This is a genomic window from Haloparvum alkalitolerans, assembly GCF_050122995.1.
In the GTDB taxonomy this organism is placed as follows: Archaea; Halobacteriota; Halobacteria; order Halobacteriales; family Haloferacaceae; genus Haloparvum; species Haloparvum alkalitolerans.
Window position 1 is genome coordinate 55,171 of sequence record NZ_JBNLIA010000014.1, and the last position, 54,277, is coordinate 109,447.

Here is a 54,277-nt window from a genome sequence, read left to right on the forward strand (position 1 = left end):
GACCGCGCGGCGTCAAACTATTTCCCCCTCGCGCGTGGGGTTCGGGGTATGACGGACGGCCATCCCTTCGCGGAGGGAACGGTGCTCCGCGTGCTCGACACCGGGACGACGGCGCCGGAGCCGGACGCCAACCCGCTCCACGCCGTCGACCGGATCGAGGTGTCGGACCCGGACGCCGCGCCGAGTCCCTACGTCTTCGCGGTGCGCTACCCGGACCCCGAGACGGGCGAGGAGCGCACGGAGCGGTTGACGTTCCTACGGGAGAGCGAGGGCGGGTTCGAGTGCGACGTGAAGACGCACAACGCGCAGTACGGCCACAGCCTCACGCTCGAACCGTACTTTTGAGTCACGCCGCGGTCGAGCCGACGCCCCGCTGCGAACCGAAACGCCCACGACCGCGCCCCGCGACGGCTCGCCCGATGGACAGGGACCGCTTCGTCCGGCTGGCCGCGCTCGCGTTCGGACTGGTGCTGCTGTCGTTCCTGATCCGGGGGACGACGCGGTTGGTCGTCGGCTACGAGACGGCCGTCCTGCTGTCGGCGCCGGTCCTGTTCGCGGCGGCCGCGCTCCTCGTGGCGCTCGTCGTCCGCGGACTTCTGGATCTGACCGGCGTGCGGCCGCTGGAGGAGTGACGCGGGCTGTCCGTCCCGCTCGCCAGTCCGTCCCGCTCGCCAGTCCGTCCCGCTCGCCGGTCCCTCCCGCCCGCCGGCCCCGTACTCCGGAACCCCTTTTGAGGTCGCCGTCGGAGTGTGGCACATGAACGTACGCGAGGTCGCGGACCTCTCGCCGGACGAGCGCCGCGCGTTCTTCGAGCGGGACGCGGGCGTGGAGTCGGCCCGGAGCGACGTCCGCGAGATCATCGACCGAGTGCGGACGGAGGGCGACGTTGCCGTCCGGGAGTTCTCCAGCGAGTTCGACGGCGTCGAGCTCGGTAACATCGATATCACCGACGACGCGGAGCGCGCGCACGAGGAGCTCGCGGACGCGGACGACCCGCGGCTCGACGCGATCCGCGAGGCGGCCGCGAACGTCCGCGAGTTCCACGAGGAGTTGCTCCCCGAGGACTGGACCGAGGAGTTCGGCGCGGGCCGCGAACTCGGTCGGCGGTTCAGGCCCATCGACCGCGCGGGCGTGTACGTCCCCGGGGGCGCAGCGGCGTACCCCTCCAGCGCGCTGATGGGCGTCATCCCCGCGACGGTCGCCGGCGTCGACCACGTCGCGGTCGCGACCCCGCCGGCGGAGGAGATCAACCCCGTCACGCTGGCGGCGATCCACGAGGCCGGCGCGGACGCGGTGTACGCGGTCGGCGGCGCGCAGGCCATCGCCGCGCTCGCGTACGGGACCGAGACCGTCACGAGCGTCTCGAAGGTCGTCGGCCCCGGCAACAGGTGGGTCACGGCCGCGAAGGCGGAGGTGCGCGGCGACGTCGAGATCGACTTCCTCGCCGGGCCGAGCGAGGTGCTGGTGCTGGCCGACGGGACGGCCGATCCCGAGTTGGTCGCGTCGGACCTGCTCGCGCAGGCCGAACACGACCCGAACGCCTCCGTCGTCGCGGTGACCGACGACCCCGACCTCGCGGACGCGGTCGCGGACGCGGTCGACGCGGGCGCGGCGGAGCGCGAGCGCGAGGGGACGATCCGCGAGGCGCTCGGCAACGACGCCTCGGGCGTCCTGCTGGCGCGCTCGATGCCGGAGGCGGTGCTGTTCGCCGAGGAGTACGCCGCCGAGCACCTCTCGATACAGGCCGAGGCGGACGAGGAACTGCTCGACCGGATCACGAACGCCGGATCGGTGTTTCTCGGCCCCTATTCGCCCGTCGCGGCCGGCGACTACGCGGCCGGGCCGAACCACGTCCTGCCCACGAACGGCGGCGCGAAGCGGTACGGCGGGCTCTCGACGGAGACGTTCCTGCGCTCCTCGACGGTCCAGCGACTGGACCGCGAGGGGCTCGACGACATCGCCGACACGGTGACGACGCTCGCGGAGGCGGAGGGGCTGGAGGCCCACGCCGAGAGCGTCCGAAAGCGGTTCGAGTAGCGGTCTCCGTCGGCAGCGGCGCGACCGTCGCCCCCGGCCACCGGCGGAACCGGCGTTCCGGTCGGACCGTCGTCAGGGTTATGACGCTCCGGCGGATACCTTTCGCCATGAGCACGGAGACCGCGGACGGCAACGGCGAAGGGGGCGCGTCCGGCGTCGAGGTGACGCCCGCGGCCGCCGAGGAGGCGCTCTCGCTCATGGAGAGCGAGGGGATGGACATCGACGAGGGTGGCCTCCGGCTGTTCGTCCAGCAGGGCGGCTGCGCGGGGCTCTCGTACGGCATGCGCTTCGACCACGAGCCCGAGGAGGACGACATGGTCGTGGAGGCGCACGGGCTACGCGTCTTCGTCGACCCGGCGAGTCGAAACTACATCGGCGGGAGCACGCTCGATTACGAGGCCGGGTTGCAGGCCGAGGGGTTCCACGTCGAGAACCCGAACGTCGTCTCCGAGTGCGGTTGCGGCGAGTCGTTCCGGACGTAGTCGCTGACGCTCGCCCGCCGGCCGCGCCGATTCCTGTTCTCCGTTCCGGCGATTTTCGTTCCCCGGCCCGCCGTTTCCGCCGCGCCCGTCACGCCTTTGCCCTCCGCCCGCGGAGGGTACCGTATGGAACGCGACGCGATGGAGACGGCGGACGGCGAGGTGGTCCACGTGGAGCGCGCGGCGAGCGACCGCGGCTCCGAGGGACCGTTCCACACGGTGTACGTCACCGCCGAAGGCGACGACCGATGGGGGTTCTACTGCGGGAACTGCGGCAGCCTCGACACGGCGATGGACACGATGGGCCGGATCGAGTGCAACGAGTGCGGCAACATCCGCAAGCCCGAGGAGTGGGACGCCGCCCACGAGTGACTCGCGGGGCGGTCCGGTCGGTCGGCGCGGGGTTCCCACACCGTGGTAAAGCTTAACACAGGTGCCGACGTATGTGGCGGTAGATGGCCCCTGGTACCATGCCACCGACGACCGAGGCCAGAGACGTTTTTCGCGAACTAGGGTACTCCGTCTCCGAGGACGGGGCGGACTTCGTCGCCGAGCGCAAGTGGCGACGCGTGCTCGTGACGCCGCTCGGCGCCGACGACGCCACCGATCCGGAACCGTATCTGGCGGACGGTGGAAGCCCGCCGCAGCTCCGCTGTTTCGTCACGTGGGACGAGTCGGCCGCGGACCTCCGCGAGCACCTGCTCGACCTCAAGCCGCCGTTCGACTGGGCGGTCATCGGCGTCGAGGGCGGGGGCGAGTTCTCCGTGATGCAGGGCGCCCCGGGCAGTCCCTGACGCGACGCGAGCGACCCGAGGGCCCCGAGCGGCCCGAGCGTCTTGTGCGCACCGAGCCGACATCCCGCCGCTCCGGCCCGACGCCCGGACCGGCCGCGGTTTTTTGTGACCGCCGAGCGACGGCGCTCCCATGAACGCCGTCCTCGACGCCGCCGTCCGCGTTCTCTCGGAGTTCCTCGGAAACATCGAGGCCGCACTGCCGCGGGTCGCCTCGGGACTCCTGTTCCTCGCGGTCGCCGCCGTGCTCGTGAAGGTCCTGATGACCCTCGTCGACCGCGTGCTCGTCCGCGCGCTCCCCGGCGACTCGCCGGTCTACCGACAGTTCGTCTCCACCATCGTCGCGGGCTTCCTGTGGTACGGCGTCCTGCTGTCGTTCCTCTCCGTGGTCGGGCTCGGCGGGATCGCCGCGGCGCTTGGCACCGCGACCGGCTTCGTGGCGCTGGGCGTCTCCTACGCGCTCTCGGGGATGATCGCCGACGCGGTCTCCGGCGTCTACCTCCTCCGCGACCCCGACTTCAACCCCGGCGACCGGGTCGTCGTGGGCGACACGACCGGCGAGGTGCACGCCATCGAGCTGCGGAAGACGCGCTTCGACGTGGACGGCGACCGCCGCGTGCTCGGTAACGCCGAGATCGAGCGCCGCTGGACGAAGCTTGACGGCGCCGACGCGGCGGGGACGGAAGAAGCCGCAGAGACGGAAGAAGCCGCGGATGCAGAAAACGAGGCGGCAGACACGGAGGAATCTGCGAACGGAGAGGCGACGGACGAAACCGAGGACCCGGCGGACGATGCGACCGACGAGTCGAGCGACGGCTGACTTCTCTCTCCCGTCCTGTGTCGGTCCGGTCCGCTTCAGACGCGCGCTCGGCGCGTGGCTTTATGAAGGAGTGCGCCGGAGTAGCACACGTCATGGTCTACAAGAAGATCACCCTGATCGGGACGAGCACCGAGAGCTTCGACGACGCGGCCGACGACGCGGTCGACCGCGCCGAGGACACGCTCGACAACGTCTACTGGGCCGAGGTACAGGAGTTCGGCGTCGAGGTGAAGAACGCGCCCGAGCGGGAGTATCAGGCCGAGGTCGAGGTCGCGTTCGAACTGGAGGACTGAGGGCCGCTTCCTCGGCTCTCACCGTCGCCCGCGCCGCCTGCCGCAGCCACACGCTTTTTCGCCGCCCGTGCTGGATAGCGGGTATGCCCGTCTCACGCGCCCCCGAGGAGCCCGAGGTCCGCGAGTTCGAGACGACCGTCGAGCGCGCCGGCGACCGCGCGGTCGTGCTCGCCGAGACGTACTTCTACGCCGAGTCCGGCGGCCAGCCCGCCGACCGCGGCACGATCGACGGCGTCGAGGTGACGGACGTGCAGGAGGTCGACGGCGAGGTCGTCCACCACCTCGCGGCGGACCACGACCTCGCGACCGGCGACGCGGTCGCGTGCGTCGTCGACGACGCCTTCCGAACCTACTGTATGCGCGCTCATACCGCCTCACACGTGCTCTACGGCGCCGCGCGGCGGCTGTTCGACGACCTCGGCTACGCCGGCTTCGACATCGGCACCGAGAAGGTCCGCGTCGACCTCACGACCCGCGACCCCATCGACGACGCGGCGCTCGTCGAACTGGAGCGGCTGGCGAACCGCGCGGTCTGGGACTCGCTGCCGGTGACGTGGGAGGCGATGCCGGCCGCCGAGGCCCGCGCGCTCGACGATATCGCGTTCAACGACCGCACCGAGGAGGGGGCGATGAGCGAGGCGGCCGCCGACGCCGTCCGCGTCGTCACCGTCGAGGGGTGGGACACCGCAGCCTGCGGCGGGACGCACGTCAGGAACACGGCGGAGATCGGCGAGATAACCGTCCTCGACCGCTCGAACCCCGGCGAGGACGCGACGCGGATCGAGTTCGCGGTCGGCCCGGTCGCGGTCGACGAGGCCGCGGAGGTCCACGCCGCGGCCCGCGAGGCGAGCCGGACGCTCGACGCGAGCGTCGCGGAGCTTCCGGCGGCCGCGGAGCGACTGCGCGAGGAGCGCGACGACCTCGCCGCGGAGGTCCGCGAGCTACGTTCCGAACTCCTCGGCGCGCGCCTCCGCGACCTCCCGACCGTCGAGCGGGAGGGGGCGGCGTGGGCGGTCGGGACTGTCGCGAACGGCGGGCCGAACGACGTGCGCGAGCCGCTCTCGGAGCTGGTGGCGGCCGAGGACGGGCCCGCCGTCGCGGCCGTCGCCGGGGAGGACGGGAGCACCTTCCTCGCGGTCGCCACCGCCGACCCCGACGCGGCGGACGCCGGCGAGGTCGTCGCGGCGGTGACCGACGAATTCGGCGGCGGTGGCGGGGGCGGCCCCACGTTCGCGCAGGGCGGCGGACTCGACGCGGACCCCGAGACCGTCGCGGCGTTCCTCCGGGACGGGGCGTAGTCGACCGCGGCCGGCTCCGGGGGCGGGGGCCGCGGGAGCCGCGACGGCGCCGCCCCGGCCCCGCGGATCGTTCACCTTTTTCGGTGCGGTATCGTAGCGACGCCCATGACAGGCGCACGGACGGGCTCCGCGCTCACCGCGGAGCAGCAGGCGATCAAGGACCTCGTCCGGGAGTTCGCGGTCGAGGAGGTCCGCCCGGAGATGGCCGCGGCGGACGAGACGGAGACGTTCCCCGAGGAGGTGTGGGACGGGCTCGCGGAGCTGGACCTGACCGGGCTGACGGTCCCCGAGGAGTACGGCGGCTTCGGCGCCGACAGCACCACCTACGCGGTCGTCAACGAGGAGCTCGCGTACGGCGGGCTGGCGGTCGCGACCGCGCTGTCGGTCCACTGTCTGGCGACCTCCTGTATCGCCGCGTTCGGCTCCGAGGCGGTCAAGGAGGAGTGGCTCCCCGAGATGGTTGACGGCCGACCGGTGGGGATGTTCTGTCTCTCCGAGCCGGAGGCGGGCTCGAACCCTGCGGAGATGTCGACGAGCGCGAGCTACGACCCGGAGGCGGACGAGTACGTCCTGAACGGACAGAAACAGTGGATCACGAACGGCGAGCGGGGCGGCGTCGCGGTCGTGTTCGCGAAGGTCGATGGCGCCGACGACGGCGTCACGCAGTTCCTCGTGCCTGCCGACACCGAAGGCTTCGAGGTCGGCAAGAAGGAGCACAAACTCGGCCTCCGCGCCTCGGACACCACCGGCATCACCTTCGACGACTGCCGGATCCCGGCCGAGTACCGGCTGACCGAGGAGGGCCGCGGGCTTTCGGCCGCCTTCCGCACGCTGACGGAGGGCCGGGTCGGCATCGCGGCGCAGGCGGTCGGGCTCGCGCAGTCGGCGCTCGACGAGGCGCAGGCGTACGCGCAGGACCGCGAGCAGTTCGGCGACCCCATCGCCGACATCCAGACGATCAGACACAAGCTCGCCGACATGGCCACCCGGATCGAGGCCTCGCGGCTGCTCGTCCGCGAGGCGAGCCGACAGGCCGACGCCGGCGAGGACAACAGGATCGCGGCCTCGATGGCGAAGTACTTCGCGAGCGAGACGGCGATGGACGTCACCAACGAGGCGGTCCAGATCCACGGCGGCTACGGCTACACGACCGACTTCCCGGTCGAGCGCCTCTACCGCGACGCGAAGATCACCGAGATCTACGAGGGGACGACCGAGATACAGAAGACGATCATCGCGCGGGGGCTGTTAGACTCGTGAGCGACGCCTCGAGCGACGCCGCGAGCGACTCCCCGGCCGCCGCCGACGCGCTCGACCCCGCGTCTCTCGCCGCGCTCCGCGAGGAGTTCGGCACCGTGGTCTACGACCTCGACGGGACGCTCGTGGACCTGGTCGTGGACTGGGGCGCGGTCGCCGACGACGTGATCGCCGTCTACGAGGACGCGGGGGCGGAGCCGCCGGGAGACGGCCTGTGGGAGCTGCTCGGCAGCGCGCCGGAGTACGGGCTCGAAGCCGAGGTCGAGGCGGCCATCGCCGCACACGAGCGCGAGGGCGCCCGCGCTTCGACGCGGCTGCCGCACGCGGACGCGCTCGACCCCGCGACCGCCGGACGCACCGCGGTCTGCTCGCTCAACTGCGAGGATGCCTGCCGGATCGCGCTGGACGCCCACGGACTGACGCCCGGCGTCGCCGCCGTCGTCGGCCGCGATACCGTCTCCACGCACAAGCCGGATCCCGAACCGCTGCTGTCGGCCGTCGAGCGCGTCGGCGGCGACCCCGAGGACGCCGTCTTCGTCGGCGACTCCGAGCGGGACGCGGTGACCGCCGAGCGCGCGGGCATCGCGTTCCGGTGGGTGTAGCCCGACGGCGGAACGGAGCGATGCCGATGCGGTGCTGATGTGGTGCTGATGCGGTACTGGTGCGGTACTGATACGCTGCTGATGCTGGTGCAGCCGGCGCGCGCGAGAAACGCGCGCGAGGGAGGCGGTGGCGCGGCCGCCTGCTGTGCGTCGCGGTTTCGCGGTCGCGCCGCCGCCGAGGCTGGGGAGGTGCGAGGCTGCCGTGCGGTTGGCGGTGGGTGGGGCTTTCCGGGTGGTACTGTCCCGATCGGCCGTACCGCTCTCGGTGCTGGAAGCGCCTTAGCCGAGAAAACGCGCAGCAGCGACGCCGATCCACGGCGTCTCGCCGCCGGTCAGCGTTCGTCGGTCACGCGTTCGTCGTCGGGCTCCCCGGACGCGGTCGCGGAGCGATAGAGGCCGACGAGCGCGAGCGTCGCCAGGGCCGCGCCTTCGATCCGGGCCGCGGTGTACACCCAGTCGCGGGGCTCGGCGTCGGCGCTCTCGCGGTACGCCAACCGCGTGACGCCGCGAACGACGGCCCGCGGCGCCGCCAGTTCGACGAGTCCGAACAGCCCGATCAGCAGTCGGAGGTGGTTGCGCATAGCCGCCCTTCGGCTGGGGCGGCGATAAGCGATGTGGCGGGCCGCGGCGACCGCCCCGTCCGAGCAAAAGTTGCCGGGAGCTACGACCCGCCGTAGACCGATGGGATCATCCGCACCACGTCGCCGTCGGACACCGGGGTGTCCAACCCGTCGAGGTGCCGGACGTTCTTCCCGTCTCGGGTGACGACGACTTCGCCGGCGAGGTCGCCGTCCTCGGCGTCGAGGAGTCGCCCGGAGAGGGACGGATAGCGGGCCTCGACTTCCCGTAACAAGTCGCGGTACGTTTCGGCGTCCGTCTCCAGCGCGACCGACTCGGTACCGGCGTCGTCGCGGAACGGGCCGAACAGGCGGAGTTCGACGTGCACGGAGGAGCGTCGACCGGGACCGGCGTATAGCCGTCGGTCGCGGCCGGACGCGCACGCGACCGCGGCGCGTTACGTCTCCCACCCAAGGCTTGCGGGAACCCGGGAGCCGCGCCACATCTCGCCATATCCAGCCCGCATAAGCAAATGGGGTGCGTATAACCGGGCATCATGGACACGGAGTTCGCCTACTGGGTGCCGAACGTGAGCGGCGGGCTGGTCGTCTCCGACTGGGAGATGGACACCGACTGGACGTACGACTACAACCTCGACCTCGCGCGGACCGCCGAGGACGTTGGCTTCGACTACGCGCTTGCACAGGCGCGCTTCTTCGGGAGCTACGGCGCCGACCGCCAGCTCGAGGCCCTCTCCATCGCCAACGCGCTCGCGGCACAGACCGACGAGCTTCACGTCATCGGCGCGGTTCACCCCGGGCTCTGGGAGCCGGGTCCGCTCGCGAACTTCATCGCGACCGCGGACCGCATCAGCAACGGCCGCTTCTCGATCAACGTCGTCTCCGGCTGGTTCAAAGGCGAGTTCACCGGGTTCGGCCAGCCGTGGCTCGAACACGACGAGCGCTACGCGCGCTCGGAGGAGTTCATCGAGGTCCTCAAGGCGCTCTGGACGGAGGAGTACGCCACCTACGACGGCCGCTTTTACACCATCGGCAGGGACATCGACGGCTTCGAGGGCGCGCCGCTGGAGCCGAAGCCGGTGCAGGACCCGTATCCGCAGGTGTTCCAGGGCGGCAACTCGCAGGCGGCCCGCGAGATGGCCGCGCGCAACGCGGACGTGCTGTTCATCAACGGCGGGAGCCTCCAGGAGATCCGCGCCGTCATCGAGGACGTGGAGGAGTACGCCGAGGAGTACGGCACCGAGCCGCCCCGGTTCGCCGCCAACGCGTTCGTCATCCAGCGCGAGACCGAGGCGGAGGCCAAGGAGACGCTGGAGGGCATCATCGAGAACGCCACCGACGAGGCGGTCGACGCCTTCCGCGAGCAGGTCAAACAGGCGGGGCAGTCCTCCGCCGAGGGCGAGGGGATGTGGGCCGACTCCGACTTCGAGGACCTCGTGCAGTACAACGACGGCTTCAAGACCGGCCTCATCGGCACCGACGAGCAGATCGTCGAGCGGATCCGGAAGCTGGACGCGATCGGGATCGACATCGTGCTCGCCGGCTTCCTCCACTACGACGAGGAGCTGGAGCGGTTCGGCGAGACGATCATCCCGGCCGTCGAGGAGGCGGAGCCGCTCAACCCCGAGGACGTGACCGAGCCGGACGAGGTCGAGGACGTCGGCGGCGCGAAGGTGGCCCGATGAGCGACGGCACCGCGCCCTCGGCCGACCGCACGGTCCTCGGGGTCGTCGGCAGCGTGACGACCGGCTCCAAGACGCGGGCCGCGGTCGAGGCGGCGCTCGACGCCGCGGCCGACGAGCGCGAGGGGGTCGAGACCGACCTCCTCCACCTCGCGGAGTACGACCTCGAGACGGCCGACGGCCGCGGCATCGACGCCTACGAGGGCGACACCGCGGACGCGCTCGCGCGGATCGTCGAGGCGGACGCCTACGTCGTCGGGACCCCGGTCTACCGCGGGTCGGTCTCGGGCGCGCTCAAGAACCTGCTCGACATGGTGCCGCGCGGGATGTGGCAGGGCGACGTGGCCCCCTTCGAGGACGCCGCGGTCGGCCTCGTGGCGACCGGCGCAACGAACCACCACTACCTCGCGATCGACCAGGAGCTCCGACCCCTGTTCGCCTTCTTCGGCGCGCACACGGTCGGCGGGAGCGTCTACGCGACCGACGGCGCCTTCGCGGACCGCGAGGGGGCGGACGGCGACGACGAGGGGCCCGTGCTCGACGACGCGGACGTGGCCGGCCGGCTCGCGACCCTCGGGACCGCGACGGTCGACCTCTCGCGGGCGGTCGAGGGGAGCGACGCGCTCGGCGGCCTCGGCCCGCAGTTCTGACCGGCCGCTCGCCCGAGCGTTTTCTGAACCGGTCGCGGGCTGAGGGGTTTTCTGAACCGGTCGACGTGGACGCTTTTCTGAGAAAGGACGGCGTGCTCAGAACACGTGGTGGAGCATCGCGTAGACGCCGACGCCCATCGCGAACGAGATCAGCCACAGCGGCGCGGCGACCCGGCCGACCGTCCGGTGGCGCGTCTCGTACACCTCCGCGACCGGCCGCGTCGCGGCCAGAAGCAGGGCGTAGAACAGCAGCGGGATGCAGACGATGGCCAGAAGCATGTGGACCGCGAGCACCGGCAGGTAGACGTAGCGGTAGTAGACCTCCGGCCCGGGGAACGTCGTCGTCCCGACGAGCGTGAGCCGCCAGAGGTAGCCCGTCAGGAACGCGGCGAACAGCAGGAGGGAGGTGCCCATCAGCGCGCGGTGTCGGGCGACGTTCCCGCGCCGGATCGCGCGCCAACCGAGCGCGATGGTACCGATCGCGGTCAACGAGAAGGCGGCGTTGAGGTGGGGGATCGCGGCGAGGACGGCATCGCCCGGGTGCGGGACGTACGTCGTCGGGATCGACTGGGTGGCGGCGCCGAACACCAGCGCGAGGGCGACGGTCGAGCAGACCGCGGTCAGGAGCGGGACGTGCTCGCGTGCGCGGAACTCCATGTCGGGTGGGTGGAGCCCCGGCCGCAAAACCGTTGGCTCCGCGGCGGGAAGCGGCCGGTCGGAGCCGGGTGACAACTCGATGCACGCGGGCGCCGAATGGAAGGGCTTTTAATCGCCGCCGGGGTACGTGATGACGCGAAGAACCACAGCGAGCGTGGGTAGCCAAGCCAGGCCAACGGCGCAGCGTTGAGGGCGCTGTCCTGTAGAGGTCCGCCGGTTCAAATCCGGTCCCACGCATCGCTCGGCGGCACACCCGCCACCGATGCACGGTGTTGTCTCTACGACAGCACCCACGCACAATCCTTCCGACGCTACGCTCCGAGCGGCAGTACCGGCGATGGCTCTCCGGACGGTCCCGTCCCCCATCCGCGAGCCGCGCTTTTAAAACCTCCCGGGGCCTTAGCTCCGAAACATGACGAAGTACTCGACGGGGTCGGGCGGCGGCGCCGGCGACGGCGACGCCTGCGAGCTCTGCGGTGCGGAGACGGGCAACCTGCGGAAGGCGAACGTCGCCGGCGCGGAGCTTCTGGTCTGTTCGAGTTGCAGCCCGCACGACGACTCGGCGCGCTCGCGTGGCGGGTCCGGCGGGTCGAGCGGCGGCGCCAGCAGTCCGGGCGGAAGCTCCGGCGGCTCCGCGGGGAGCCGCGACGAGGAGAGCCGGGCGAAACGCGCCGCGCGCAAGCAGGCGGAGGTGTACGACGCCGGCCGCGGCGACTCCTCGCACTGGGAGGAGGAGGGGACCAACTACGAGAAGGACCGACTCCCCTACCTCGTCTCGGGCTACGGCGACGTGGCGGAGGAGGCGCGACAGGACGCGGGGCTCACCGTCGAGGAACTCGCCGCCGAACTCGGCGTCGACGAGGACGACGTGCTCGCGGTCGAGCAGGGACGGGCGGCCCGCGCGAACGTCGGCGGGTCGGTCGTCCGCGCCATCGAGGAGCGGCTCGGCGCGACCCTGATCGACGAGTAGGCTGGTCCTGATTCCGGTCACCGCCGGTCGCGGGGGGTGACGCGACGGAGCCGGCGACGGTCGACCCGAAACGTCCATCCCCCGAGGCGCCGAGGGTCCGGTAATGAAGGCGATCAAGGACAGCGTCCACGACTACGTCACGCTCGACGCGGTCGCCGCGGACCTCGTCGACACGCCCGCGTTCCAGCGGCTCCGCCACGTCAAACAGCTCTCCACCGTCAGGCTCGTCTTTCCCTCCGCGAACCACACGCGCTTCGAGCACAGCCTCGGCGTCTATCACCTCGCCTCGCAGGCGCTCGACCACCTCCCGGTGGACGACGACACCGCCGCGCACGTCCGGGCGGCCGCGCTCCTCCACGACGCCGGCCACGGCCCCTACGGCCACCAGACCGAGCGCGTCATCCGGCGCGCGACCGGCCGCGACCACGACCAGATCGGCTGGCTCCTGACCGACCCCGAGCGGGAGGTCTGTGCCACGCTCGAACGCCACGGGCTCGACCCGGAGCGCGTCGCGGCCCTCGTCGCGGGCGAGGGCGGGGTGGGACAGCTCGTTTCCGGTGAACTCGACGTGGACCGGATGGACTACCTCGTGCGCGACGCCCACCACACCGGGGTCCCCTACGGCACCATCGACCACGGTCGGCTCGTCCGCGAACTCCGGCTCGACGGTACCGGCGGCGTCGACGGGGCGGGAGACGTGGACGGCGCGGGACGCGACGCGGACCTCGTGCTCGCGGAGGGGAACGTCGCCACGGCCGAGAGCCTCCTGCTCGCGCGCTCGCTGATGAACGCCATCGTCTACAGACACCACGTCTCCCGGGTCGCGGGCGCGATGCTGGAGCGCGCCTGCGAGCGCTACCTCGCCGTCTCAGAGACGACGCCCGAGGAGTTCCGCCGGATGGCCGACCACGACCTGCTCGTGGCGCTCCGGGAGACGGTCCCCGAACTCGGACGCCGCATCGAGCGCCGCGACCTCTACAAGCGGGCGGTGTGGGCGTCGCTGTCGGACGTGCCCGCCGGCACCGTCGACGCCGACCACGAGGCGGAGCGGGCCGCGGAGCGGGAGATCGCCGACGAGGCGGGTCTCGGTCCCGCGCAGGTCATCGTCGACGTGCCCTCACGCCCGGGCCTGAAGGAGTCGTCGTCGTCGGTCGTCGTGGACGGCGTCGTCCAGCGACTGGAGGACGCCTCGGAGCTCGTCTCGGGCCTGCGCGCGGCCGAGCGCGGGCGGTGGCGACTCGGAGTCTACTGCCCGGCGGAACACCGGGAGACGGTCGAGCGCGCGGCGCGGGACGTGCTCGGCGTCGGGACTATCTGAAGCCTTCGGCGTCCCGGCGCCGCTTATCGTCCCGTCAGCGCCTCGCTCGCGGGCGCGAAGGGGATCGTCGCCCCCCGGCCGCGCTCGTCGGCGCGTTCGTACAGCAGGTTGGCGGCCGCGGCCGTCTCGATGCCGGTGCCGCCGGAGTCGAAGACGGTCACCTCGTCGTCGCTCGTGCGCCCCGGCTCGACGCCGGCGACGACCTCCCCGAGCTCGGCGTGCACGTCGTCCTCGTTCACGAGCCCGGCGTCCAGCGCCGCGATGAACGAGCCGGCGTCGCGCGTCACGCGGTCGCGGAGGTCCGGCACGTACGTCGCCCGCGCGACCGTCTCCGGCGGGAGTTCGTTCTTCTCCGAGTGGTACTGTCCCATCGCGGTGACGTGCGTCCCGGGCTCGACGTTCGCGTCGTCGATCACCGGCTCGCTCGCGTTCGTCGCCGTGATGACCACGTCCGCGCCGTCGAGGGCGGCAGCCGAGGAGGCCACCGGGTCCACGGCCGCGTCGAGCTCGGCCGCCATCTCCGCCGCGAACGCATCGCGGTGGTCGGCCGTCGGGGAGTAGACGCGAACGGCGTCGAAGTCGCGGACGGTCGCGGTCGCCCGGAGCTGCCCCCGTGCCTGCGCGCCGGACCCGATGACGGCCACCTCGCTGGCGTCCGCGCGGGCGAGCGCGTCGACGCCTACCGCCCCCGCGGCGCCGGTCTTGAACGGGTTCATCGACGCGCCGTCCAACAGCGCGAGCGGTTCGCCGGACTCCGCGTCGAACAGCGGGGTCATGAACCACGCGTCGCGGGCGCCGAACCCCGCGGAGTAGTTGTACCCGCCCATCACGCCCGTCTCGGGTAACACCGCGGCGTACGTGGTGAACATCCCCGGCGGGTCGTCGTTGACGAGCTTCGTCCGGGGCTCCGCGGCGGCGCCCTCCCCGCGCTGGCGGTACGCGTCGCGGACGACGCGGACGTAGTCGGCAGGCTCGGCGAGGTCGGTCACGTCCTCGTGGGACAGAAACAGCACGTCGGTCATGGAGGGAGGGTGGAGCCGGAGCCACAAAACCGTTCACGCGGCGGCCATCGAGGGACAGTCACCGAGGCGGGGCCGATCAGTCGGCGTCGACGCGGCCGACGCCCGAATTCGCGGCCGCTTCGGACGGCCGGTCGGCGACTGGCCCGTTAACGAACATCGCGTGGGCCATCAGCCCGACAGCGACGGTCGCGCCCGCGGGCACCGCCAGCAGCTCGGGCAGTCCCACGAGACGGAGGAGTCCCGCGATGCCGACGAGCGCTACCGGAATGAGGCCGAGGATGTAGTCGTAGTAGCCAGTCATAATCCAACCAACAGTATGAGCGTGAGGGATATAATTTTTTCTGTGGTTGCTGTGTGACGCTGAGTGAATCCTCTTCGTGGCGATGCATAACTTATGAGAATACGCTCTCGGTGATGGCCGCCTCGCGGCCGGTCGTGCCGACACCGAACCCTTCAACCCGCCCCGCGGCCGACGAGGCGGTAGTGAACCGGAACGACCGCGCGATCACCGCACTCGCCATGCTGGCACACGGGATGGTCCACACCTACGAACTCGCCATCCCCATCTTCGTGACCATCTGGCTGGTGGAGTTCTCCGTCATCGACCTCGGCATCGCGACGTTCGACGTGACGACCGCGACGCTGGGGATCGTCGTCACCGTCGGGTACGGGCTGTTCGGCCTCGGCGCGCTCCCCGGCGGCGTGCTCGTCGACCGACTCGGCTCCCGGAAGCTGATCACCGCCTGCCTCCTCGGGATGGGCGGCTCGTTCCTGCTGCTCTCGCTTTCCCCGAGCGTCGTCGTGATCACGCTGGCGCTCGTCGTGTGGGGGCTCGCCGCGTCGGTGTACCACCCCGCGGGGCTCTCGCTCATCACCAAGGGCGTCGAGGAGCAGGGGACCGGCCTCGGCTATCACGGCATCGCGGGCAACGTCGGGATCGGCCTCGGCCCGCTCCTGACCGCGACCATGCTGTTGTTCCTCGACTGGACCACGGTCGCCGGCGTCCTCGCGATCCCCGCCCTGCTCGCGGCCGTGTACGCGTACCAGGCGGATTTCGACCCGCAGGCGGCGGTCGATGACGGCGGCGCCGCCGCGGACGGCGGCGACTCCAAGGCCGACAGCGGCGTCGACTCGTTCGGGGAGTTCCTCGCCGAGTCCCGCAAGCTGTTCGCCGGGAGCTTCGTGCTCGTCTTCGTCGTCGTGATGTGCTCGGGGCTCTACTACCGCGGGTTCCTCACGTTCCTGCCGGAGCTCCTGGGCCGGCTGCCCGGGTTCGAGCCCATCGCCATCGCGGCGCTGCTCCCGGCCCCGGTCGCGGACCTGCTCGGCGTCGACCCGGCCGCCGGCGAGACGCTCGCGCCGAGCGACTACTTCTACTCCGGGCTGCTGCTGATCGGCGTCGTGGGCCAGTACGCGGGCGGAAAGCTCACCGACCGGTTCCCCGTCGAGTACGGCATCGCCGCCGGCTTCGGGACGCTCGCGGTGCTCGCGCTCGTGTTCCTCCCCGCGGCCGCGCTCGGGTTCGGGCCGCTGCTGGTCGTCGGCGCGCTGATGGGGATCTTCCTGTTCGCGGTCCAGCCGATGTACCAGGCGACGGTCGCCTCCTACACTCCCTCCGGCACGCGCGGGCTCTCGTACGGCTACACCTACCTCGGCGTCTTCGGGGTCGGGTCGCTGGGCGGCGCCATCGCCGGCGCCATCCTCACGTACGCCAACGAACCGACGCTGTTCGCCGTGCTGGCGCTGTTCGCGACGACCGCGGCCGGCGTCGGACTCTACCTCGGCCGGACGCGCGAGGAGTGAGAAAGGCCCTGCCGAAGCCGGCGGCTCGGCGGTATGCGGTCGCGGGACGCCCGCTTTCACCTCGGACTTCCGTGGAACCCGATCGCGGAGCGCTACTTCCACTCCTCTTCCGGCTCCGACTGCAGCTCCCCCTTCGCCTGTCTGCTTCCGGGCCAGAAGGTTAGAACCAGTACGGTCGCGTAGTAGAAGCCGGCGGCCGCGAGAACGAATTCGCCCGGCACCTGGCCGACGATGGCGGTGTCGACGACCTCGGACGACGACGCTGCGAACACCGTTAACCGGACGATCCACGCGAGAACGAGGACGGAGATAAGCGCGAAGTAGACGCGCCGGAGGCGGCGGGAAACGGCCTCGACGATCGGCGTTTTCACGGTCGGGCTTCGGAGATCCCTACTGAGAAGCTCGCGCCAGTTGGACTGCTCGACGCCCTCCGGATCGAGGGCGTTCGCGAACACGTTCTCCTCCAGGATCCGTACCCGAGACCGCCAGATGTCGTAGACGCGGTAGCGTCTGGTCTCGATCCCCAGGAACACGGACAACATGACGACCCCGATGAGGAGGACGTAGTGCGGCCGCGAGTCGGACGAGAACGCCCACGTGAGAAGCGTCGCCGTCAACACGACCGCCCAGTTCGTGGTCCGGTCGATCCGCGTTCGCCACGAGGTCATGCGACCCATCTCGCCGCGGTAGGCGTGGCCCATGAGCGAGAGGAATCCGTCCCGGTCGCGCGCCGCCTCTCCGGCGATCTCACGGTCCTCGCGTGACTCCGGATCGAAATCGCTCGGCCTGTCCGACATAGGTCCCGTACGGGCGACCCGCACGTAAACGCTCGTCACGAGTGCCGATCGACCGGCTGGACCCACCGGACCCCGGCCCGGCACCTCAGCCGCGAACCTTGAAGTAGACCGCGCGCCAGCCGGCGAGGACGACGGTGCCGAGGACGAACATCACGACCACGAACGGGAGCGCGGCGGTGTCGCCGAAGGCGTAGACGCGCAGCAGGAACCCGACCGCGGCCGCGGGGATCCACGAGCGCACGACCAGCGGAATGGAGGACTTCGCGGCCTCGACCGCGCCGGGCGAGTACGCGCCCACGAGCGGCGCGACGAGCAGCCAGCCGATCAGGAACGGCGGCCAGACGACCAGCATGTACGCCGGGTCGGCCGCGAGGCCGTCGACGCCGCGGTGCTGGATCACGCCCACGGTCAAAAGCGCCATCAGTGCGATCAGGTCGCCGACGACGAGGGGCGCCGCACCCCGGTCGAGTCGGCGCGACAGGAACTCTGAGTCGACCATACCGACCGTCAGCGTGGCTCCCTCTTGTTTCGTGCGGATCGGGTCGCGGAGCTTCGACGGACTCAGGCGCTCGGCGGGTCGTCGTCCGAGGGCTCGATCCCGACGACCGTGTAGCCGAACCCGCGGTCGAGCACCCTCGCGTCGAGGCCCGCGTCGCGCATCTCGGCCGCGAGCGCGTCGGGACCGAGGAACGCCGAGTCCATCCCGAACGCGCGCTCGCCGAGCGCGAGGAGCCGACCGAGGGGGTGGTTCGGGTCGAACTCGCGGACGACGAGGACGCCGCCGGGCCGGAGGACGCGCGCCGCCTCCCGGATCGCTGCCTCCCGCTCCGGGAAGTGGTGGAGCGCGTCGACGACGGTCACCGCGTCGACCGCGCCGTCGCGGACGGGGAGCCGGCCGGCGTCGCCGAACGTCACGTCGAGCCCGCGCTCCCGCGCTCGCGCGAGCATGCCCTTCGAGATGTCGACGACGACACGCTCGGGCGCGTCCAACTCGACCGTCGCGCGCCCGGACCCGCCGCCGAGGTCGAGCACGGTCCCCACCGGGCGCTCGGCCTCGCCGAGCCCCGCCGCGAGGTCCGCGCGATTCGCGGCCGGCATCACGAGGTCGTACAGCGGCGCGATCCGATCGAAGAACCGCACGTCGCCGGTCCCGTGCATGCCGGAGGGTGGCGGCGGCCGAGACATAAGCGTTCGCGGGAAGGTTCAAAGGGAGCGGCGCCGGACGATCCGGCATGGAGTTCGACCTCCTCGGCTGGCCCGAGGACGAACCGACGCTCCGGCTCGACTACCGGGCGTTCAGCTACGCGGGCAAGTTCGTCATGACGACCACCGGGAAGGCGGCCCTGCGAACCGCCGACGGGAGCGCCGCCGCGCCGGGGTGGGAGCCGGGCCGGAAGCTCCCGGAGGGGATGGACCCGGACGCGTTCGACGCGGACGTGGCGGCGGCGATCGCATTCGACGCCGACCGGACCGACCCCGAGGTGCTTCGGCTCCGGTACGTCACCGTCCACGCGGCGCTCCGCGGCGAGGGGCTCGGGCCGCGGCTCGTGGGCGACCTGCTGGGACCGGCCGCGGAGCGCGGGTTCGAGCGCGTCCGCATCGCGGTGAACAACCCCTTCGCCTACGAGGCGCTCTACCGGGCCGGGTTCGCGTTCACCGGGAGGGAGACCGGGCTCGCGGAACTGGTCCTCGAGCGGCCGGTCGAGGCGCCCGCCGCCGACCGCGAGGAAGCGGCCCGCTACCGGGAGGGATTGGCGCGCTACCGAAAGCGAGGGGGGCTTTCCGACGCGGAGCGGTCCTTCCTGCGCGAACGCCTGGGCGACGGCGGTTCGGGGGAATGCGGCGCGGGCGCCCGACCCCCGGAGTTGCGGATTTAAGGTCGCCGCCGCCCTCGGTCGGGGCGATGGGAAACGCAGACCTGCGCTCGCTCGCGAGCCTCCGCGAGGTCGAGTTCGCGGAGATCGAGGGGAGCGTCGTCGCCGTCGACGCGCACAACTGGCTCTACCGCTACCTCACGACGACGGTGAAGTGGACCAGCGACGAGGTGTACACGACCGCCGACGGCACCGAGGTGGCGAACCTCGTCGGCGTCGTGCAGGGGCTCCCGAAGTTCTTCGAGCACGACCTGACGCCGGTCTTCGTCTTCGACGGCGCGGTGACCGAACTGAAGGCCGACGAGATCGCGGAGCGCCGCGAGAAGCGCGAGGCGGCCGAGGAGCGCCGGGCGGAGGCCGAGGCGGCCGGCGACGCGGTCGAGGCGGCCCGGCTGGAGGCGCGGACGCAGCGGCTCACCGACACGATCCAGTCGACGACGCGGGAGCTGTTCGACCTGCTGGACGTGCCGTACGTCGAGGCGCCCGCGGAGGGCGAGGCGCAGTGTGCCCACATGGCCGCGAGCGAGCGCGTCGACTACGCCGGCAGCGAGGACTACGACACGCTGCTTTTCGGCGCGCCGCGCACGCTCAGACAGCTCACCAGCAAGGGGAACCCGGAGCTGATGGACCTGGCGGCGACGCTCGAGGACCTCGGGCTGACGCGCGAGGAGCTGATCGACGCCGCGATGCTCTGCGGGACCGACTTCAACGAGGGCGTTTCCGGGATCGGGCCGAAGACCGCCCTCTCCGAGATCCGCGAACACGGCGACCTGTGGGGCGTCCTGGAGGCGCGGGACGCCGAGATCGCCAACGCGGCCGCCGTCCGCGAGCTGTTCTTGAACCCGCCGGCGACCGACGACTACGACGTCGACCGCGACATCGACCCCGACGTCGAGGCGGCGCGCCGGTACGTCGTCGAGGAGTGGGGCGTCGCGGCCGACGAGGTCGAGCGCGGGTTCGAGCGGATCGAAGAGGCGCAGGTGCAGACCGGCCTCGACCGGTGGACCTGACCGGCGGCCGCACCGCGGACTCCCGGTCGTTATAAGTCGTCGCACCGCACAGTCGAGGAACATGCTGTCGCGTCTGCTCCTGCTTTTGACGACGCTCGCTCTCGCCGCGGGCCTTCCGCTGTCGGTCATCGCGGCGCGGGGGTTCGCCGGCTCCCCGTTCGGTCGCGTGTTGCGGCCGATTCCGGTGGTGTTCGTCGGATTCATCGCCCTGAACGTGCCGACGATCGTCGGGATCGGGACCGCGGGCGTCTACGACCTGGCCGTCTCGACGCTCGCGGTCGGGGCCGCGGTGGCGGCGGCCATCGAGGGATTCCTGCTGCTCGGGGGGTACAGACGGGTATGAACGTCGAGACCCTCGTCGTCTCGGCACAGACGGGCGCGCTGCTCGCCGTCGGCGCGCTGCTCGCGTACCCCGTCGTCCGGTACTCGACGAACGTCGCGTACACGCGGGGAATGGTGCTGCTCTCGGCCGGCTTCTTCGCGCTGGCGGCCAGCTACGGGGTCGGGCTCCTCGTCGAGACGCAGGTTCCGGGGCGAGCCCTGAGCCTCCTCGCCGCGCTGCTCGGGACGGCCGGCGTCACGCACTTCGCGCGTCCCTTCGTTCGGATCGACGGGTCTGCGGGGTTCGACGCGGGCGGCGGGATGGGGCGAACTGGCGGAGAGGAACGTGACGAACCCGAGACGGACGGGACCATGGGGGGGTTCGGCGATGCGAAGCGCGAGTGAACCCCTCGACCTCGATCCCGGTCGACAGACGCTCGTCTCGGTGGGCAGCATGGCGTCGGTGATCGAGAGTCTCCCCACGTCCGCGTTCGGGAACCTGCTCGTCGTCTCCCCGAACGCTCCGGCTCGGGTCGAGAAGACGATCGAGCGGCAGGGTGGGGACCCGAGCCGCTGCGGGCACATCCCGCTGACGAGCTCCGCCCCTTCCTACGAGGGGCCGCTGTGGACCACGTCGCCGGTCGCCCCGAGCGACCTCACCGGACTCAGCATGCGGTACAGCCGCGCGATGGAGCACGTCGAGTCCGGCCGCGGCTGGTTCTGTTTCGACGGCGTTCAGCTGTTGTTGATGTACGCGGCCGCCGACGACGTTCAGCGGCTGCTCACCACGATGGCTTCGGCGACGCGGACGCGCGAGGTCGCCGGCGTCTACGGGCTCGCGCACGAGGCGGTTACCTCGGAGACCTACGAACGGCTGGCGTCGATCTTCGACGACTCGGTGGATCGGCGTCCTCGCTGACGCTCGGCGAACAAGTTACAACAGCTGTAGTAACACATCCCAAAGCTATATAGGGGGTTCGTCCTAATCGGACAGACTGTAATGGTTGATACTGACCCACACGGTGCGGACGAGCGGAGTGGCGTCTCTCGGCGCCGGTTCGTACAGGCGGCGGGCGCTTCCGGAGTCGCGGCCGGCGTCGCCGGCTGTCTCGGTGGCGGCGGCGACGACGACGAGAACGTCGTGCAGATCTCCGCGGACCAGGACTTCGCGGACATCTCCGACGACATCGAGGAGGCGCTCCACGAGGCGGGGCTCGACGAGGAGATCTCCATCGAGGTGCTCCCGGGCGACTTCGAGACCGACTCGCGGCAGGCGTCCTACTCGCAGGCGCTCGACGCCGGTCGCTCGGAGCCGGACATCTTCATGATGGACAGCGGGTGGACGATCCCGTTCATCGTCCGTGAACACCTCGACAACCTCACCGAGACGCTGTCGGACGACGTGATCGATTACGTCGAGAGCGACTACCTCGGCGCGTCCGTCGACACCGCCCGGCACCCGGAGACGGGCGACCTCTACGGACTGCCGCTGTTCCCGGACTACCCGGTGATGCAGTACCGGAAGGATCTCGTCGAGGAGGCCGGCTTCGACCCCGAAGGCGAGAACTGGGCCACCGAGCCGATGTCCTGGCAGGAGTTCGCCGAGGTCGTCGCCGAGGTCTGGGAGTACCACGGAGGCGAGGAGGAGTACGACTACGGGTTCACCACGCAGGCCGACGCCTACGAGGGGCTCTCCTGTTGTACGTTCAACGAGACGATGAGCTCCTTCGGCGGCGCCTACTTCGGCGGCCGCGACAACCTCTTCGGCCCGATCGGCGACCGACCGATCACCGTCGAGGAGGAGCCCGTGCTCGACACCATCCGTATGATGCGGTCGTTCATGCTCGGCCCCGACGCGGAGAACACCCTCGACGGCTACCCGCAGATCACCAACACCGACATCGTCCAGTACACCGAGGAAGACGCCCGCGAACCGTTCACTAACGGGAACGCGATCTTCCACCGTAACTGGCCGTACTCGGTCGTCATCAACGGCGCCGAGGACGTGTTCGGCGAGGACCTCGGGACGATGCCGATGCCGTACGGTATCGAGGCCTCGGAGTCCGACTACGAGGGGCTCGGCGGCTCGCGCGCCGCGCTCGGCGGCTGGCACCTCACTCTCAACACCTACTCCCAGAAGAAGGACCAGGCGACGCAGGTGCTGGAAGCGTTCGCCAACGAGAACGTGATGCTCACGCTGTTCGAGCTCAACGGCAACATCCCGCCGGTCCCGTCGGTCACGGAGAACGCGGACCCGGACAACCTCGGTCCCATCGGTCGGTACCTCGAGACGCTCTCCGTCTCCGCCGAGGGCGCCATCCCGCGGCCCGTGACGCAGATCTGGCCCACGCAGTCGCAGTACGTCTACCAGGAGGTGCACGACGCGTACACCGGCGACAAGACGCCGGAGGACGCGATGGCAGAGCTCGCGACCCAACTCGAAGAGAGCGAGTCCAACGCATAACCGGAGCCGCACATGGCAACAGACAGTCAGTCGGCGGGCGGGGTACGCGGCCTCCTCGCCCGGCCGCTCAACCGCCTGGAGATGCTCGGGGAGCAGGCGTTCGCCTACGTCCTCCTGATCCCGGCGTTTCTCCTGCTGGCGCTGGTGGCGTTCTACCCGCTGCTGGCGACGTTCCGGTTCTCCCTGCTCGCCGACCAGACGGCGGGGAGAAACCCGTTCGGGGAGTTCGTCGGCGCGGAGAACTACGCGGACGTGCTCACCGGCAGCGCGGGGCTGCCGCGGGAGTTCATCGACATCGCGCTCACGAGCGAGTTCCCGTTCGTGACTATGGGGACGCCGTTCTTCCGACAGGCGCTGCTCGTGACGCTGGCGTTCGCGATCTTGAGCGTCCTCTTCGAGACGACGATCGGGTTCGGACAGGCGCTCGTGCTGGACCAGGACTTCCGTGGCCGGCGCTGGGTCCGCGTCGCGATCATCATCCCGTGGGCGATCCCCGTGGTCATCCAGGCGATGATCTTCTACCTGATGTTCCAGCCGACGATCGGCTTCGCGACCGGCTGGATGCAGTCGCTGGGGATCTTCGGGTCGACGCCGCTGGCCAGCAGTAGCGACGGGTTCATCATCGTCCTCGTCGCGGACATCTGGAAGACGACGGCGTTCATGGCCCTGCTGATCCTCGCGGGGCTCCAGAGCGTCGACCGGAGCCTCTACGACGTGGCCCGCGTGTCGGGCGCGTCGACGCTCCAGCGGTTCCGCTACATCACGCTGCCGCTGGTGATGCCGGCGCTGCTGGTCGCGATGCTGTTCCGGACGATGGACGCGATGCGCATCTACGGCGTCATCGACGCGACGGTCGGCTGCTCGACCGTCCCGTCGCTGACGTGTCTGGTGATCATCTCGCTCGACCAGACCCGCCGGTGGGCGACCGCGGCGACGGTGGCGTTCATGACCGCGGTGGTCATCGCCGTCTTCGTGGCGTTCTACCTGTGGCGCTTCCGCGAGACCGAGGGAGGGTTCGCATAAATGAGCGACGACCGACAGCCCGACGAACAGCACCCCGACCTGGCGGCCGCGGACGCGGTCGGCGACGAGGAGCCGCGGCTCAAGCGCGGTCCCTTCGAGCGGTGGGTCACCAACTCGATCGAGAACCCGCAGATCGCGTACAAGGCGATGTTCTACCTCGCCACCGGGTTCTTCCTGCTCACCACGCTGTTCCCGTTCTACTGGCTGCTGATGGTGGCGCTGACGCCGCGAAACGACCTCCAGAACATCTTCCTGCTGCCCGGGGGTGAGCCGAACTTCCTCGTGTTCGTAGAGATGTTCGAGGCGGTCGCGTTCCACCGCTACATGTTCAACAGCTTCGTCATCGCGACGGTGACGACGGTGATCGTGTTGGTGATCGCCAGCCTCGCCGGCTACGTGTTCGGCCGCCTGCGGTTCAAGGGGAAGGGCCCGCTGATGCTGCTTATCCTCATCGTGTCCTTCTTCCCGCCGGCGTCGTTCTTCGTGCCGCTGAACCGGCTGTTCAACACGAACTTCGACGTGTTGCGCCCGCTGGTGTCGGACGGCTCGCTGTACAACACCCCGTTCGCGATGATGATCCCGTTCTCGGCGCTGTTCCTGCCGCTGTCGATCTTCATCCTGACGACGTTCTACTCGCAGATACCGGACGGGCTGGAGGACGCGGCCCGCGTCGAGGGGACGACCCGCATTGGTGCGCTGTTCCGCGTGATCGTTCCGCTGTCGGCGCCGGGCGTAGCGACCGCGGGCGTGTTGACGTTCATCTCCGTGTACAACGAGTACTTCTTCTCCTCGTTGATGACGGACGGCCGCGTCGATAGCTGGGCGCCCATCGTGGAGGGAATCCTCCGCTACCAGGGCCAGTACGAGGTGCTGTTCAACCTCATGGCGGCCGCGAGCATCGTCGGGGTCCTCCCCGTCGCCATCCTCGTGGTCGTCGCACAGGAGAAGATCGTGAGCGGACTGACACAGGGGGCGGTGAAGGAGTAACCATGGCGAACGTAACGCTCGAACACATCACCAAGCGGTACGAGGACGTAACGGCAGTCGACGACATGAACCTCGACATCGAGGACGGCGAATTCGTCACCTTCGTCGGCCCATCGGGGTGCGGGAAGTCGACCACGATGGAGACGATCGCGGGCCTGACGCTGCCCACCGAGGGGACCATCGAGATCGGCGGGCGCGACGTGACGGACCTGCCCCCGAAGGACCGGGGGATCTCGATGGTGTTCCAGAACATCGCGCTGTTCCCCCACATGGACGTGTACGACAACATCTCCTTCGGGCTCCGCCTGCGCGAGTACGACCAGGAGGAGATCGACCGCCGCGTCGAGGAGGCGGCGGACATCGTCCAGTTGGAGGGGATGATGGACCGGATGCCCGAGGAGATGTCCGGCGGTCAGCGCCAGCGCGTCGCCATCGCGCGCGCCATCGTGCGCAACCCGGACGTGTTCCTGATGGACGAACCGCTGGCGAACCTCGACGCGAAGCTCCGCGTCCACATGCGGACGGAGCTCCAGCGGCTCCACAAGGAACTCGACACGACGATCGTCTACGTCACCCACGACCAGGCCGAGGCGATGACGATGTCGGACCGCATCGCGGTCATCGACAGCGGACAGCTCCAGCAGATCGACCCGCCGCTCGTCTGTTACAACGAGCCGACGAACCTGTTCGTCGCCGGCTTCATCGGCTCGCCGTCGATGAACTTCGTCGAGGGCGAGGTGACCGCGGACGGCTTCGACGCCGAACACGTCACCGTCGACTTCGACCCCGACGCCTACGACGTGTCGGTGGGCGACGAGGTGACGCTCGGGATCCGTCCCGAGGACGTCTACCTCGCGGACGGCGTCGAGTCGGTCGAGGACCCGTCCGCGGTCGTCAACGCGTGGACCGACGTGCTCGAACCGATGGGCAACGAGGTGTTCGTCTACCTCAAGCTCGCGCAGGATGCCGAGCTCCGCATCGACGAGCGCGACAGCGACCAGCTGCTGATGAGCGTCGACCCGGACGTCGAGGTCGAGGAGGACGGCGAGATAGACGTCGTGCTCGACCGGAGTCGCGTCCACCTCTTCGACACCGGCTCCGGGGACGCCATCGTCCACGGGCTGGACTGACTCCGGCCCCGGCCGGCGGGTTTCGGCTCCGGCCACGCCGGCGTCCCGACCCCGCCGCCGGAACGTGAATCTTAACAACAATCGTTGTGAAAACTGTTCTCATGGACGATCCCAACGACGTTCGGGTCGGCATCGTCGGCCTCGGCGGTATCGGCCACCACCACGCGAACCGACTCGCGGAGCGGGGCGCGAACCTCGTCGGCGGCATGGACATCGACGCCGACGCGCGCACGCGGTTCGCCGAGGCGTTCGACGCGCCGGTGTACGAGGAGGCCGAACACCTCTACGCCGAGGCGGACGCCGTCCTCGTGACGACGCCGAACCGGTTCCACGAGGAGTACGCGCTCTCGGCGCTCGAGGCGGGCCTCGACGTGCTGCTGGAGAAGCCCCTCGCGCACGACCTCGAGAGCGCAGAGCGCATCGTCGAGGCCGCCCGCGAGGCCGACGGCTTCTGCATGGTCGGGTTCAACAATCGCTTCGCGGAGCCGGTGCAAGTCCTGAAACACGAGCAGGCGGAGGGCCGGTTCGGCGACGTGCGCCACGTCGAGGCGAACTACGTGCGCCGGCGCGGCATCCCCGGCCGCGGGTCGTGGTTCACGTCGAAGGGCGTCGCGGGCGGCGGTTCGCTCATCGACATCGGGGTCCACGCCATCGACCTCGCGCTCTACTTCCTCGACTACCCCGAGGTCGTCGAGGTCTCGGGCGTCACCCGCTCGGCGTTCGGCGGCCGCGACGACTACACGTTCGTCGAGATGTGGGGCGAGGACGCTGGTCCGGAGGGGTTCGACGTGGACGACTCCGCGTCGGCGTTCATCCGCGGCGCGGACGGCCGCACCGTCTCGCTGGAAGTCGCGTGGGCGACCAACCGCCCGACGAACGACGAGTTCGTGATCCGCGGGAGCGACGCGGGCGCGCGGTTCGACCGCGACAGCCACGACCTCACGATCTTCGAGTCGAGGACCGGCGGCGGCCACCACCACGCCGACCAGCGGATCGAGACGCGCGAGAACGACACCCACGCCACCGAGCAGGGGGTCTTCCTCGAGGCGGTCGCCGAGGGCGAGGCGCCGACGATCAACACCGTCGAGCAGGCGCTGACGGTGCAGAAGGTGATCGACGGCATCTACCGCTCCTCCGAGCAGGGCGGCGCCGTGCGGCTGGACTGACGCCGGAACCGACGCCCTGGCTCATCGCCGCCGGCGGTCACCTCATCCTGAAGGTTTATTCGGTTCGTAGTACAAGCGCCGCACATGGATATCGGCGTACTCACCGTTCCGCTCGGCGACCAGTCCGTCGAGGAGGCGTTCGCGTACCTCGAGGAACTCGGGGTCGACGCGGTCGAACTCGGCGTCGGCGGCTGGCCCGGCGAGGACCACCTCGACCGCGAGCGACACCTCGAGAGCTCCGAGGCGCGCGAAGAACTGCTGGCGGCCGTCGAGGAGCACGACCTGCGCATCTCCGCGCTGGCGACGCACAACAACCCGCTCCACCCCGATGAGGAGCGCGCCGCCGAGGCCGACCGCGAACTGCGCGAGGCGGTCGAACTCGCGGACCTGCTCGGCGTGGACACGGTCACCTGCTTCTCCGGACTGCCGGCGGGGGCACCCGGGGACTCGACCCCGAACTGGATCACGGCACCGTGGCCGACCGAGCACAAGGAGGCGCTCGACTACCAGTGGGAGGAGGTCGCGATCCCCTACTGGCGCGACCTGGCGGCCCACGCCGAGGAGCACGCGGTGGACATCGCCATCGAGATGCACCCCAACATGCTCGTCTACGAGCCGGAGGGAATGTTACGGCTCCGCGCGGAGACCAGCGAGCGGATCGGCGCGAACTTCGACCCCTCGCACCTCTACTGGCAGGGGATCGACGTGACGGAGGCGATCCGCCTGCTCGGCGAGCGCGGCGCGATCCACCACGTCCACGCGAAGGACACGAAGGTGTACGAGTCGAAGGCGCGCGAGAAGGGCGTCCTCGACACGGCCGACTACACGAACGAGCCGGAGCGCTCCTGGCTGTTCCGCTCCATCGGCTACGGGCACGGCGAGGCGCACTGGAAGGACGTGGTCTCGACGCTCCGGATGGTCGGCTACGAGGGCGCGCTCTCCATCGAGCACGAGGACAGCCTTACCTCCTCGCGCGAGGGGCTCGAGAAGGCCGTCGACGTGCTCTCGCGGGCCGTCTTCGAGACGACGCCGGGCGACGCCTACTGGGCGGAGTGATCCCCGATGAGCGAGACTCCCCCCGACGAACCCCTGAAGGTCGGCGTCCTCGGCTACCGGTTCATGGGCAAGGCGCACGCCAACGCGCTGGCGCGGCTCCCCATGTTCTTCCCCGACGCGCCCGCGGTCGAGCGCCACACCCTGATCGGCCGGAACGAGGCGGCGCTCGCGGACGCCGCGGAGCGGTTCGGTTTCGCCCACACGGAGACCGACTGGGAAGCCGCGCTGGAAGAGGTCGACGTGTTCTACAACCTCGGCCCGAACCACGTCCACGCGGAGCCCTCCATCGCGGCGCTGGAGGCCGGGATCCCGGTCTTCTGTGAGAAGCCGCTCGCGCCGACCCTCGAGGAGGCCGCGGCGATGCGCGACGCCGCCGCGGCCGCGGACGTGCCCGCCGGCTGCGCGTTCAACTACCGGTTCGTCCCCGCGATCCGCCACGCGCGGAACCTGATCGCGAACGGCGACCTCGGCGAGATCAGGCAGGTCCGCGGGCGCTACCTGCAGGACTGGCTCGTGGACGAGGAGGCGCCGTGGGCGTGGCGGATGGACGCCGACATGGCCGGCTCCGGCGCGCTCGGCGACCTCGGCGCCCACACCGTCGACCTGCTGGACTTCCTCGTCGCGGACGAGACCGGCCCGATCGAGAGCCTGTCCGGCCAGCTCCGGACGTTCGTCGGCGAGCGCCCGGTCTTCGACGACGCGGGCGGGATCGAGGAGTACCGCGACGTGACCGTCGACGACGCCTACACCGCGCAGGTGCGCTACGAGAGCGGCGCGGTCGGGACGCTGGAGGCGACCCGGATGGCGACCGGCCACAAGAACGACCACACCGTCGAGGTCCACGGATCGAAGGGGAGCCTGCGCTTCTCGCTGGAGCGGCTCAACGAACTGGAGGTGCTCCGCGAGGGCGACCGCGGCTACGAGACGGTGCTGGTCACCGACGAGGAGGACCCCTACCTCGACCACTGGTGGCCGCCGGGCCACGTCCTCGGCTGGGAGCACACGTTCGTCCACGAGAACTACGAGTTCCTCTCGGCGGTCGCGGAAGGACGCGAGTTCTCGCCCTCCTTCGCGGAGGCGTACGAGGTCCAGCGCGTCCTCGACGCCGTGGAGCGCTCCGACGAGAGCGGCGAGCGCGTCGAGCTGTAGCGGCGCTCCGCGACGCCTCTCACGCGAGGGCCATTTCTGTCGGGGTTGTGAGCGGACCATTTCTGTCGGGGTCGTGAGCGGACCATTTCTGTCGGGGTCGTGAGCGGACCATTTCTGTCGGGGTCGTGAGCGGACCATTTCTGTCGGGGTCGTGAGCGGACCATTTCTGTCGGGGTCGTGAGCGGACCGTTTCTGTCGGGGTCGCGGACGGGCTCCCCACCGTGCCGGTCACAAAAACGCAACCGCAACCGGGTTATGGACCGTCCCCCTAACGGCGTCCGTGACCACCTGGATCGAGGACCCGCAGGGCGGCCGCGCTCGGGGGCCGCGGGCGCTTGCTCGCGCGTGGGCGGAGGTGCTGGTCCGGCCGCGGCGATTCTTCAGAAACGGCGTCGGCCCGGGCGACCAGGCGCCCGCGCTCACGTTCGCGGTCGTCGTCGCGCTCGCGCACGCCGCGGGGTGGATGGCCGCCGACCCCAGTGCGGTGCCGGGGATCACGGAGTCGATGGCCGTCTCCGTGCTGATCGCGCTGCTGGCGACGGGGGTGCTGGCGGCGCCGGTCGGCCTCCACCTCACGGCCGCGGTCGCGACGGTCTCGACCGTCCTCGCCAGCCTCGAGCGCCGCGCCCCGCCCGCTGACCCCGCGGCGGCCGGCGTACTGGCACGGCTCGGCCTCGGCTTCCGCGAGCGCGGCGGCGTCAGCGAGACGGTGCAAGTCGTCGCGTACGCGAGCGCGCCCTTCGCGCTCGCGGGACCGCCCGTCCCCGCGCTCAGGCTCGCGGCCGGCGCGTACGCGACCGGCCTGCTCCTCGTCGGACTCAGAACCGTCCACGGGACGACGTGGCCGCGGACGCTGGTGGCGGGGCTCCCGGCCGCGCTGGTGGGCTACGGCGTCGCCTACCGCGCGGTCGCGCCGCTGCTCGCGCTCGGCTGATCCGAACGCGCCGGCACAGGTGGCTGGGCGGTCTCGCGCGCCCCCCGTCGCGGCGCGTGCCCGTTCGGGCGCGAGCGGCTTTCGACAACCGTTTTAGGCGGGAGGGTCTCCATCCACCAAATGGGATCCTGTATCATCTGCGGCGCCTCCGTGGACGGTCGCATTTGCGACTCCCACGAGGAGGACGTCGGCTTCGAGTTCCGCGGGGACAGCCCGCACCAACTGGTCTCGGGACGCTACTACCGCGGCACCGTCGACGGCTACGCCGACTTCGGCGTGTTCGTCGATCTGGCACCCGGCGTGACCGGGCTGCTCCACCGTTCCGAACTCGACCGCCGCCTCGACTCGCTGGACTGGGAGCCGAGCGACACCGTCTACGTGCAGGTGAAGAACGTCCGCGACAACGGCAACGTCGACCTCGCGTGGTCGATCCGCCAGGCGGAGCGCGACTTCCGCGGCCACCTCGTGCAGGAGGACGGCACCGAGTTCGTCCCCGGCGAGGAGGCCGACGAGGAGGAAAAGGAACCGGAGACTGCGGTGTCTGAAGCGGAACCGGCCGAGGAAGCGTCCGCCGAGGACGAGTCGTCGGCATCCCCCGAGCCCGAAGGGGCGGAGTCCGGGTTCGAGGCCGCGGACGTGGTCGACGCCGAGGAGCCCGAAGTCGTCGAGGAAGAGGCCGAGCGGGACGAGGAACCGTCCGAGTCCGCCGCCGAGACGTCCGCGGAGGAGCCGACGGAGGGTGAGACCGAAGCGGCCGAGACCGCGCACGAGGTGCCGGCCGAGGCCGAGGCGGCTCCCGAGCACGTCCTCGTCGAGTCGCTCGGTGACCGCGTCGGCGACGAGGTCCGGATCGAGGGCGAGGTCGTGAGCGTCCGCCAGACCGGCGGCCCGACCGTCTTCGAGGTGCGCGACCGCACGGGCGTCGTCGACTGCGCGGCGTTCGTCGAGCCGGGCGTCCGGGCGTACCCCGGCGTCGAACTCGGCGACGTAGTTCGTCTCGACGGCGAGGTCGAACTCCGCCACGACGAGATCCAGGTCGAGACCGAGGCGCTCGCGGTGCTCGAAGGCGACGAGGCCGCCGCCGTCCAGCAGCGGCTCGCCGACGCGCTCACCGACCGCGCCCGCCCCGACGCCGTCGACCCGCTCGGCGACGACGAGACGGTCGCGGCGCTCTCGGAGGGCCTGCTCGACGCGGCCGAGGCGATCCGGCGCGCGGTGCTGGAGTCGCGCCCGGTCGTCGTCCGGCACCCGGCGACCGCGGACGGCTACGTGGCCGGCGCGGCCGTCGAGCGCGCGACGCTCCCGCTGGTCCGCGAGGAGCACGCCAAGCGCGACGCCGTCTACCACTACTTCACCCGCCGCCCGCTGGAGGGCGCGGTGTACGACATGGACGCGGCGACCAACGACGCGACGCGCATGCTGCAGGACCGCGACCGCCACGACGAGAAGCTCCCGCTGTTCCTGCTCGTCGGCACCGGCTCGACCGTCGAGTCCGAGGACGGCCTCGGCCTGCTGGACGTGTACGACGCCGACGCCGTGGTCGTCGACGCGGCCGTCGCCGACCCCGAGACGCGCGAGACGGTCGACACGCTCGTCTCGCCCGAGTTGGCCGACGTGGACGGCTCGCTCTCGACGGGCGCGCTCGTCGCCTCGCTGGCGGCGGCCGTCAACGAGGACGTGCGCGGGGACCTCGAGCACCTCCCGGCGGTGAGCTACTGGGAGGAGACGCCGGACGCCTACGTCGAGGCGGCCGCCGAGGCCGGCTACGACGCCGAGCGCGTCGCGGAGCTCCGCGAGGCCATCGCGCTGGAGGCGTACTACCAGTCCTACCAGGACAAGCGGGAACTCGTCACCGACCTCCTGTTCGAGGACGGCGGCGACCTCGCCGCGCACGTCTCCGAGCAGTTCCGCGAGAAACTGGAGACCGAGGTGCAGACTGCGGAGGCGAACCTCGAGACCGAGCACGTCGACAACGTCACCTTCGACGTGCTCGACACCGAGGCGTACACCCACAAGTACGACTTCCCGCCGACGCCGCTGCTCCTCGACGAACTGCACCGCCGGAACCGCGAGGGCGACTACGCCACCGTCGGCATCGGCATGGACGAGCTGTACGTCCGCACGACCGCGGACGTCTCCGTCCGCGAGGTCGCCGCCGAGGCCGCCGAGATCGCGCCCGAGGCCGACATCTCGGTCGCCGGCGTCCGCGAGGGGAAGATCGAGTTCCTCTCGGGCGCCCGCGAGGCGGTCGAGAACGCGGTCGTCGCCGCCGTCGCCGACCAGTTCTGAGGGTCGTCCGACTCCGACCGCACCGCGGACCGACTTCCGGAACCTCCGCACTTTTCCCGCCGACCGCCGACCGGAGAGACATGTCCGCCTCCAGACGCACGGAACTCCGGTATCCCGGCGGACGGCGCGCGCTCTACGGCGCCGCCGCTTTTCTGGCCAGCTACCTCGCGTTCCTCCCGGTCGCCGCGCTGCGGTACGAGGACCTCCTCGCGAGCGCCACGGTGACCGTCGACGGCGTCAGCTACGAGGTGGCCGAGAACCTCGCCCCGGAGAGCGTCTCGACGGTCGCGGGCGCCGGTCACCTCCTGTTCAACGCGCAGTTCGTCCCCCTGTCGGTCCCGATGGATCTCGGTGTTGGCACCGCGGCCGCGACCGTGAACCCGCTGTTGCAGGCCGGCGGCATCCATCTCCTACCGCTCCTCGTTCCGGCGGTCGCCTTCGCGGTCTCGGGGGCGCTGGCGACGCGGGGCGTCTCCACCTCCCGCCCCCTCCGCCGCGCGCGGGCGGCGGCGATGCAGTTCACCGGCGTTGCGCCGCTCGTCCTGATCGGCATCCCGCTCGTGAGCGTCGCGGCGTCGGGCGGCAACGCCGGCCCGGACTTGCTGTGGGGCATCTTCGGCGCGGGCGCGTTCTACCCCGCCGGCGCCGGCGCATTCGGCGGATTTCTGGCACACAAGCGGGCCGGCTTCTGAACTGGCGGAAAACGTCGGGGTGCCGTCAGATCAGCGGTCGTAGACGGGGCTGTTCCTGCGGCTGTACTCCCGGTAAAGCGTCCGGCCGAGCAGGAGGAGGCCGCCGCCGAGCAGGATCAGGGAGACGGCGTCGCTCGGGTCACCGATCAGTCCGGTCGCGCCCCACGCGATCACGCCGACGTACAGCAGGATCCGGAAGCGCGTGGTTCGGAGTCCCTCGCGGAAGACGCCCCAGACGATCAGCGCGGCGATGTAGACGCTCACGACCGCGTCCGGGAGGGCCTCGGGGCCGAACTCGGTAACGCGGACGTACGCGGCCGCGACCGAGAGCGCGGCGAAGAAGACGACGGCGACGCGCAGCGCGGTGCCGCCGTGACGGTCGAGCAGTGTGTCGCTCATGTGCCCCCGTCCGCGGGCCACGTATAAGGCGGCTACGCAAGCAGGCGGCACCGGCCCCTCAGACCCCGAAGGTCGCCCGGAGCATGTCCCGCGTTCCGGGGCCGAGTCCGACCGCGAGGACCGTCGTCAGGAGCAGCACCGTGTACCGCGGCGACTCCGTGAACATCTCGTCTTCGAACACCCAGACCACGAACGTCGCGGCCGCGAGCTTCACCAGCAGGAACGGCCACGCGGCGTCGAACAGGTCGACGATGGCCGCGTTGACGGGGTGTTTGGGGACGAGGTTCCCCGTGCCCGTCAAAAGCGGCATGTAGTCGAGGCCGACCACGTTGGCGGTGCCGTCGACAGCGTGGCCCCAGATGACGACGAAGCCGACGAAGCCGGTGCCGGCGTTGATCGACGGCTGGAACCGCTCGATCAGGGCCCACGTGACCGCCGCGGCGAGGCTCGCGCTGAGGAGGACGACCGCCGCCACCTGCGGGTAGAACTCCACGTAGCCGGTCGTCGCGGCGAGGTAGCCGAGGTAGCCCACGCTCGCGGCGAGCGCGGTCGCGCCCGACGCGAACAGGGGCTTCGCGTAGTCGTCGATGGCGCCCCGTCGTTCCAGCGTGACCGCGGCGACGACGCACGCGACGGTGAACGCGAAGACGGTGAAGTAGATGAAGGGGCTGATGATCAGCGCGCTGTACGGGAAGGCGATCAGGGGCTCGGCGCCCGCGCGCGTCGCGGCGACGCCCGCGTCCTCGACCGTGCGGAGCGCGCCGCCGAACAGCATGAACGGGAACAGCGCGTAGAAGAACCGCTTCTCGCCGCCGATCTCCAGCCGGTCGAGGAGGAGGACGACGCCCGCGAGCGCGACCAGCAGGGTGACGACGTAGCCGACCTCGGAGACGAGCGTGTAACCCGGGTACGCCGTCACCGCGCCCGCGGCCTCGGCCTCGGCACAGCCCGCCGACCCGAGCAGGTCGACGGTGCCGTCCGGTCGCCGAACTGCACACGAGGCGCCCTCGCCGTCAGCGACGACGGGGCCCCAGAAGTACTGCCAGAGGAAACGGTCGTACACGAGCCGCGGCAGCGCGAGCGACCCGGCGACGAGCGCCGCGACCGTCGCGAGAACGCCGCCGAGCCACGCCCGCGCGGGCGACACGCCGAACCGCCGCTCGACCCAGCTACTCATACCCTTGCGTGGGGCCACGCCCGAGTTGAGGGTTCCGGTCCAGTCGCCCGCGTCGCCCGGGAGCGATCCCGTGGGCCTCAGATCGGGAGCGCGTCCGACTCGTAGTCCGTCCCGAGAATGATCATCGTCTGCGAGCGCGAGAAACCGTCCATGTTGGCGACGCGCTCGAACATGAGCTCGCGGAGTTCCTCCGTGTCGGGGGCGACGACCCGAAGCATCACGTCCCACTCCCCCGTCGTGAGGTGGATCTCTTGTACCTCCTCGATGTCGCGCAGTTTCACCAGGGCGTCCTCCTCGCGCCCCTGCTCGACGCGGAGCCCCACGAGCGCGGACACGCCGTAGCCGACCGCCTTGGCGTTCACCTTCGCGTGGTACCCCTCGATGACCCCGGCCTCCTCCATCCGGCCGACACGGTCGTGGACGGTCGCGCTCGACATGTCGATCCGCCGCGCGATCTCGGAGAATGGAGTGCGAGCGTCCTCCTGTAAGATCCGCAGGATCGCCCTGTCCGTGTCGTCGAGTTCCATACCGCAGACTCGGCGGGCAGCGACTTTGAACTTGCGAATGGGTCAGAAACGGGTCGGTGGTCAGTCGGCGGTTCTCCGCGTCAGCGGTGGCCCTCAGTCAGTCCGCAGTCGTCACCTCCTCTTCGGAGCCGTCGGCTGGCGGTTCCGTGCCGCATTTCTCGACCCGCAGCGGCTGGCGGCCGGCGAGCCGACAGTCGAACGCCGGGTGTTCGAGGAAGTGGCGCACGACCAGGTGGCGGCGGCCGCCGGTCAGCCCCGTGCGCTCGACTTCCTCGGCGCCGAACCGGCCGGGGAGGCGCTCGTAGAGCCGCTCCACGGCCGCGAACCCGTCGAACACCTTCTCGTGGCCCGCGGAGTCGGCGTGTCTCCGGGCCACGGCGTAGCTCCCGTCCTCGCGGTGTTCGCCCGCCGTGTAGAGGAACTCGCGGCGCTCGGTCAGCGCCTCGTCCAGTCGGTCGCGGAGCCGCCGCGCGTCGGCGCGGTCCAGCCGGTAGGCGTCGCCGTCGTCGGGCTCCAGAAGCAGTGCGTCCGCGTCGGTCGGGTCAGTTCGAACCGCGAATTTCTCGACCAGCCGGGGCGTCCCGACTTCGAGTATCCTCGGATGGATGTGTCATCTCGGACGACCGTTCCCGCCGACCGCACTTAAGCGGTGAGGGTTCCGCAGATCCCCCGTGACACTCCCGAGGGGCGGCACCCGCCGCGCTCAGTAACCCGCGAGCGGGTCGTCGAGGTCGATCTCGCCGGCGTCGATCTCGGCCTCGACCTCGCGGACGGCGGTGACCATGTTCTCCGTCTTGCCGTACGCGATCTCTCGGGGCAGGAGCTTCAGCCCGCAGTCCGGGGAGATCGTGAGCTTCTCCGGCGGCACGACGCGGAGCCCCTGCAGGATGTTCTCCTTGATCTCCGCGACCGGCTCGACCTCCGCGGTGTGGGCGTCGACGACGCCGAGCGCGAGGTCCGGTTCGAACTCGGGCTCCTCGAAGACGGGGATCTGCTCGTAGTCGCCGTTGCAGAGCTCCACGTCGAACTCGTCGATGGGGTAGTCGTTCAGTTCGGGGTAGATCCGCGAGTAGTCCCCGTAACAGACGTGGAGCCCGATGCGAACGTCGTCGGGAATGCCCGAGACGATGCGTTCGAGCGCCTCGCCGACGATGGCGTGGTCCTCCGGCGTCGTCGCCAGCGCCGGCTCGTCGATCTGGATGTAGCGGGCGCCCGCCTCGACCAATTTCTCGACCTCCTCGTTGACGAGGTCCGCGAGGTCGTAGACGAGCTCCTCGGTGGAGGGGTACGCCTCGTTGAACGCCCAGTAGCCGAGCGTGTACGGGCCCGTGATGGGGACTTTGACGGGACGCTGGGCCACGTTCGAGGTGAACTCGAACTCGTCGACCAGCCACGGCTCGTCGTAGGTGACCTCCTCGACGACGGAGGGCTTGTCGAAGTAGTTGTGGCCCCACACCTTCACCGGGCCGTTGAACTCGTAGCCGTCGATGCGGTGGGCGAAGAACTCCACCATCTCGTTGCGGCGCATCTCGCCGTCGACGACCGTGTCGAGGCCGGCGCGCTCGTGCTCGTGCGTGATGAGCCGGCAGGCGTCGTCGTGGGCCTCCTCCAGGTCCGCGGCGTCGAACTTCGACTCGTCGTCCTCGACGAGTTCGTCGGCCCGGTTGAGCCACTTGGGCTTCGGGTAGGAGCCGACGACCGTCGTCAGCAGGAACGAGTCGTTCGGGTGGTCGTTCGGGCGGAACTGCGTGCGGTTCGCGTCGGGATTTCTGACCATTACTCGAGCACCTCCGTGGCGGCGGCGAGCGCCTCGATCTTCGCCTTGTACTTGTTCTCCGGCAGGTAGAACAGCTCCGTGTTCGAGGTGAGGTACGTCGTCTCGAACCCGGAGACGGGCACCTGCGACTCGAACCATTCGACGCGCTCGGCGACCGTCTCGGGGTCCTCGACGAGCGTGTTCTGTCCGTCGACCAGCCCGAGCGCGACCGACTCGGTCGTGCCGTACTCCTGGACGTTGTAGACCGTGTCCTCGCGGTCGCCCGCCACGAGGTCGAGGCCGAGCGCGTCCACGTCGGCGTCCATCAGGTGCGCGTACGTCTTCTCGTCGAGCGCGCCCCAGTAGGTGTGGACGACGACCTCCGCGTCGGTCGCGGCCGCGACCGCGTCGATCGCCTCGCTGGCGGCGGCGTCGAGGCCGTCTTCGGGCGGGTTCTCGACGAGCGACGGCTCCAGCAGGAACAGCGTCTCGTGGTCGGGGAGCGCCTCCACCTCGCCGGCGAGGAACTCCGCGACCGCCGCGAGGAACGTCTCCGCGTCGCCGTACTGCTCGTCGGTCGCCAGATCCGCGAGCGAGTACGGGCCGGGGAGGGTCGCCTGCAGCGGCGCCTCGCCGCCGAGCACGTCCGCGGCGGCCTCCAGTTCGCCCGCGACGTCGCCCGAGAAGGAGAGCTCCTCGGTTACCCGGGGGTCGCGGTAGAAGTTGTTGTTGTCGTAGTAGCGCACGATGCCGCCGGTCTCCACCGCGTCGGAGACGGTCAGCGGGTGCGCGATCATGTCGTCCCAGCGGCCCTGCCCCTCGACGACGCGGTCGAGGCCGGCGTCGAGCTGATCGGCGACGAATTCGGCGCGGACCTCGTCGTACGCGGCGACGACGTCCTCGCCCTCGTCGCCGCTCAGGAGGTCGCCCTTCTGGTGGCCCTTCAGGTCGGAGAGTCTCTCTTTCGCCCAGTCCGGGAGCGGGAACAGCCCCGGCGTGGTCGCGACGCGTTGAGTCATCGGACGGACCTTCGATATGCCGTAGTTTAATATTTGCGAAGCCGTCTAATGTCTGTTGGTAATCCCTCACGGGCGGCGCCCTCCCGAGACGGCCCTCTCACGGGCCGCGACCGCGAAACGTTAACGGGGCCGCCCGCGAACCCGGACGCATGACCGTCGTCTCGCTGTTCCCGTCCGCGACCGAGGTGGCCGCGGAACTCGGGGCCACGCCCGCGGCCGTCTCCCACCAGTGCGACCACCCGCCCGAGGTCGCGGACCGCCCGACGCTCACGGGCCTCGTTCGGGAACTCGACCGCGACCCCGCCGAGGTGGACCGCATCGCCGCCTTCGACGACACGTATTACCTCGACGGCGAGACGCTCGCCGCGGCCGACCCCGACGCGGTGCTCACGCAGGGCGTCTGCGCGGTCTGCGCGCTCGACGCCGGCCTCGCCCGCGAGGCGGTCGAGCGGCTGGACCTCGACTGCGAGGTGCTGGACGTCCACGCCGACGACCTCGGCGACGTGCTCGACAACGTGGCGCGCATCGGGCGCGCGGTGGGCCGGGAGGCGGCCGCCCGCGACCTCCGCGCCGACCTCGACGCGCGGATCGACCGCGTGCGCGAGGCGGTCGCGGACGTGCCCGACCGCGAGCGTCCGCGCGTCGCCGCCTTCGACTGGACCGACCCGCTTCGACACGGCGGGCTGTGGGTCCCGGAACTCGTGGAGACCGCTGGCGGCGAGGCCGGCCTCGCCGAGGCCGGCCGGCGCTCGGAGACACTCGACTGGGCCGACGTGCGCGCGTACGACCCGAAGGTCGTCGTCGTCGCGCCTTGCGGCTACGACCGCGCGGGCGCCGAGCGTGCGGTCGAAGACCTCCGCGCCCGCGAGGGGTTCTCGGACCTCGCCGCCGCGCGCGAGGGACGCGTCTACGCGATGGACGGCACCGCCTACATGAACAGACACAGCCACCGCGTCGTCGACACGCTGGAGGCGCTGGCCGCGACGATCCACCCCGAGCGCGTCGACCGCGAGGACGACCGCGTGGCGCGCGTCGGGACGCGGCCGGCGTAAGTCGCGTTTCTGTCGGCGGGGCTTCTGTCGGGGGCGGCGAGGAGACGGAATCTCGGGCGCGTCAGAACCCGCCGTAGCGCAGGTAGACCATGTCGAGGATCAGGAGCAGCTGCACGAGCCCCTGGACGCCGCCGAGCTTGGCGTTCTGTCGGCCGACCGCGGCGATGACGGAGGCGTCGGGCTCCGGCGAGGTCATCTCCGCGTACATCCGGAGTTCGCCGGGCAGGAGGAAGCCGAACCCCTGCACGGACAGCACCGTCACGAGCGCGAGCGCGACCATGATCGCGGGCGTCGTCGCCTGCAGGTCCCCCACGGTCGTCGCGACCCAGGCCAGCGAGCCGACCGTCACCAGCGCGAACGGGACCTGCCACCGCCGGTCGCCCCACGCGTCCAGCCGCCAGCCGAGCAGCAGCAGGATGGGCACGAGGTTCGCGGCCGTGAACAGCGCCAGCCACGGCTCCGCGTTCGGGAACAGGTTCAGCCGGAGCGCGAGCGTGATGCCGCCCGCGATGGTCGTCACCGCCAGCGCCGGCAGCAGGAACGCCGTCTTGGGCGTGAGCCGCTGGAACACCGCGGCGCTCGTCTCGTCGTCGAGCCCGCCCACGACCGGTCCGAGCACCGCGCCGATGAACAGGTCGAAGCCCGTCCAGAGCACCCCCGCCATGACGTGCACGTACGTGTGCGCCTGCAGCGACGCGACCGTCAGCGCGTAGCCGAGCGCCGCCAGCGGCACGGCCACCGCCGCGACCGCGAACGCCGGATTCGCTCGATCGGCCATCCCACCAACCGTACCGCGAACCGTCCGCGTGGACATGTCTGTCCGCTAACTCGTGGAGAGGGGATTAAAGATGGGGCTTCCGGCAGCACGTCCCGCGGACCGCCCGCCACCGGTGGCACGTATTTGCCGCCGCGAACGATGCAGGGAAACAGTGAAGAGTGCGACCCGAGTCGGGACGGATATGCCGGTTTTCGAGGTATCGAGCGTCGCGGTCGTGTTTCTCCTCATCCTCGCGGTGCTCGTGGCGTTCGTCACGGAGGTCGTCCCCAACGACGTCACGGCGATCTCGGTCGTCGCCGCGCTGGTCGTCCTCGAACCGTGGACGGGCGTCGGGACGCGCGACGCCATCTCCGGGTTCGCGAACCCCGCGACGGTGACCATCATCGCGATGTACATGCTCAGTGCCGGCGTACAGAACACGGGCATCGTCGAGCGTCTCGGCGTCATTCTCGCCGATTTCACCGGCGGGTCGGAGTTCCGCGCCCTCGTCGCCACTGTCTGTACAACTGGCCCGATCGCAGGGTTCGTGAACAACACCCCCGTCGTCGCGGTGTTCATCCCGATGGTCACCGGCCTCGCCGAGGACTCGAAGATGAGCCCCTCGAAGCTTCTGCTCCCGCTCTCGTACGCCGCGATCCTCGGCGGCACGCTCACCCTGATCGGGACGTCCACGAACATCCTCGCCAGTGATTTCGCTCGCCTGCTGATCGACGGCCGCGATGGGATCGGGATGTTCGAGTTCTCCGGCCTCGGTGCCGTGCTGCTCGCGGTCGGGTTGGCGTACCTCCTGACGGTCGGATGGCGGCTGACGCCCGCCCGCGTCCCGCCCGACAGCGATCCCGTCTCCGAGTTCGACTTGGATGACTACCTGACGTTCATGCAAGTGCGCCCGGACTCCAGCGCTGTGGGGGAGTCGGTCGAAGCGTTCGATGCGGCCCACCCAGACGTGCGGATCCTTCAGGCGCGCCGAGGGGGCGACGCCTACGCCGGCCCCCACTCGGACCGAGTCATCGAGGCGGGTGACGCCCTCGTCGTCCACGGGAGCCTCCAAGCGGTCAACCGGTTCCGCGAGGCGACGGGACTCGGACAGCGCGCCAGCAGCGCCGTGACCGAAGACACCTTCGAAGCGGCCGCTACGGAGGGGGCGCTGGCGAAAGCGGTCGTCCCGGAGCGGTCCCGATACGTGGGCGAGACGATAGCCGAGACCGGACTCCACGAGTACCACGAGACCAGTGTGCTCGCCGTGCGTCGCGAGGGGGAGCTGATCAGGACCGACCTTGCCGACCTGACCCTTCGCACCGGCGACCTCCTGTTGGTGCGGACGACGCCGGCCGCGATCGGTTACTTCGCGGAAACGGGCGAGCTCGTGGTCGCCGACGAACGCGCTATCGAGGAGATCGCGGCGGCGGATACCGCCGATATCGCGCCGTTGTCGCCGAAGACGCCGGTCGCGCTGGGGATCCTCGCGACCGTCGTCGCCGTCGCAGCGCTCGACCTGCTCCCCATCGTTATCGCCGCGCTCGCCGGCGTGGTCGCGATGGTCGTCACCGGCTGCCTGACGACCGCGGACGCCTACGACGCGGTGTCGTGGAACGTCATCTTTCTCCTCGCGGGCGTCATCCCGCTCGGTATCGCGCTGGAGTCGACCGGCGGCGCGGCCGTCATCGCGGAGTCGCTCGTGGCCCTCGACGGTGTCCTCCCCCTGATCGGCGTCCTGTTCGTCCTCTACCTCGTCGCCGGCCTGCTCGCGAGCGTCATCACGCCGGTGGCGACCGCGGTGCTGATGATCCCGGTCGGCGTCGACGCGGCTGCCCGACTCGGCGCGAACGAGTTCGCGTTCCTGCTCGCGGTGATGTTCGCGTCCGCCACGTCGTTTATGACGCCGGTCGGCTATCAGACGAACCTGATGGTGTACGGTCCGGGCGGCTACAGGTTCACCGATTTCCTGAAGGTCGGAGGACCGTTACAGCTCCTGTTGGCCGTCGTCGCGACGGTCGGTATCGCGGTCGGCTGGGGGATCTGACGAGCCCGTTCGGGCGGCGGCACCCAGCGTCGTCGCTACTCGTCCGTCGGCCCGAGGTAGCCCCACGCCTGCAGGCGGTCGCCGTCGCCGTCGATCCACCGCTCCCCGATGTCGTCCCGGTAGTACATGTTGGGCATCAGGACCTCGTCGATGCGGCCGTACGCCTGCTCGCGCGCCGCCCCCATCGTGTCGCCCTTGCCGGTCACGACGATGGGCATCCCGTTGTCGCCGGCGACGCGCCACTGACCGTCGACCTTCTTGGCGTCCTCGAGGTGGATCCCCTCGCGGCTCTCCGTCTCGAACACCACGGCCGCGTTCCGGGAGTTCTCGTCGTACGTCTTCTCGTCGTCGAACGGGAACGGCGGCAGGACGACCCGCACGCCGATCTGGTAGCCCCTGTGTACCTCGGGGGTGGGGTCGTTGCCGTGCGCGAGGTCGTAGAAGAACTCGCCCGTCGACGACTCGAGAGACTCCTCCTGTAACGCGATAGTCGGGTAGCCGAACCGGGGCGTGAACTCCAGCGGGTAGATGCCGGTCCCGTTGACGATGCAGTTGATGTCGATGCTGCCGACGTATCCCTCGTTCGCGAGCCAGCCCTCCAGTTTGCCCAGGGTTTTCTCGAACAGTTCGTTCTGTCCGGCCCAGAACATCGACGTCCCCATCTCGCCAGTCGAGGGGCCGATGTTGCCCGGGAACAGTTTCTTGTGCTCGAAGTTGAAGTTCACGCGATCGATGAACTCGTTCCCGTCGAAGAACCCGCAGATGGCGACTTCGACGCCCTCCACCTTCCGCTGGAGCTGGAATCCCTTCATCCGGTGGCCCCACGCCTTCTTGTAGGCCCGGAGCACGTCGACCACGTCGCTCCCGTCGTCCTCGTTGCCGACGTACAGCAGCCGCTTGACGTTCTGGACCTCCCCGAGCGGCTTGATGACGTACGGCGCCGGGTTCTCCTGTACGTGCCCGATCCCCTCGTCGAAGTCCTCGAAGACGTGGTGTTCGACGGTGTTGACGCCGTGCTCTTCGAGGACCTCCATCGCGTAGCCGCGGTCCTCCTCGAGCCGGTCGGTGTTCCGCGTGCCGCCGACGACGGCCGTCCCTCGGTCGCGGAGTTCCTCCGCGAGTTCGCCCGTGCCGATGTCCGACCCGACCCAGATGTCGTCGAAGACGACCACGTCGGCCCAGTCGACGTCCCCCTCCCAGTCGTCGGTCTTCGGGACGAACCCGTCGCCGATCTCCCGGTCGCTTTCGGCCTCGATGTAGTACTTCACGTCGTGGCCCTCGCGGTGGACCTGCCACGCGAGGTCGGTGATCAGCGCGGCGTCGGCCGACACGAACAGGAAGCGCTTGGTCTCCATGGACTGACCACGGCGTCCGGGACCTTATTCTTCCGTGACACGCGGAGTCGTGGATCCGGGGCGGCGGGTCGACCGACGGCGTCCGGGGCCGCCACGGCCGGCGCGTTGAAGTGGTCCGCGCCGGTGGAGCCACGCATGCCCGAGGACGCGCCCGCGACGCCCGCGGTCGACGAGTCGACGCTGTTCGAGACGCCGCTCGTGGAACTCGATCTGGGGGTCGCGCCGACGGTGCTGGCCAAGGTCGAGTGGTTCAACCTCGCGGGCGCGGCGTTCGGCGGCGGGTCGGTCAAGACCCGGATCGCGGCCGCGATGCTGGACCGCGCGGAGGAGCGCGGGGTCCTCGACCGGGACGCGGGGGCGGACGCGAACCCGGCCGTGCTGGAGCCCTCCAGCGGCAACACCGGCGCCGCCCTCGCGCGGGTTGGCGGCGCCCGGGGCTACGACGTGGAGATCGTCACGAAGGCGGACGCCGGTGCGGGCAAGCGCCGCGCCATCCGCGAGGCGGGCGCCGAGATCCGGTCCGTTCCCGCGGACACGACCTACGACGCGATCATCGACCGCGTGGAGGAACTGGTCGCGAGCGGCGACTACCACTGGCCGAACCAGTACGACAACCCCGCGAACCCCGCGGTCCACGAGCGCACGACCGGCGCGGAGATCCGCAGCCAGACCGACGGTGCGGTCACGGCGTTCGTCACGGGCGTCGGGACCGGCGGGACGGTGTCGGGCGTGGCCCGCGCGCTGGACGACGACGCGACGGTAGTCGGCTACGAGCCCGCCGCCGACACGACGGACATCGAGGGACTGCGCTACCTCCGCACCGGCGACCATCCCTACCGCGCGGCCTACGAGACGGAGCGGCTCGACGACGTGCGCTACCTGCGGACCGACGAGGCGCACAAGGCGGCCCGCTGGCTCCGCGAGCGGTACGCCGACCGCGACGTGACGGTCCACGACCCCGGTCGGCACGACCCCGAAGCCGTCCGCGAACACCTGCGAGTTGACAGCGACGCGGCGGGCCACGGGCGCGGCGCCTTCGCGGTCGGCCCCTCCAGCGGCGGCAACGTCGCGCTGATTCGGGAGCTCGCGGCGGAAGGGGTTCTCGACGGCGACGACACCGTCGTCACGATGCTTTGCGACCGCGGCGACCGCTACGCGGACGGGCTCTGGCGCGAACTGTAGCGGGAGAAAAGTCGGGTGTCGGCGGTCGTTAATCGTCCGCGGGAGACGCGCCCGAACCGCCCGCGCCGCCGGGGCCGAGGTCCGCGGCGACCGGCTCCACGCGCTCGTCGGGGAGCGTGCCGTCCTCGCGGAGGCCCCGTTCCTCGTAGTACTCGCGGATCGCGGCGTCCAGGTCCGGCAGGTCGTACGGGAGGCCGTCGTCGCTCGCGTCCTTCCCGCGCTTGTTGTTGAAGTGACGCTCACGCTCGATCGTCCGCGCGCCGAGTTCGAGGAGGGCCTCGTAGGGCGCGTCGAGCAGTTGCGCGAGCCGGTCGTCGGTGACGTAGTCGCCGCCGAACGCGCAGACGACGGCGGAGTCGCGGACGGCGTTGCGGTTCTCCTTCTCGACGAGGAGCTCCGACTTGCCGAGCGTCCCCTCGGGGTCGATCTCGCCGGCGTACTCCGGGGAGAGCATCCCGGCGTACATGTGGTCGCCGCCGCGGTTCGCGACCGCGTAGGAGAGCCCCTGCCCGTGCAGGACGCGGCCGTCGTGGGCCGCGAACTCCATCCCCTTGACCGTGTAGTCGCCGACGCCCAACTGGTCGTGGACGCGGTGGACACCCTCCGCGAGGTCGTCGCCGATCCCCTCGCGGTGAGCGATCTTCTCGGTTATCTCGCGGGCGAGCTCCGCGTTGCCGAACTCGTCCTCGCTGGCGAGGTAGGCGGCGACGGTGACGCCCGCGGAGATGGTGTCCATCCCGAGGACGTCACAGAGCTCGTTGGCCTTCATCACGTCGACGATGTCGCCGACGCCCTGGTTGGAGCCGAACGCGTAGACGGTTTCGAACTCCGGCCCCTCCGTCTCGACGCCCTCCGCCTCGTCGCGGGTGGGGAGCTTGCAGGCGTACGCGCACGCCGAGCAGGCCCCCTTCTTGTACTTCTTCTCCTCGACGGCGTCGCCGCCGATGCCGGCCGCGTGCTCGAACTCGTACTCCGAGAAGTAGCGGGTCGGGAGCGAGAAGTTCTCGTTGATGAACTCCGTGCCGCCGGTCGTCCCCTGCCGCTTCATGCGGTCGTCCGACGTGGCCGCCTCGCGGTGGACGTCCATCTCCGGCGGGTTCGGGATCTCCACGTCGGGCTCCGCGTCGCCCTCGAAGGTCACGGCCTTGAGGTTCTTCGACCCGAGCACCGCCCCGAGGCCGCCGCGGCCGAACGCCCGCGAGTCGTAGGTCATCACGGACGCGAACCGGACGCGGTTCTCGCCCGCGGGACCGATGGCGATGCAGTTCTCCGGGCCGAGGTCGCGCGTCTCCGCGACGTGGTCGGACACCGCGGGGACCTCGGCGCCCGCCAGTTCGGGAACCTCCTCGAACTCGACGCCCTCGTCGGTGACGTGCGCGATCAGGAGTTCGTCGCTGGCGCCGACGACCTCCAGCACCGACAGGTCCGCGCCCGAGAACTCCCGGGAGAGGTAGCCGCCGGCGTTCGTCGAGACGAGCCCGTCGGTCAGCGGCGAGAGCCCGGTCATCGACATCCGACCGGTGAACGACATCCCCGACTGCTGGAGCGGGCCGGTCGCGAGGTACGCGCGGTTCTCCGGGCCGAACGGGTCGGCGTCGAACGGGATGCGGTCGTGCGCGAGCGCCGTCGCGACCGCGCGACCGCCCACGAACTCCGCGAGGAGGTCGTCGATGTCGGTCCGGGTCGCCGTTCGCTCGCCCACGTCGATCGTGAGCAGGGGGCCTTCGGCGTGAAGCATGATCCGTCCAAGCGGTTCGCCGACCAAAGGTCTACCTCCACGCCGCTCCGCTTGCCGGCTCCCGCCGTCGCCCTCTGCCTCCGACCGGCCGGCCCGCGCACGACGTCACCGCCGCGTCAGCCGACCGCGAACGCGCGCGAGCAGTTCTCGGTCCGCCGGCTCCGCGTAGCCGAGGCCGACCATCGCGCCGTAGTAGACGGCGAACAGCCCCGCGAGGAACGGCACCAGCCCGAGGGGCGAGGCGACCGCGTCCCCGGCCGCCCGCGCGGCGAGGACCGCGGCCGCGACCGTGATCCCCATCGGGACGAGCATCGGCGCGCGCAGCGAGTGCGCGCCGGAGAAGCGGTAGACCAACACGACGCGGATGGCGTTCCGGACGACGAGCGCGACCGCCGTCGCCACCGCGGCGCCCACGATGCCGTGCGGGGGAATGAGCCAGACGTTGAGCGCGACGTTCCCGACGGCCGCGACGAGGTTCGCCCACATCACCGCCCGCGTGTAGCCGAGGGCGGTCAGCGTCGCGCCGTTCGGCCCCATCACGTTGCCGAGGAAATAGGCGACCGCGAGCACCCGAAGCGCGAGCGCGCCGGCGCGGTACTCCGGGCCGAAGACCGCTCCCAGCACGACCTCCGGGAAGAGGAGGAACGTCGTCGCGACCGGGAACGTCACGGACGCGAACCACTTCGTCAGCGCGAAGTAGACGCGCCTGACCGCCTCGCCCGACCCCTCGGCCGCGAACTCCGAGACTGCGGGCGTGTAGAGGAAGATCATCGAGCCCCAGATGATCGAGATGGTCCGCACCAGCGGGCGCACGCCGTCGTAGATGCCGACCGCCGCGGCCGTCTTGAAGTAGCCGAGCATCAGGATGTCGGTCCACGACATGATCTGGATCAAAAGCGACGCGAACAGCAGCGGGAACGAGAACGCCAGCAGCGCGTACCCCTCGCGCGGCCGCCGCAGCGACGCGACCGCGGCCCCGCGGAACCCCCCGGGGTCCGCGCGGACGGTGTAGAGCAGGTACGCGACCGCGGTCAGCGCCAGCGAGGCGGGGAACGCGAGCAGCGCCGCGATGAGCCCCCACTCGGCCCAGACGACGGCCGCGAGGATCGCGGGGAGCGCGCCCTTCTGCAGCAGCTCCTGAAACGCCACGCGCTCGCGGGTCCGCCCGAAGCCACGGAACACCGCGGTGCAGACGCGGACGACTGCGAGCCCCGGGATGGAGACCGCGGCGACGCGGAACGCCAGCGCGTACTCGGGATGGCCGAACAGCGACGCGAGCGGTTCCGCCAGCGCGAACAGGCCCGCGCAGACGGCGAGGCTCGCGACGACCGCCGCGGCGAGCCCCCACGTGACGATGCTCGCGGGCGTGAGCGCCGTCTCGTCGGGCGCGGGTCGGCCGGCGGAGCCGCTTTTTGAGCCCTCCGCGGACCCGTCCGCCCCCTCCGCCCCGCCGGCGCCGTGGTACGCGACCTGTCTGGTGACGCCGTTTCTGAGCCCGAGCGTCGCGACGACCGCGAGGATGGAGGCGACGGTGAACGCGAGCGAGAAGAGGCCGTACTCGTCCGGGGAGAACGCGCGCGTGAACAGGCCGCGACCGGACAGCTCCAACGCCATGCCCGCGAGCGTCCCCGTGACCACGACGGCGGCGCCGCCGGTCACCGAGAACAGGGCGTCGACGACGGACTCGCCGTGGTCGTCGGGCTCGCCGCGGTTGCCGCGCTCGTCGCTCTCGCCGGCACCAGCCGTCTCCTCGGCCTCACGGCTCGCCGCGTCCTCATCGTCCGCGTCGCCGTTCGCCTCCCCCGACACGGCTCCGTCGAAGACGGTCGCCGGATGAAGTGGTTCCGGATCCGGGCGCGGTCGCCGGGTCCGAAACCGCTCCCGCGCGCGGCTTCCGGGTGCGCCCTGCGCTCGCGCTACCGCCGCGCGAACGCCGCGGCCGCCTCGACCAACCGGTCGAACGCACCGCTCGCGGCGTGTCTGTGCGCGTAGGTCCCGACCGTCCGGTACTCGGTCAGGCCGTCGCGGTCGCCGTCGATGCCCTCGCCGCGCTCCACGTCGAAGGCGAACCGGGCGTCGGTCGTCGGATCGAGGTCGGCGTCCGGCTTCCCGAGCGCGTGCGAGGAGTAGTGGAACTCGTGGCCCCGGTGCGTCTCGCCCGCGTTCGCGGTCGGGCCGTCTGCCCGCGCGCGGAGTTCGACGTGGTCGAGCGCCTGATACCGGTCACGCATCGTCACCTCGCCCGGCAACACGCCCGCCATCGCGTGCGTCTCGCCGTCGGCGGTCGTCAGCGTCTCCGAGAGCGCCATCAGACCGCCGCACTCGCCGAGCACCGGCAGCCCCTCCGGCGCGCGTTCGGCGAGCGTCGACAGCGCCGGCGAGTCCGCCACCTCGGCGGCGTGGAGTTCCGGGTAACCGCCGGGCAGGTACACCGCGTCGCACGCGGGGAGGCCGTCGCCCGCGATCGGCGCGAACGTCGTCACGTCCGCGAGGTCCGCCAGCCGTTCGCGCGTCGCCGGGTAGCAGAACCGGAACGCGTCGTCCTGCGCGACGGCGACGGTCGGGCGGTCGTCGTCCGGCGCCTCGTTCGGCAGGCCGGAGCGGTCCGGTCGGTTCGGCGCCGCGACCGGTTCCGCCACGTCCGCGAGCGCGTCTGCGTCGAGGTGTGCCGCCGCCTCCGCGAGCGCCTCGTCCGACACCGGCGACTCCTCGCCCATGTGGAGGCCGAGGTGTCTGTCGGGGATCTCCAGTCCCTCGGTCGGCGGCACGCGGCCCAGATACCGAATTCCGTCGGGGAGCGCGTCGCGGATTCCCGCCTCATGGCGGCCGCCGTGGGCCTGCTGGGCGATGACGCCCGCGACCTCGACGCGGGGGTCGTCGACCGCCTCGCGGACGTCTTCCGGGAGATCGGCGCGTGCGGCGTACTCCCGGAACCCGAGCGCCGTCGCGCCGACGCTCTGCATGCCGGCGCCCGCGTCGACCACGAGCACGACCGGCACGTCCAGCGCCGCGGCGGTCGCCGCGGTGGAGGTGGCGCTCCCGTCGTAGAGTCCCATCATCCCCTCGACGACGAGGGTGTCGCCCGCGGCGCTGCGGGCGTTTCGCCGGACGCCGTCGACCCCCTGCATCCACGTGTCGAGCGTGCGCGAGGGCGCCTCCGCGACCGCGGCGTGGTGGCTCGGGTCGATGAAGTCCGGGCCGGCCTTCGCTGCCGCGGGATCGTACCCGGCCGCGTCGAGTGCCCGGAGCGTCGCCAGCGTCGCGACCGTCTTGCCGACGCCCGAGGCGGTGCCCCCGAGCACGAAGCCGTTCATGCCCGTCCCTTCGCCGGCAGGGACATAAATCGTCCGCGACGGGCACGGTTCGCCGGTCCGCGAAAGCCGATGTGGCGACGTTCAGGGGCGGCGCACGGCCAGCACGGAAAGGTCCGAAAAGCGGCTGTCCTCGGGGCCGTCGCCGCCCGCCTCCGCCGCCAGCGCGCCGAGCGACGATCGCGTGACGGTCTCGTCGTCGTGCGTCAGCTTCTCGAGCACGAGCGCGGTCGCGTCGGGGTCCGCGCCCGCCTCGATCAGGTGCGCGGCCACGTCGCCCGGCATCCAGTCGTAGGGCCGCGGAAGCACCAGCAGGTGGCGCTCCCCGGCGTCGGCGCGGAGTCGCGCGAGGTCGTCGTCCAGCGGTCCGCTCTTGTGGAGCGTGACGAACGTCGTCGCCTCCATCGGCGTGCGGGCGCGGCTCGCGGCCACCTGCAGCGAGGAGATGCCGGGAACGATCTGGACGGGGACACGGTCGTCGTCGGCTTCGAGCGCGTCCGCGACCGCCCGCTGGACCTTTCCGACGAACTGGTACCCGGAGTGGTTCGGGTCGCCCATCAGGACGGCGACGCCGGTCGCGCCGTCCGCGATCCGGTCGGCGAAGGTCGCCAGCGTCGCCGCCTCGTCGCGGTAGCCGCAGGCCAGCGTTTCGCCGGTCGCCGCGTCCGCGACGTAGTCGAGAACAGTCTGGAAGCCGACCACGACGTCCGCCTCGGCGATCGCGTCGCGGCCGCGGGGCGTCAGGAACTCCGCCGCGCCGGGGCCGATCCCGATCGCGCGGACCGCGGGGTCCGCTCCGTCCGTCCGGTCCGGCTCCGGGTCCGCGGCCGCGAAGTCGGCCGGGTCGGGACCCGAGTCGAGATCCACCGCGTCGTGGTCGCTCATGGTCTGACAAGCGACGCGCGCGACTTCCCGATTGCGGTCAATCGGCCGCCACACCAAAGCTACTTGTCTCCAACTCCAGTACGGTTGTCCATGAGCGACGACGACGCGGTCGATGGCGGATCTCCCGCGGAGCGGCGCGAGGAGGCGACGGCCCCGCGGGTGCTCGCGAGCAAGCGCGACGCGACCCGGTACCGCGTCCTCGTCGAGATCGCCAGTCGACAGCCGGCGGTGAGCCAGGGGGAGATCGCGGAGGCGGTCGGCGTCACCTCGCAGGCGGTCAGCGACTACGTCCGCGACCTCGTGGAGGCGGATTACGTCGAAAAGCACGGCCGAGGCCGCTACGAGGTGACAAAGGAGGGCGTCGACTGGCTCATCTCGCGGACGGACGCGCTGGAGAGCTACGTCGAGACGGTCTCCTCCGACGTCCTCGGCAGCGTCGACGTGGACGCGGCGGTCGCGGCCGGTGCGGTCGCGGAGGGCGATACGGTGGGGCTGACGATGCGGGACGGCGTGCTCCACGCGGTGCCCGGCGGCGGGGAAGACGGGGACGGGCGGGGCGGCGAGGCGGCCTCCGCAGTCGCGGTCACCGCCGGGGAGGCGGGGGAGGCGGTCGGCGTCACCGACTTCGAGGGCGTCGTGGACTACGAGCCCGGGACGGTGACCGCGCTGGTGGTCCCGCCCGTGACCGAGGGGTCGCCGCCGGAACCGGCGACGATCACCGACTACGCCGCCGACCACGACCTGATCGCGGTCGCCGGCACCGAGGCGTACGCGGCCGCGAGGCGCGCGGACGTGCGACCGGACGTCAGGTTCGGGACCGTTGAGGGCGTCGCGGAGGCGGCCGTCCGCGGCCTCGACGTCCTGCTTCTGGCGGTCGCGAACGCGCTCTCGCGGCACACCTCCCGGCTTCGCGAGGACGGGATCCGGTACGAGGTCCGGGACCCGACCGACGCGGAGTGAAGCGCGCGCGACGAGCGCGGCGACGCCGACGCCCGGAGTTCGACGCGACGGCGACGCCGGATCGTCGATAGTCGTCCGTCGATGCGTCGATCGTCGCCTTCGTCGGAGAACGCCTCAAATAGACTTATGAATGTTCTAGCGGTTTCTAAAGGAGTTATGAAAGGTCGTGAGCGCACGGTGAAGCGTTCTGAAACGGCGGAGAGACCGTTAATCGACCCGAATCGAACGCAAGGCTCGTTCCCTTATATGGGGTCGGGACGCCTCGTCGGGAGTGAGGCAGGTGACCCATATGTCAAACACATCCCTCCGCACGGCCGCTCGTTCCCCGGTCCGGGCGAGCGCCGCGCTCTCGAACAGGTTCCGCCGGCTCACCGCCGTCGGCGTGCGCGCCCTCGCGTTCTGGGCCGCCGTACTGCTCCCGCTGACGTACCTTCCCGTCCTCCACGGGATGGTCGTGGACGCGAGCGCCGGGCTGTTCCTGGTCCTGCTCGCGGCCAACGTCGCGTGCGCCGTCGTCGGCCACGACTACCGCCCCGGACACGGGGACGCGAGCACCGATCGCACGACCGACGCCTGAGACACCCACTACACAACCCATGAGCACGAACGCCGCCGCCACCGACGCGACATATTCCCCCAAAGCCGCCCGCCTCGCCGAATACCTCCGTGAGGAGGCCGCCGACGGCGAGACGTACTTCAAAGCGAAGTTCATCGCGGACGACGTCGACCTCTCGCCGAAGGAGATCGGCGCCCTGATGGTCCAACTGCAGGGTCGGATCCCCGACCTGACCGTCGAGAAGTGGTCGTACACGGGCGCGACCACCTGGCGCGTGGCACCGCGCTGACGCGGCCGCGCCTCGCGGGCGGCCCCGTCGATCCCCGCTACGCCCCCCCGACGCCCGACCCCTGCCGTATCAGGTCCCCGCGGTATCCGATACCCCCGTTTTTGCGTACTCGGTCTCGCGTTCAGGTTCGCCGTCAGGCACGCGACCGGTCGGCCGCATGCGCCGTCGGCCGCGTGCACCATCGACCGCGTGCACCATTGACCGCGTGCGCCGTCGGCCGCGCGCACGGGCGGACTCCGGAGAGTGCATCCCGATCCATCGCGCTTTTACGTGTGGTTGACTGACCAGTCAGTCAATGACGGACGAGCCCTCCGCGGCGGACGAGATCATGGACGGCGTGTACCGCGCGCTGTGTACCCACGGGTACGCGGGGGTGACGATGCAGGACATCGCGGACGAATGTTCCAAGAGCAAGTCGCTGCTCCACTACCACTACGACACGAAGGAGGACCTCCTGGTCGCGTTCCTCGACCACATCCTCGCGGACTTCGAGGAGAAGGTCGCCGAGATCGCGGACGATCCCCCGCTCGTTCGGCTCACGACGCTGCTCGACCGGTTCGTCTTCGACCCGAGCGAAAGCGAGCGCGAGTCGTTCCACATCGCTCTCCTGGAGCTCCGGTCGCAGGGGCCGTTCAACGAGCGCATCCGCGAACAGCTGGACCGCAGCGACCGGCTGCTCCGCGAGACGCTCGCGGACATCATCAGCGAGGGCGTCGAGGCGGGCCAGATCCGCGACGTCGACCCCGAACGGTCGGCCGCGCTGATCACCGCCGCGATCGACGGCGCACGGACCCGCCAGATCACGTTGAGCGAGGACGTGCTCGGCGACGACACCTACACCTGCGTCACCTCGCGGCAAGTGCGCCGGCGGATCGTCGAGCCGATCCTCACCGAGGGAGCGTCCCTTCCGTCGGCCGAGGAACCGACCGCGGGCGGGGGCGACGCCGACGAGGCGACGAACGGCGCGACGGCGAGCGAGGACTCCGAACCACCCTCCGGAACCGCGGATCACCCGGACGGTGACTGGACCGAATGAGTACGGAGGCCGGACCGCGTGACCGGTCCGCCGACGACGGCGACCGGACTGGACGAGGCGAGCGGACCGCCCTCGACGTCGTGAGGGGAGGTGCCGACGACTGACGATGTTCGACCGACTCCCCACCTTCGGCTTCACTCGCCCGCCGGCCGTCCTGCTGGCGGTGATCGCGAGCACCTTCTTCGTCGGCTTCGGCGGGGGCGTCGTCTTCCCCATCCTCCCGAACCTCGGCGCGGTGCTCGGCATCTCCGCGTTCATGGTCGGGATCATCCTCTCGGCGAACCGGTTCATCCGGCTCGTCGCGAACGCGCCCGCCGGCGCGCTGATCGACCGCATCGGCACGCGCCGGCCGTTCGTTCTCGGACTCTTCATCGAGGGGGTCGCCACCCTCGGCTACGTCGTCGCCCTGTTCGTCCCGCCGCCGGAGGCGTGGTTCCTGCTGGCCCGGGTGCTGTGGGGGCTCGGCTCCGCGGCGGTGTTCGCGACCGCCTACACCATCGCCGCGGACGTCTCGACCGGCGACTCCCGCGGGACGAACATGGGCATCGTCCGCGGCGGCATCACGATGGGCTTCCCCGCCGGACTCGTGCTCGGCGGGGTGGTGAGCGCGCTCTACTCCAACGCCGCGGCGTTCGTGCTCGCGGCCGCGTTCGCGCTGTTCGCCAGCGTCGTCGCCTACGTCCTCGTTCCCGAGACGCACGTCGAGGGCGACGAGGGATCGTCCGTGAAGCCGTGGGACATCGACACCTCCGTCCCCGCGGTGACGGTCGGACTCGTCAACTTCGGGCTGATGTTCGCGTACATCGGCGCGCTGTTCGCGACCCTGGTGCTCTTTCTGGGCGAGCACGACCTCTCGCTGTTCGGGCTCGCGCCGCAGGGAACCTCCGGCGTGTTCATGGCCGGGACGGTGGTCTCCGCGGCCGCCTTCATGCTCGTCGGCGGTCGCGTCTCCGACACGCGGAAGTCCAGAACGCCGGTGCTGCTCTTCTTCCTCGTCGTCTCCTTCGTCGGCTTCCTGCTGCTCGCTCGGGCCGGGTCGGTGATCGAGTTGGCGTTCGCCTGCGTCTTCATCGGCGCGGGACAGG

Annotated in this window: 58 protein-coding genes, 1 tRNA gene and 1 pseudogene (1 of these 60 cut by a window edge); 40 read left to right on the forward strand and 20 right to left on the reverse strand. The window is 70.8% G+C overall.

The genetic code is table 11. From position 1 onward, the window contains the following. The first annotated feature begins 48 nt into the window (after positions 1–48). The 11 genes and pseudogenes from ACQE3L_RS13185 to ACQE3L_RS13235 all read left to right on the forward strand — a co-directional run bounded on the left by ACQE3L_RS13185 (position 49) and on the right by ACQE3L_RS13235 (position 7,577). Positions 49–345: a hypothetical protein gene (locus tag ACQE3L_RS13185; RefSeq protein WP_426964336.1), complete on the forward strand. Its 297-nt coding sequence runs from the start codon at positions 49–51 to the stop codon at positions 343–345. A gap of 74 nt (positions 346–419) precedes the next feature. Further along, positions 420–632, forward strand: coding sequence for a hypothetical protein (locus ACQE3L_RS13190; protein ID WP_426964337.1), 213 nt, complete (start codon positions 420–422; stop codon positions 630–632). 124 nt (positions 633–756) lie between these two features. Continuing rightward, a complete protein-coding gene (gene hisD, locus ACQE3L_RS13195; protein ID WP_426964338.1) occupies positions 757–2,037 on the forward strand; it encodes a histidinol dehydrogenase in 1,281 nt (426 codons plus the stop codon). A 107-nt stretch (positions 2,038–2,144) separates the two neighbouring features. Then, positions 2,145–2,519 carry a HesB/IscA family protein gene (locus ACQE3L_RS13200; protein WP_426964339.1) on the forward strand — a complete coding sequence of 125 codons (375 nt, stop codon included), beginning with the start codon at positions 2,145–2,147 and terminating at the stop codon, positions 2,517–2,519. A 123-nt stretch (positions 2,520–2,642) separates the two neighbouring features. Beyond that, the gene (locus ACQE3L_RS13205; protein WP_426964340.1) at positions 2,643–2,888 is read left to right on the forward strand and encodes a DUF5816 domain-containing protein; all 246 of its coding nucleotides are present in this window, start codon (positions 2,643–2,645) and stop codon (positions 2,886–2,888) included. An 83-nt stretch (positions 2,889–2,971) separates the two neighbouring features. Further along, positions 2,972–3,310 (forward strand): DUF7116 family protein, encoded by a 339-nt coding sequence (locus ACQE3L_RS13210; RefSeq protein WP_426964341.1) that lies wholly within the window; start codon positions 2,972–2,974, stop codon positions 3,308–3,310. 130 nt (positions 3,311–3,440) lie between these two features. Next, positions 3,441–3,974 (forward strand): annotated as a pseudogene (locus ACQE3L_RS13215) (mechanosensitive ion channel domain-containing protein); the annotation flags it as partial. A 245-nt stretch (positions 3,975–4,219) separates the two neighbouring features. Then, positions 4,220–4,420 carry a dodecin gene (locus ACQE3L_RS13220; RefSeq protein WP_426964342.1) on the forward strand — a complete coding sequence of 67 codons (201 nt, stop codon included), beginning with the start codon at positions 4,220–4,222 and terminating at the stop codon, positions 4,418–4,420. An 83-nt stretch (positions 4,421–4,503) separates the two neighbouring features. Then, the gene (locus ACQE3L_RS13225; RefSeq protein WP_426964343.1) at positions 4,504–5,718 is read left to right on the forward strand and encodes an alanyl-tRNA editing protein; all 1,215 of its coding nucleotides are present in this window, start codon (positions 4,504–4,506) and stop codon (positions 5,716–5,718) included. Positions 5,719–5,823: 105 nt separating this feature from the next. Further along, entirely contained in the window at positions 5,824–6,978 is a 1,155-nt protein-coding gene (locus ACQE3L_RS13230) for an acyl-CoA dehydrogenase family protein (protein WP_426964344.1), read from the forward strand. Further along, positions 6,975–7,577, forward strand: a complete 603-nt coding sequence (locus ACQE3L_RS13235) for an HAD family hydrolase (protein ID WP_426964345.1) — start codon at positions 6,975–6,977, stop codon at positions 7,575–7,577. Before ACQE3L_RS13230 ends, ACQE3L_RS13235 begins: the two co-directional genes overlap by 4 nt. 332 nt (positions 7,578–7,909) lie before the next feature. On the opposite strand, the gene ACQE3L_RS13240 is transcribed toward ACQE3L_RS13235, so the two are convergent. Both ACQE3L_RS13240 and ACQE3L_RS13245 read right to left on the reverse strand, forming a co-directional pair. Then, complete coding sequence (locus tag ACQE3L_RS13240) at positions 7,910–8,158, reverse strand: DUF6199 family natural product biosynthesis protein (RefSeq protein ID WP_426964346.1); 249 nt, start codon at positions 8,156–8,158, stop codon at positions 7,910–7,912. 80 nt (positions 8,159–8,238) lie between these two features. Further along, positions 8,239–8,523, reverse strand: a complete 285-nt coding sequence (locus ACQE3L_RS13245) for a ubiquitin-like small modifier protein 1 (protein ID WP_426964347.1) — start codon at positions 8,521–8,523, stop codon at positions 8,239–8,241. Between the two features lie 168 nt (positions 8,524–8,691). Here ACQE3L_RS13245 and sfnG point away from each other — a divergent pair, with 168 nt between their 5' ends. Together sfnG and ACQE3L_RS13255 are read left to right on the forward strand one after the other, a co-directional pair. After that, positions 8,692–9,840 carry a dimethylsulfone monooxygenase SfnG gene (gene sfnG / locus ACQE3L_RS13250; protein WP_426964348.1) on the forward strand — a complete coding sequence of 383 codons (1,149 nt, stop codon included), beginning with the start codon at positions 8,692–8,694 and terminating at the stop codon, positions 9,838–9,840. Continuing rightward, positions 9,837–10,487, forward strand: coding sequence for an NADPH-dependent FMN reductase (locus ACQE3L_RS13255; protein WP_426964349.1), 651 nt, complete (start codon positions 9,837–9,839; stop codon positions 10,485–10,487). Before sfnG ends, ACQE3L_RS13255 begins: the two co-directional genes overlap by 4 nt. 96 nt (positions 10,488–10,583) lie before the next feature. Here the strand turns inward: ACQE3L_RS13255 and ACQE3L_RS13260 are convergent, their stop codons facing one another. Next, positions 10,584–11,144 carry a DUF420 domain-containing protein gene (locus ACQE3L_RS13260; protein WP_426964350.1) on the reverse strand — a complete coding sequence of 187 codons (561 nt, stop codon included), beginning with the start codon at positions 11,142–11,144 and terminating at the stop codon, positions 10,584–10,586. 152 nt (positions 11,145–11,296) lie between these two features. On the opposite strand from ACQE3L_RS13260, the gene ACQE3L_RS13265 reads away from it, so the two are divergent. The 3 genes from ACQE3L_RS13265 (at position 11,297) to ACQE3L_RS13275 (ending at position 13,432) form a co-directional block, all read left to right on the forward strand. Next, positions 11,297–11,381: transfer RNA gene (locus ACQE3L_RS13265), tRNA-Leu, on the forward strand. Positions 11,382–11,556: 175 nt separating this feature from the next. Continuing rightward, on the forward strand, positions 11,557–12,114 hold the full coding sequence (locus tag ACQE3L_RS13270) for a helix-turn-helix domain-containing protein (protein ID WP_426964351.1): 558 nt from the start codon (positions 11,557–11,559) through the stop codon (positions 12,112–12,114). Positions 12,115–12,217: 103 nt separating this feature from the next. After that, on the forward strand, positions 12,218–13,432 hold the full coding sequence (locus ACQE3L_RS13275) for an HD domain-containing protein (protein ID WP_426964352.1): 1,215 nt from the start codon (positions 12,218–12,220) through the stop codon (positions 13,430–13,432). Positions 13,433–13,455: 23 nt separating this feature from the next. Here the strand turns inward: ACQE3L_RS13275 and ACQE3L_RS13280 are convergent, their stop codons facing one another. Together ACQE3L_RS13280 and ACQE3L_RS13285 are read right to left on the reverse strand one after the other, a co-directional pair. Continuing rightward, positions 13,456–14,454, reverse strand: a complete 999-nt coding sequence (locus ACQE3L_RS13280; protein ID WP_426964353.1) for an ornithine cyclodeaminase family protein — start codon at positions 14,452–14,454, stop codon at positions 13,456–13,458. A gap of 76 nt (positions 14,455–14,530) precedes the next feature. Next, complete coding sequence (locus ACQE3L_RS13285; protein ID WP_426964354.1) at positions 14,531–14,755, reverse strand: DUF8015 family protein; 225 nt, start codon at positions 14,753–14,755, stop codon at positions 14,531–14,533. Positions 14,756–14,937: 182 nt separating this feature from the next. On the opposite strand from ACQE3L_RS13285, the gene ACQE3L_RS13290 reads away from it, so the two are divergent. Next, on the forward strand, positions 14,938–16,257 hold the full coding sequence (locus ACQE3L_RS13290; RefSeq protein ID WP_426964355.1) for an MFS transporter: 1,320 nt from the start codon (positions 14,938–14,940) through the stop codon (positions 16,255–16,257). Between the two features lie 92 nt (positions 16,258–16,349). Here ACQE3L_RS13290 and ACQE3L_RS13295 read toward each other — a convergent pair whose 3' ends face one another. From ACQE3L_RS13295 to ACQE3L_RS13305, 3 genes are all read right to left on the reverse strand, one after another. Beyond that, positions 16,350–17,054, reverse strand: a complete 705-nt coding sequence (locus ACQE3L_RS13295) for a DUF2270 domain-containing protein (protein ID WP_426964356.1) — start codon at positions 17,052–17,054, stop codon at positions 16,350–16,352. Between the two features lie 85 nt (positions 17,055–17,139). Continuing rightward, positions 17,140–17,553 (reverse strand): DUF3054 domain-containing protein, encoded by a 414-nt coding sequence (locus tag ACQE3L_RS13300; protein ID WP_426964357.1) that lies wholly within the window; start codon positions 17,551–17,553, stop codon positions 17,140–17,142. Between the two features lie 62 nt (positions 17,554–17,615). Continuing rightward, positions 17,616–18,212, reverse strand: coding sequence for a class I SAM-dependent methyltransferase (locus tag ACQE3L_RS13305; RefSeq protein WP_426964358.1), 597 nt, complete (start codon positions 18,210–18,212; stop codon positions 17,616–17,618). A 74-nt stretch (positions 18,213–18,286) separates the two neighbouring features. Here ACQE3L_RS13305 and ACQE3L_RS13310 point away from each other — a divergent pair, with 74 nt between their 5' ends. The 15 genes from ACQE3L_RS13310 (at position 18,287) to ACQE3L_RS13380 (ending at position 33,149) form a co-directional block, all read left to right on the forward strand. Further along, the gene (locus ACQE3L_RS13310) at positions 18,287–18,931 is read left to right on the forward strand and encodes a GNAT family N-acetyltransferase (protein WP_426964359.1); all 645 of its coding nucleotides are present in this window, start codon (positions 18,287–18,289) and stop codon (positions 18,929–18,931) included. Positions 18,932–18,957: 26 nt separating this feature from the next. After that, positions 18,958–19,938 carry a flap endonuclease-1 gene (fen, locus tag ACQE3L_RS13315; RefSeq protein ID WP_426964360.1) on the forward strand — a complete coding sequence of 327 codons (981 nt, stop codon included), beginning with the start codon at positions 18,958–18,960 and terminating at the stop codon, positions 19,936–19,938. Positions 19,939–19,999: 61 nt separating this feature from the next. After that, complete coding sequence (locus ACQE3L_RS13320) at positions 20,000–20,281, forward strand: hypothetical protein (protein WP_426964361.1); 282 nt, start codon at positions 20,000–20,002, stop codon at positions 20,279–20,281. After that, positions 20,278–20,664 carry a hypothetical protein gene (locus ACQE3L_RS13325; RefSeq protein WP_426964362.1) on the forward strand — a complete coding sequence of 129 codons (387 nt, stop codon included), beginning with the start codon at positions 20,278–20,280 and terminating at the stop codon, positions 20,662–20,664. Before ACQE3L_RS13320 ends, ACQE3L_RS13325 begins: the two co-directional genes overlap by 4 nt. After that, positions 20,648–21,178 carry a DUF7504 family protein gene (locus ACQE3L_RS13330; protein WP_426964363.1) on the forward strand — a complete coding sequence of 177 codons (531 nt, stop codon included), beginning with the start codon at positions 20,648–20,650 and terminating at the stop codon, positions 21,176–21,178. The genes ACQE3L_RS13325 and ACQE3L_RS13330 overlap by 17 nt, the downstream gene beginning before the upstream one ends. 81 nt (positions 21,179–21,259) lie before the next feature. Continuing rightward, positions 21,260–22,723, forward strand: a complete 1,464-nt coding sequence (locus tag ACQE3L_RS13335; RefSeq protein ID WP_426964364.1) for an extracellular solute-binding protein — start codon at positions 21,260–21,262, stop codon at positions 22,721–22,723. A 12-nt stretch (positions 22,724–22,735) separates the two neighbouring features. After that, the gene (locus ACQE3L_RS13340; RefSeq protein ID WP_426964365.1) at positions 22,736–23,746 is read left to right on the forward strand and encodes a carbohydrate ABC transporter permease; all 1,011 of its coding nucleotides are present in this window, start codon (positions 22,736–22,738) and stop codon (positions 23,744–23,746) included. Continuing rightward, positions 23,747–24,733 (forward strand): carbohydrate ABC transporter permease, encoded by a 987-nt coding sequence (locus ACQE3L_RS13345; RefSeq protein WP_426964366.1) that lies wholly within the window; start codon positions 23,747–23,749, stop codon positions 24,731–24,733. A gap of 2 nt (positions 24,734–24,735) precedes the next feature. After that, entirely contained in the window at positions 24,736–25,863 is a 1,128-nt protein-coding gene (locus ACQE3L_RS13350; RefSeq protein ID WP_426964367.1) for an ABC transporter ATP-binding protein, read from the forward strand. A gap of 101 nt (positions 25,864–25,964) precedes the next feature. Further along, positions 25,965–27,029, forward strand: a complete 1,065-nt coding sequence (locus ACQE3L_RS13355) for a Gfo/Idh/MocA family protein (protein WP_426964368.1) — start codon at positions 25,965–25,967, stop codon at positions 27,027–27,029. An 84-nt stretch (positions 27,030–27,113) separates the two neighbouring features. Further along, entirely contained in the window at positions 27,114–28,085 is a 972-nt protein-coding gene (locus ACQE3L_RS13360; protein WP_426964369.1) for a sugar phosphate isomerase/epimerase family protein, read from the forward strand. Positions 28,086–28,091: 6 nt separating this feature from the next. After that, positions 28,092–29,234, forward strand: coding sequence for a Gfo/Idh/MocA family protein (locus ACQE3L_RS13365; protein WP_426964370.1), 1,143 nt, complete (start codon positions 28,092–28,094; stop codon positions 29,232–29,234). A 280-nt stretch (positions 29,235–29,514) separates the two neighbouring features. Then, on the forward strand, positions 29,515–30,168 hold the full coding sequence (locus ACQE3L_RS13370; RefSeq protein ID WP_426964371.1) for a YIP1 family protein: 654 nt from the start codon (positions 29,515–29,517) through the stop codon (positions 30,166–30,168). A gap of 120 nt (positions 30,169–30,288) precedes the next feature. Continuing rightward, positions 30,289–32,457 (forward strand): DHH family phosphoesterase, encoded by a 2,169-nt coding sequence (locus ACQE3L_RS13375; RefSeq protein WP_426964372.1) that lies wholly within the window; start codon positions 30,289–30,291, stop codon positions 32,455–32,457. 80 nt (positions 32,458–32,537) lie between these two features. Further along, positions 32,538–33,149 (forward strand): DUF7978 family protein, encoded by a 612-nt coding sequence (locus ACQE3L_RS13380; RefSeq protein WP_426964373.1) that lies wholly within the window; start codon positions 32,538–32,540, stop codon positions 33,147–33,149. Between the two features lie 30 nt (positions 33,150–33,179). Here ACQE3L_RS13380 and ACQE3L_RS13385 read toward each other — a convergent pair whose 3' ends face one another. The 6 genes from ACQE3L_RS13385 to ACQE3L_RS13410 form a co-directional block, all read right to left on the reverse strand. Next, positions 33,180–33,548, reverse strand: a complete 369-nt coding sequence (locus ACQE3L_RS13385; RefSeq protein WP_426964374.1) for a hypothetical protein — start codon at positions 33,546–33,548, stop codon at positions 33,180–33,182. 58 nt (positions 33,549–33,606) lie between these two features. Continuing rightward, positions 33,607–34,725 (reverse strand): DUF63 family protein, encoded by a 1,119-nt coding sequence (locus tag ACQE3L_RS13390; RefSeq protein WP_426964375.1) that lies wholly within the window; start codon positions 34,723–34,725, stop codon positions 33,607–33,609. Between the two features lie 77 nt (positions 34,726–34,802). After that, on the reverse strand, positions 34,803–35,252 hold the full coding sequence (locus tag ACQE3L_RS13395; protein WP_058365138.1) for an Lrp/AsnC family transcriptional regulator: 450 nt from the start codon (positions 35,250–35,252) through the stop codon (positions 34,803–34,805). A 97-nt stretch (positions 35,253–35,349) separates the two neighbouring features. Beyond that, complete coding sequence (locus tag ACQE3L_RS13400) at positions 35,350–35,739, reverse strand: DUF7528 family protein (protein WP_426964412.1); 390 nt, start codon at positions 35,737–35,739, stop codon at positions 35,350–35,352. Positions 35,740–35,955: 216 nt separating this feature from the next. Then, entirely contained in the window at positions 35,956–37,029 is a 1,074-nt protein-coding gene (locus ACQE3L_RS13405; RefSeq protein WP_426964376.1) for a methionine synthase, read from the reverse strand. Next, positions 37,029–38,027: a 5-methyltetrahydropteroyltriglutamate--homocysteine methyltransferase gene (locus ACQE3L_RS13410; protein WP_426964377.1), complete on the reverse strand. Its 999-nt coding sequence runs from the start codon at positions 38,025–38,027 to the stop codon at positions 37,029–37,031. The genes ACQE3L_RS13405 and ACQE3L_RS13410 overlap by 1 nt, the downstream gene beginning before the upstream one ends. A gap of 149 nt (positions 38,028–38,176) precedes the next feature. Between ACQE3L_RS13410 and ACQE3L_RS13415 the strand changes: the two genes are divergently transcribed. Beyond that, complete coding sequence (locus ACQE3L_RS13415; RefSeq protein WP_426964378.1) at positions 38,177–39,079, forward strand: ABC transporter substrate-binding protein; 903 nt, start codon at positions 38,177–38,179, stop codon at positions 39,077–39,079. A gap of 61 nt (positions 39,080–39,140) precedes the next feature. Here ACQE3L_RS13415 and ACQE3L_RS13420 read toward each other — a convergent pair whose 3' ends face one another. Further along, the gene (locus ACQE3L_RS13420) at positions 39,141–39,857 is read right to left on the reverse strand and encodes a hypothetical protein (protein ID WP_426964413.1); all 717 of its coding nucleotides are present in this window, start codon (positions 39,855–39,857) and stop codon (positions 39,141–39,143) included. 181 nt (positions 39,858–40,038) lie between these two features. Between ACQE3L_RS13420 and ACQE3L_RS13425 the strand changes: the two genes are divergently transcribed. Beyond that, on the forward strand, positions 40,039–41,880 hold the full coding sequence (locus tag ACQE3L_RS13425; protein WP_426964379.1) for an SLC13 family permease: 1,842 nt from the start codon (positions 40,039–40,041) through the stop codon (positions 41,878–41,880). A gap of 35 nt (positions 41,881–41,915) precedes the next feature. Here the strand turns inward: ACQE3L_RS13425 and ACQE3L_RS13430 are convergent, their stop codons facing one another. After that, complete coding sequence (locus ACQE3L_RS13430; protein ID WP_426964380.1) at positions 41,916–43,235, reverse strand: phosphoribosylamine--glycine ligase; 1,320 nt, start codon at positions 43,233–43,235, stop codon at positions 41,916–41,918. Between the two features lie 135 nt (positions 43,236–43,370). Here ACQE3L_RS13430 and ACQE3L_RS13435 point away from each other — a divergent pair, with 135 nt between their 5' ends. Then, entirely contained in the window at positions 43,371–44,417 is a 1,047-nt protein-coding gene (locus ACQE3L_RS13435; RefSeq protein WP_426964381.1) for a PLP-dependent cysteine synthase family protein, read from the forward strand. Positions 44,418–44,445: 28 nt separating this feature from the next. Here the strand turns inward: ACQE3L_RS13435 and ACQE3L_RS13440 are convergent, their stop codons facing one another. The 4 genes from ACQE3L_RS13440 to ACQE3L_RS13455 all read right to left on the reverse strand — a co-directional run bounded on the left by ACQE3L_RS13440 (position 44,446) and on the right by ACQE3L_RS13455 (position 50,351). Beyond that, the gene (locus ACQE3L_RS13440; protein WP_426964382.1) at positions 44,446–46,155 is read right to left on the reverse strand and encodes an aldehyde ferredoxin oxidoreductase C-terminal domain-containing protein; all 1,710 of its coding nucleotides are present in this window, start codon (positions 46,153–46,155) and stop codon (positions 44,446–44,448) included. Between the two features lie 105 nt (positions 46,156–46,260). Beyond that, positions 46,261–47,964, reverse strand: coding sequence for an oligosaccharide flippase family protein (locus ACQE3L_RS13445; RefSeq protein ID WP_426964383.1), 1,704 nt, complete (start codon positions 47,962–47,964; stop codon positions 46,261–46,263). A 107-nt stretch (positions 47,965–48,071) separates the two neighbouring features. Continuing rightward, the gene (locus ACQE3L_RS13450) at positions 48,072–49,469 is read right to left on the reverse strand and encodes a cobyrinic acid a,c-diamide synthase CobB (RefSeq protein WP_426964384.1); all 1,398 of its coding nucleotides are present in this window, start codon (positions 49,467–49,469) and stop codon (positions 48,072–48,074) included. A gap of 81 nt (positions 49,470–49,550) precedes the next feature. Continuing rightward, positions 49,551–50,351 carry a cobalt-precorrin-7 (C(5))-methyltransferase gene (locus tag ACQE3L_RS13455; RefSeq protein WP_426964385.1) on the reverse strand — a complete coding sequence of 267 codons (801 nt, stop codon included), beginning with the start codon at positions 50,349–50,351 and terminating at the stop codon, positions 49,551–49,553. A gap of 90 nt (positions 50,352–50,441) precedes the next feature. On the opposite strand from ACQE3L_RS13455, the gene ACQE3L_RS13460 reads away from it, so the two are divergent. From ACQE3L_RS13460 to ACQE3L_RS13480, 5 genes are all read left to right on the forward strand, one after another. Continuing rightward, positions 50,442–51,311 (forward strand): DUF7839 domain-containing protein, encoded by an 870-nt coding sequence (locus tag ACQE3L_RS13460; protein ID WP_426964386.1) that lies wholly within the window; start codon positions 50,442–50,444, stop codon positions 51,309–51,311. 289 nt (positions 51,312–51,600) lie between these two features. After that, positions 51,601–51,888 (forward strand): DUF8028 family protein, encoded by a 288-nt coding sequence (locus tag ACQE3L_RS13465; RefSeq protein WP_426964387.1) that lies wholly within the window; start codon positions 51,601–51,603, stop codon positions 51,886–51,888. A 19-nt stretch (positions 51,889–51,907) separates the two neighbouring features. Next, the gene (locus ACQE3L_RS13470) at positions 51,908–52,156 is read left to right on the forward strand and encodes a DUF7123 family protein (protein WP_426964388.1); all 249 of its coding nucleotides are present in this window, start codon (positions 51,908–51,910) and stop codon (positions 52,154–52,156) included. 295 nt (positions 52,157–52,451) lie between these two features. Continuing rightward, on the forward strand, positions 52,452–53,192 hold the full coding sequence (locus tag ACQE3L_RS13475) for a TetR/AcrR family transcriptional regulator (protein ID WP_426964389.1): 741 nt from the start codon (positions 52,452–52,454) through the stop codon (positions 53,190–53,192). A 106-nt stretch (positions 53,193–53,298) separates the two neighbouring features. Beyond that, a protein-coding gene (locus ACQE3L_RS13480; RefSeq protein WP_426964390.1) for an MFS transporter crosses the window boundary here: on the forward strand, positions 53,299–54,277 show its 5' portion. Its footprint extends 281 nt past the window's final position; the window shows 979 of its 1,260 coding nt (coding positions 1–979); its start codon is at positions 53,299–53,301; its stop codon lies off the right edge, out of view.

Bases quoted from the DNA above. Each gene is read 5' to 3' on its own strand.
- ACQE3L_RS13310 (WP_426964359.1), top strand. From the start codon at position 18,287: ATGGAGTTCGACCTCCTCGGCTGGCCCGAGGACGAACCGACGCTCCGG.
- fen (WP_426964360.1), top strand. From the start codon at position 18,958: ATGGGAAACGCAGACCTGCGCTCGCTCGCGAGCCTCCGCGAGGTCGAG.
- ACQE3L_RS13440 (WP_426964382.1), bottom strand. From the start codon at position 46,155: ATGCTTCACGCCGAAGGCCCCCTGCTCACGATCGACGTGGGCGAGCGA.
- ACQE3L_RS13435 (WP_426964381.1), top strand. From the start codon at position 43,371: ATGCCCGAGGACGCGCCCGCGACGCCCGCGGTCGACGAGTCGACGCTG.
- ACQE3L_RS13385 (WP_426964374.1), bottom strand. From the start codon at position 33,548: ATGAGCGACACACTGCTCGACCGTCACGGCGGCACCGCGCTGCGCGTC.
- ACQE3L_RS13360 (WP_426964369.1), top strand. From the start codon at position 27,114: ATGGATATCGGCGTACTCACCGTTCCGCTCGGCGACCAGTCCGTCGAG.
- ACQE3L_RS13185 (WP_426964336.1), top strand. From the start codon at position 49: ATGACGGACGGCCATCCCTTCGCGGAGGGAACGGTGCTCCGCGTGCTC.
- ACQE3L_RS13420 (WP_426964413.1), bottom strand. From the start codon at position 39,857: ATGGCCGATCGAGCGAATCCGGCGTTCGCGGTCGCGGCGGTGGCCGTG.
- ACQE3L_RS13375 (WP_426964372.1), top strand. From the start codon at position 30,289: ATGGGATCCTGTATCATCTGCGGCGCCTCCGTGGACGGTCGCATTTGC.
- ACQE3L_RS13305 (WP_426964358.1), bottom strand. From the start codon at position 18,212: ATGCACGGGACCGGCGACGTGCGGTTCTTCGATCGGATCGCGCCGCTG.
- ACQE3L_RS13270 (WP_426964351.1), top strand. From the start codon at position 11,557: ATGACGAAGTACTCGACGGGGTCGGGCGGCGGCGCCGGCGACGGCGAC.
- ACQE3L_RS13475 (WP_426964389.1), top strand. From the start codon at position 52,452: ATGACGGACGAGCCCTCCGCGGCGGACGAGATCATGGACGGCGTGTAC.
- ACQE3L_RS13465 (WP_426964387.1), top strand. From the start codon at position 51,601: ATGTCAAACACATCCCTCCGCACGGCCGCTCGTTCCCCGGTCCGGGCG.
- ACQE3L_RS13300 (WP_426964357.1), bottom strand. From the start codon at position 17,553: ATGGTCGACTCAGAGTTCCTGTCGCGCCGACTCGACCGGGGTGCGGCG.
- ACQE3L_RS13295 (WP_426964356.1), bottom strand. From the start codon at position 17,054: ATGTCGGACAGGCCGAGCGATTTCGATCCGGAGTCACGCGAGGACCGT.
- ACQE3L_RS13220 (WP_426964342.1), top strand. From the start codon at position 4,220: ATGGTCTACAAGAAGATCACCCTGATCGGGACGAGCACCGAGAGCTTC.
- ACQE3L_RS13190 (WP_426964337.1), top strand. From the start codon at position 420: ATGGACAGGGACCGCTTCGTCCGGCTGGCCGCGCTCGCGTTCGGACTG.
- ACQE3L_RS13470 (WP_426964388.1), top strand. From the start codon at position 51,908: ATGAGCACGAACGCCGCCGCCACCGACGCGACATATTCCCCCAAAGCC.
- ACQE3L_RS13205 (WP_426964340.1), top strand. From the start codon at position 2,643: ATGGAACGCGACGCGATGGAGACGGCGGACGGCGAGGTGGTCCACGTG.
- ACQE3L_RS13320 (WP_426964361.1), top strand. From the start codon at position 20,000: ATGCTGTCGCGTCTGCTCCTGCTTTTGACGACGCTCGCTCTCGCCGCG.
- ACQE3L_RS13275 (WP_426964352.1), top strand. From the start codon at position 12,218: ATGAAGGCGATCAAGGACAGCGTCCACGACTACGTCACGCTCGACGCG.
- sfnG (WP_426964348.1), top strand. From the start codon at position 8,692: ATGGACACGGAGTTCGCCTACTGGGTGCCGAACGTGAGCGGCGGGCTG.
- ACQE3L_RS13255 (WP_426964349.1), top strand. From the start codon at position 9,837: ATGAGCGACGGCACCGCGCCCTCGGCCGACCGCACGGTCCTCGGGGTC.
- ACQE3L_RS13340 (WP_426964365.1), top strand. From the start codon at position 22,736: ATGGCAACAGACAGTCAGTCGGCGGGCGGGGTACGCGGCCTCCTCGCC.
- ACQE3L_RS13415 (WP_426964378.1), top strand. From the start codon at position 38,177: ATGACCGTCGTCTCGCTGTTCCCGTCCGCGACCGAGGTGGCCGCGGAA.
- ACQE3L_RS13455 (WP_426964385.1), bottom strand. From the start codon at position 50,351: ATGAGCGACCACGACGCGGTGGATCTCGACTCGGGTCCCGACCCGGCC.
- ACQE3L_RS13225 (WP_426964343.1), top strand. From the start codon at position 4,504: ATGCCCGTCTCACGCGCCCCCGAGGAGCCCGAGGTCCGCGAGTTCGAG.
- ACQE3L_RS13460 (WP_426964386.1), top strand. From the start codon at position 50,442: ATGAGCGACGACGACGCGGTCGATGGCGGATCTCCCGCGGAGCGGCGC.
- ACQE3L_RS13365 (WP_426964370.1), top strand. From the start codon at position 28,092: ATGAGCGAGACTCCCCCCGACGAACCCCTGAAGGTCGGCGTCCTCGGC.
- ACQE3L_RS13390 (WP_426964375.1), bottom strand. From the start codon at position 34,725: ATGAGTAGCTGGGTCGAGCGGCGGTTCGGCGTGTCGCCCGCGCGGGCG.
- ACQE3L_RS13280 (WP_426964353.1), bottom strand. From the start codon at position 14,454: ATGACCGACGTGCTGTTTCTGTCCCACGAGGACGTGACCGACCTCGCC.
- ACQE3L_RS13335 (WP_426964364.1), top strand. From the start codon at position 21,260: ATGGTTGATACTGACCCACACGGTGCGGACGAGCGGAGTGGCGTCTCT.
- ACQE3L_RS13410 (WP_426964377.1), bottom strand. From the start codon at position 38,027: ATGACTCAACGCGTCGCGACCACGCCGGGGCTGTTCCCGCTCCCGGAC.
- ACQE3L_RS13325 (WP_426964362.1), top strand. From the start codon at position 20,278: ATGAACGTCGAGACCCTCGTCGTCTCGGCACAGACGGGCGCGCTGCTC.
- ACQE3L_RS13425 (WP_426964379.1), top strand. From the start codon at position 40,039: ATGCCGGTTTTCGAGGTATCGAGCGTCGCGGTCGTGTTTCTCCTCATC.
- ACQE3L_RS13405 (WP_426964376.1), bottom strand. From the start codon at position 37,029: ATGGTCAGAAATCCCGACGCGAACCGCACGCAGTTCCGCCCGAACGAC.
- ACQE3L_RS13350 (WP_426964367.1), top strand. From the start codon at position 24,736: ATGGCGAACGTAACGCTCGAACACATCACCAAGCGGTACGAGGACGTA.
- ACQE3L_RS13345 (WP_426964366.1), top strand. From the start codon at position 23,747: ATGAGCGACGACCGACAGCCCGACGAACAGCACCCCGACCTGGCGGCC.
- ACQE3L_RS13230 (WP_426964344.1), top strand. From the start codon at position 5,824: ATGACAGGCGCACGGACGGGCTCCGCGCTCACCGCGGAGCAGCAGGCG.
- ACQE3L_RS13210 (WP_426964341.1), top strand. From the start codon at position 2,972: ATGGCCCCTGGTACCATGCCACCGACGACCGAGGCCAGAGACGTTTTT.
- ACQE3L_RS13260 (WP_426964350.1), bottom strand. From the start codon at position 11,144: ATGGAGTTCCGCGCACGCGAGCACGTCCCGCTCCTGACCGCGGTCTGC.
- ACQE3L_RS13240 (WP_426964346.1), bottom strand. From the start codon at position 8,158: ATGCGCAACCACCTCCGACTGCTGATCGGGCTGTTCGGACTCGTCGAA.
- ACQE3L_RS13380 (WP_426964373.1), top strand. From the start codon at position 32,538: ATGTCCGCCTCCAGACGCACGGAACTCCGGTATCCCGGCGGACGGCGC.
- ACQE3L_RS13450 (WP_426964384.1), bottom strand. From the start codon at position 49,469: ATGAACGGCTTCGTGCTCGGGGGCACCGCCTCGGGCGTCGGCAAGACG.
- ACQE3L_RS13200 (WP_426964339.1), top strand. From the start codon at position 2,145: ATGAGCACGGAGACCGCGGACGGCAACGGCGAAGGGGGCGCGTCCGGC.
- ACQE3L_RS13395 (WP_058365138.1), bottom strand. From the start codon at position 35,252: ATGGAACTCGACGACACGGACAGGGCGATCCTGCGGATCTTACAGGAG.
- ACQE3L_RS13330 (WP_426964363.1), top strand. From the start codon at position 20,648: ATGCGAAGCGCGAGTGAACCCCTCGACCTCGATCCCGGTCGACAGACG.
- hisD (WP_426964338.1), top strand. From the start codon at position 757: ATGAACGTACGCGAGGTCGCGGACCTCTCGCCGGACGAGCGCCGCGCG.
- ACQE3L_RS13430 (WP_426964380.1), bottom strand. From the start codon at position 43,235: ATGGAGACCAAGCGCTTCCTGTTCGTGTCGGCCGACGCCGCGCTGATC.
- ACQE3L_RS13285 (WP_426964354.1), bottom strand. From the start codon at position 14,755: ATGACTGGCTACTACGACTACATCCTCGGCCTCATTCCGGTAGCGCTC.
- ACQE3L_RS13355 (WP_426964368.1), top strand. From the start codon at position 25,965: ATGGACGATCCCAACGACGTTCGGGTCGGCATCGTCGGCCTCGGCGGT.